Here is a 57,671-nt window from a genome sequence, read left to right as displayed (position 1 = left end):
GACCCATTACTGGTCGTAGTTAAGCCGGCAAGCACCATGTCGGAGGGTTTGTAGAATTCTTGTATCTGAAAAACTACCTTATTAGGGTCGGGCTGTCCATTCTCAAACATAAAGCTGTTCGCCGGAATTTCTACCACGGTTCCCTGGCTGCCTGTAAGTACGGTATCTTTAGTTGCGTCTAGAGTAAAAAACTGGGGCTTATCAATAAAAGAAGCCAGAAACTCATCCAGGTTTTGCGTCTGGGCAGGCATGACTTCTGCCCGGATTTTTGCTAAGGTATCTTTTTCTGTTTGAACCGATTTTCCTGGTGTTCTTTTCTCAATTTTCTTTGCCTCCGTATGCAATTCTACTGTGCTATCTATAACCGGTGGCTGCTTCCCTTGGATAGAATCCTTGGGCCGGAGTGACTCCATAGAAGGAGTTTGTTTAGGTGATGGTGTATGAGTAGCTACTTTTTCCGGAGAGCCGGATGTAAGGGCTGCCGGAGATTGAAAAAGAAAATAAATAATAGTAAGCAACAGAACTACCGCACCGGAAAATCCGGTTGCATACCTCATCCGATGCCGGAATCTGGTACGCTGGTAGCGGTGCATGAGCTGGGTAAAATTCTTCCTGGCCAGAATCCTTTCTGTATCTAAACTTTGTTTTCGAATCTTAATTTCATGTTGCTTCATACAATTAGTTGCCGGTAAGTTGAGCAAAGTGTTTTTTTAATTTCTGTATTGCCCGGTAGGTACACATCTTCGCAGCACTCTCTTTCATATCCAGGATGTAGGCGATTTCTTTAAACGATTTGCTTTCAAAAAAGCGGAGTTGCAGCATAGTGATTTCGTGGCTGGGTAACTGTTCAAGGAATTTTGTGAGTTCCTGTAGGTTCTCCTCCCGAACTATAGATCCTCCTTCTTCCATCAGGGTTTCTAGTAAGTGCTGGTCCAGACTGAAAAGGGGGGTAGCTTTTGTTTTCCGGTAATATTGATGTATCTCATTCATGGCTATTTTGTAGAGCCAGGCAGCAAAGGAGACACGCCTGTATTCGTAGGCAGCTAAATGTGTCATTGCCTGGAGAAACGTTTGAGAAGTGAGGTCATCTGCTACCATTTCATCATCTGTCCGGCGGTAGACAAATCTGAAAATTCGCTCAAAATACAAATCATACAGCCTGCTGAATTGAGTTAAATCTTTTTTAGCAGCTTCAATAAGTAGATGTTCGTCCAAAGATACATATGTTAGAAGTACAGATTAGCCGGTGTTCCCTTCACTCATAGAATGCAAGCAGGAGCAAAAAGTCACAAGTAAACCGAAATTATTTTTTATAGACTTCTGGGAAGTGTAAATTTTTCAGTCCGCTGGACACATCCATCTATTTTTTACATATTGCTGCATACGTTAACGCATGCAAGCAAACAACTCTACACGTTTTTCCTCAGCAACCAGACTTCCTGTCAGCAACACGTTATGCCTGTTAGGCATGAGTTTACTGCTGTTGCTGGTATCCTGTACTGGGAAGCAAACAAGCCCGCCAGGTAAAAAAGTATCTGGGGAAACCATGCAGAAGATTTATGAGGAAATCAAAACACCCTACAAGTATGGTATTGTGCTAAAACATCCCGATACCACCAAATTGATAGATAGCCCTACCATTTTCCGGTTCCGTAACCGGTGGTATATGACCTATATTGTATTTGACGGACAAGGCTACGAAACCTACCTGGCGCAAAGTGACGATCTGCTCCATTGGCAAACGAATGGAAAAATACTCTCTTATACACAAAATACCTGGGATGCCAGCCAGAAGGCAGGCTATGTATCGTTGGTAAACATTACCTGGGAAGGAAACTATGAAGTAGCTACTTACAAGGACAACTACTGGCTATCATACCTGGGAGGGGAGAAAGAAGGCTACGAAGCAGGCCGGTTAGCCGTGGGTATGGCCAGTACAAGTGACGTAACTTCTGCCAGTGAATGGAGCCGATTCCCAAGGCCAGTATTGGCTCCTGTAGATTCCGCTGCCCGCTGGTTCGATAACTTAACGATTTATAAAAGTTTAATTATAGAAGATAAAGAAAAGCTTACCGGCTATCCGTTTGTGATGTATTACAATGCCAAAGGGAAACAAGCAGACTATGAAAGTATTGCTATGGCTGTATCAGAAGATATGACTACCTGGAAACGGTTGGGAGATGCACCCATTCTAACCAGAAAAGCCGGCATCTGTGGCGATGCCCAGATTGCTAAAATCAATGACCTGTATGTGCTATTTTATTTCGGAGCTTTCTGGAAACCAGGTGCCTTTGACCGGTTTGCCTGCTCGTATGATTTAGTGCACTGGACAGACTGGGAAGGGGAAGACTTAATAGCTCCGTCAGTACCGTATGACAGTACCTATGCCCACAAACCCTGGGTTATCAAATGGCAGGGAACCGTATATCATTTTTATACGGCTGTTGGTTCCCAAGGCCGGGTAATTGCGCTGGCTACCTCCAAAGATCTGCGATACACCCAACCCTAATCCATTTATTCCACCTAACACGTATTTAGCATGTATCCATATTTTTACAAACTACCTATCGGGAAATTACTGATTCTGTTCATGAGTATTCTAGGCCTTGCCTTTCCTGGTAATGCACAGATTGTGAAGAAACCTATTCCAGACAAACTAGTGGTTCTTACGTTCGACGATGCCCCGGTAACACACTATACCTATGTGGCCCCTTTGCTAAAAGAATATGGCTTTAATGCAACCTTCTTTGTCTGTGAGTTTCCGCCTAATTACCAGGATACCACCAAATACATGACCTGGAAACAGATACAGCACCTGGGAAAAATGGGATTTGAAGTAGCTAACCATACGCATACACACAAAGGCCCTAGCCGCCTTACACACGATGAATTTGCCAGCCAGTTAGCCTATATCGAACACAAATGCGATTCCCTGCAACTAGGTAAACCACTGACTTTTGCCTATCCAGGCTATGACCTCACGCCCCAGTCATTGGAAACTTTACAGCAACGCGGGTATTTGTTTGCCAGGGCAGGAGGGAGCCGCCCCTATAATCCGCTGACAGACCATCCCTACCTGATCCCCAGCTGGGCTACCACCCAGGAGAATATGGGGCAGATTATGGATGCCTTCAGGCAGGCAGCAAATGGCAGAGTTGTGGTGCTCACTTTACACGGCGTGCCCGATTATGAACACCCCTGGGTAACTACTACGCCTGCTCAGTTTAAACAATACCTGCAATACCTCCATGCTAATCATTACCAGGTAATCTCCCTGAAAGAATTGTCTACCTATATTGATGCCAGACAAGCCTTGCAACTTATAAAACCGGATTTCACCAAACCTTTGAAAAACAACTAGCCGTATACTCCATAAACATTCTTTCGGATTTATCTCTTTCAGTTTGCAACATGAGATTGCCTGAGATAAGTATCTATAGCACGCTTACTAGATGTCTGGCATACATTGCAGACTAGATGAACTATATTATAAAAATATATGTATGTACATTAGTTGTATATACAATCATTAATTATATATTTGCATACACATATTAATCATCACACAACAATTAAACATTTACGACTATGGCAACTATTAAATGGATTTCAGATCCTACACACAGTGAAGTTCAGTTCAAGGTAAAGCACTTAATGATCACCACGGTTACCGGGTATTTTAAAAAATTCAATGTAGAAGCAGAAACAGACAATGCTGAGTTTTCCAGTGCAGGCAAAGTAGTGTTTACAGCCGATGTTAACTCAATTGATACCAATAACGAGCAACGCGATACTCACCTGAAATCAGCTGATTTCTTTCATGCAGAACAGTTTAACCAGGTACGCTTTGTCGGAAACAAGTACGAGAAAGTAGGTGGAGATAAATACAAACTTCATGGCGATCTGACAATTCGTGACATTACCAAACCAGTAACCGTAGATGTAGAGTTTGGCGGTATTGTAGTTGACCCATATGGCCAGACCAAAGCTGGTTTTACCGTGAGTGGAAAAATTAACCGGAAAGAATTTGGCTTAACCTGGAATGCCGTAACAGAAGCTGGCAGCGTGGTGGTAAGCGACGAAATTAAATTACTGGCCGAAGTTCAGCTGGTAAAACAAAACTAAATTTAACAACAGGAGGTATTTTCAATCATGACTAATCAAATAGTAGGTCTGCATCACATTACGGCTATTGCCGGGTCAGCCAAAGGTAACCTGGATTTTTATACCAAGGTGTTAGGCCTACGTCTGCTGAAAAAAACAGTGAATTTTGACGACCCAGGTACCTACCATCTCTATTACGGGGACGAAAAAGGCAGTGCCGGTACTATCCTCACTTTTTTTCCGTATGAGGGGGCCAGGCGGGGCAGTGCCGGAGCAGGTATGGCTACCAACATAGCGTATTCTGTGCCGGAAGGAAGTTTCGATTTCTGGATAGACCGTTTTCAGCAGCACCATGTCAGCTTCGGTAAACCTTCTGAAAAGTTTGGAGAGGCTTATCTTCCTTTCCAGGACCCGGACGGCTTACGTTTGGAACTGGTTGTGTCTAAAAATCCGGATACCCGCAAACCCTGGGAAACGGCTGAAGTAAAGGGAGAAGTAGCTACCAGAGGTTTTCATGGCGTTACCCTTACCTTGCGCAATGTGCAGCCAACCGCCGCTGTGCTGACAAATATTTTCGGATATACATTACTGGAGCAAAGCGGAAACCGCTACCGGTATAGTACCAATGCCATCGACACAGCCAATACTATTGATCTGGTAGAACTGCCCAATGAAGCACGTGGCATAGGCGGGGCAGGTACCAATCACCATATTGCGTTCCGGGTAAAAAACGAAGATATTCTGATGCACTTCCACGACAAAGTAGAACGCAGCGGGCTGAGCATTACCAACAAAATAGACCGTAATTATTTTTACTCCCTCTATTTCCGGGAGCCAGGCGGCGTACTATTTGAAATAGCCACGGATAATCCTGGATTTGGCATTGATGAGCCCTGGGATAAATTAGGTTCAGGCCTGCTGTTGCCTCCACAGTATGAGTCCCGCAGAGCGGATATTGAAGCTATCTTACCAAAGTTGAGTTAAGTTATTTTTGTGTACTGGCGATGCAAGTTGCCAGTACACGTACATTCTAACGTACAAACCTATATGTATACACACACTAAGCAACTGCGTACGTATGGCAAACCCCTGGCAGAAACCGGTAAAGCCTTATTGATGATTCATGGACGGGGGGCAACGGCTGAAAGCATTTTGTCGTTGGCTGAACACCTGCCTGTAGAGGAGTTTACGTTACTGGCCCCTCAGGCAACCAACCATAGCTGGTATCCTTACAGCTTTATGGCTCCCGAATCGCAAAATCAGCCTGCCCTGGATTCTGCCCTTGCCCTTATCCATGAACTGGTAGAAAATATACTAAAACAGGGAATCAGCAGCCGCAGTATTTATTTCCTGGGGTTTTCGCAGGGTGCTTGTTTAACTTCCGAATACGCTGCCAGGCATGCACAACGGTTTGGCGGATTGTTGATCTTCACGGGCGGGCTTATCGGGCAACAGGTAAATACAACAAACTATACTGGTAACTTCGATGGTACCCCGGTGATCATTACCACCGGAGATCCGGACCCACACGTGCCGGTAAGCCGCGTAGAAGAAACCGTCCGTATTCTGGAAGAAAAAGGAGCCCGGGTACTAAAAAAAATCTATAAAGGACGGCCGCATACAATTCTGCAGGAAGAGCTAGACATGGCTTCCCAGTTACTGATCCAATCAGCGGAATAAAGACACGGTATTCCACACAAAGATTAGTTTATGCATACCCCTTGCTAAACAAACTATGTATATCTTGGCAGTTGAAAAAAATTATATGTCAGCTGTTCATGATTTCAGGTGTACAATCTGCCAGTGCTAAAATAGATGCCATCAACGGGCTCCGCGGGTTGGCCGCCCTGATGGTTATTTATTTTCATTCTCTTTTTCCGGTTATTCTTCAGCAGACAGGATTCGACTGGATTATCCGGCATGGGTGGATGGGGGTGAACCTGTTTTTTATGCTCTCCGGATTTGTTTTATACCGGCCTTATTTTACCGGTCAACGTTCGTTTAACAGACGTCGGGATATCTGGGTATTTTATAAACACCGTTTCCTGCGGCTCTATCCCTTATTTGCTTTTAATCTGCTGGTGTGTTTGCTGCTGATGGGGCCTGTAACGGCAGAGAGGTTACATGCCTTTTTTATTGCTTTATTTGCTTTATCCGGCTTTAGTTTGCAGCATCTCTTACCTCCACTTAATCCGGTACTCTGGTCACTAGCCGTGGAAATATGGTTTAGTGTCTTGTTTCCCTTTATCGTGGTAGCGATCGGTCGGTATGGATTTAAAAAGGTGTTTATTCTAGGACTGGCACTTGCCTTACTAACCAGAATTGCCGGAATGTTTTTTGCCAACCCCAATGTAAATATCAGCATTCTCCGCGACAGCCTGCCGGGGCGGCTAGATGATTTCCTGGTGGGGATGCTGATGGTCCGTTTGTATTACCAGCAGGCGTATTTCAGTAAACTATCGGGTAAACAGGTAGGAAGTATAGCGTTGCTTTCTGCAGTTTTCCTATTAACGGCATTTATCGGCTGGGACTTCACAATCCGGGGAAACTATACCTGGTATTCGTTGCCCTTACTGAATAATTGTATCCAGCTGGGTTTTGCGGGAATACTGGTGTTGTCTTTAAAGGAACATTCCCTGCTCAATCGCCTGTTCCGGACATGGGTACTGCAGGTTGCCGGCCTGATGTGTTACAGTTTGTATATCTGGCATTATTTGTTTACTGCTTCTTTCCAGCTACCGCTACCCTTCCTGGTAAATTACCTGTTATATCTGCTTGCTGTAGTTAGCCTGGGTGCTTTTACTTACCGCTACCTTGAGTTTGGCCACATAAAAGACACGAAAGCTTTATTCTTACTTCGCCACAAAATCACTTAAATTAGCATGCTTATTATGTTATTTTTTCATGAGTGGCATTCGATTGAAAACATTGGATAAATAATGAATAAAAACATTGAGAAGGTAAAAAAACTAAGGATTTTTTTACTTAAACAACTTGATGGATTATCAACTGGGCAGCTAAATACCATTCCGGCTGGATATGCTAATAACATTATCTGGAATCTCGGACATATGCTGTGTGTTGAGCAAAATCTGTGTTATGTTAGAGCGGGCCTGCCTATTACCGTTGACGATACCTATTTCTACCCCTATATGCCTGGTACAAAACCAGAAGGATACATAGGCGAACAAGACATTCAACATATACAGGAGTTACTCATTACTTCTCTTGATCAACTACAAGCAGATTACGATAAGAAGCTGTTTAACAACTATTCCCCTTCTGTCATGATACCAAAGGTGTATGGATTTGAAGTAAATAACATTGACGAAGTAATTGACTATCTGCTCTATCACGAGGGCCTTCATGGAGGATATATCCTTTCATTGAAACACCTGCTGTAAATACAGCAACCGTATGTCCGTTGGTGGAAACAACAAAGAAACACTTACATTCTGGTAAAAGGAAAGAGAATAATTGGTGTGTTTATACAAGTCGATAATACACTAAAATTGACTTTATATGGAAACAATATTAAAGCAGGAGCCACGGTATTGAGAATTTTTAATTCAGTAAAATTCTAAAAATACAGATGTCCTTTTGATTCGTTGCACATAACCGGGAACAAATGAAAAACAAGATTGGGGTGAATGTGGTAATTCTGTTGTTGCTTACTTGCTGTGATGGGGTAAATAAAATAGTATGTGGAGAACCAGACGGGAGACATAAAGCTTTTATTGACAAGATAAATACACAACATTCCGGTACTTTAACTGTTGAGCAAGTACCCTGCTATCCAGGCTATCTGCAAGTAAACTGCAAGGCTGCTGTAACCAATGAATTGTTGGATGAAATTGACGCATCCGCCCGAAAGTTAGATTGGATTGAAGTGTTGGTGTATGACAAGGACAATAAATTGATCTGTGGGAACAAAGGTTCGATGTAACATACGTTCGGACAACTGCATTACCTAGAAATAAAAACACAGAAAACATATATATGCCCAACACCCGTTAAGCCAGCGACTGCTATACCTCACCGCATCGTTTAGCCTTGACACACAGTATGTGCAGATAAGATAAAAACCTGGCAAATACGCCAGGCATTGCTTTTAGCAAATTCTGTGTTTAGGAATGAGCAGGTGAAGTACCCCTCAAATTGGCTCTACGTTCTTATAATTTTTCGGTGCTCCACGTGAACATTTGTACATTTGCCGTACCATTGCAAAAAATACTGCCCGATGAATCAAGATCCGTTCCTATTATCTGCCCTTTCAATCATACACGGACAAATGGTAGAAATACCGGGAGGTGTAATTAGTATGCGGGACGACAGAAAAAAGCACACGTGGACCGTTGAAATACATTCCTTTCTGCTTGCCAAGTATCCAGTGACTCAGGATATATACCTTGCCCTCACCGGAGAAAAGCCCAGTACTTTCAAGGGAGATAAAAAGCCAGTAGAAACCATATCATGGACAGAAGCCGTCCATTTCTGTAATACACTTTCCGCAGCCGCTGGTTTACAACCTTGTTATCATACAAGCACACAGGCTAACGAATTACTGGTTGATTCAACCGCCAATGGTTACCGGCTCCCAAGTGAAGCCGAGTGGGAGTATGCGTGTAAAGCAGGTAGTACCGAACCCAGATACGGAGAACTAGATAAGATTGCCTGGTACAAAGGAAATGCAGATGGAACAACACAGCCGGTTGGCATGAAAGAGCCCAATACCTGGGGCTTGTATGATATGTTGGGAAATGTATGGGAATGGTGTTCAGATGTGTATGATGAACCGGTATACGGGTCTTACCGCATTTTCCGCGGCGGTGGATGGTTCGACGAGCCAAGAGGCTGTCTGGCAACAAACCGGAGGCGTAGCCACCCGGTTTCCTTTAAAATAGATGACCTTGGCTTCCGGCTAGCCTGCAATCTGCCAAATAAGCCTGAATAATTACTACTATTGACTAGGTAGAGGAATGATACTGGCTGCAACAAAGATCTATAAAAAGCCTAAACGTATGCCTACTTCTCATTTTGTAGGGTATAACACTATTGGGTAAGCGTGTACATTTTTGATAGTAGTCGTAAGCGTATTAAACATACCTGGCACTTTTAGTGAACAAACGTATTTTTTGTACCCTTTTACACACATATCCTACATCTCTTCTATGGCCATATATTGGCACACAGCCAAAATATGATTTAAATCATAGGACCACCCATACTTGTTCCTTTCTTTTACGCGGAATTAATTATGCTCTACGCTGTTGAAGTAGTAGGTAGATACATATTATTAAAATCAGTAGACACACTATAACGCTAGTATTTTATGAAGAATGAAACGTATAAACAATCCCTTGGTGAAGAGATCGCCAATGCAATTACCCATGGCATAGGCGCCCTGTTAAGCATTGCCGGCCTGATTATTCTGATTGTATTTGCTTCGCTAAAAGGAGATGTTTGGCATATTGTCAGCTTTTCTATTTTTGGGGCATGCCTGGTATTGCTCTACACCGCTTCTACACTTTACCATAGTTTGCAAGGACGGCGGGTAAAAAAGGTTTTCCAGATTATGGACCATGCAGCCATCTACCTGCTGATTGCCGGAACCTATACACCCTTTACTTTAACCCTGCTGCGTGGTGGATGGGGCTGGAGTCTGTTTGGGATTGTATGGGGACTAGGATTGGCTGGAATTTTATTCAAGGTATTCTTTGTAAACCGCTTTAACGTAGTATCTACCATTGTATACCTGCTGATGGGATGGATGATACTTATTGCCGGTAAACCTCTGATAGAACATGTGCCAACTGGCGGCTTGTATTTTTTACTGGCCGGCGGAGCAGCCTATAGCCTGGGTACTATATTTTATTTGTGGGAGAAACTGCCTTTTCATCATGCCATCTGGCATTTGTTTGTATTGGCCGGAAGTATTTGCCACTTTTTTGCGGTGCTGTTCTATATTTTGCCTGCCTGAGGTAGTTCCATTCATATATACCTATCCCCGGCTACTAAAAATAGTTTTTTGAGCCGGGGATAGGTATTTACAGTAAGATCGAAATAGTAAAATAACACCAACAGATCTATAAAAAAGAAAAACTCTCTCACAACATTAGGCTGTGAGAGGGCTAGAGGAGTTAATTATTTATTGACGTTGCATACCCTGGCTAAGTAAAATAACTTATCGATCAGGCTTATATGTATACGATTTCCACATTGGGATATAGAATTTAGAGTGGTCTCGTTAGCCTTGAGTCAATAAACACAGGGAGTCTTGTAGGGCTTCTACTTCATGAAAAACCTCCACAGGAATATCTAAGGTTTCATATTGAGAAAGTTTTACCTGCCGCTTAGCTTCCGCATAGGTTACCTGTCCACTTAGTACAGTTAGTTTGGAAGGAACGGAAGCTTTATGTTCTTTCAGCACCATTCCTTTTTTCATTCCGATAATTAAGGCTCTAAAGTCTTTTCCTTTATGCAAGGCTAAGGCTACGGGATGTTCAGCTGTTTCCAGCCTGGTTAGTACTTCTTGAATGATCAATACTTGTTTGTTTACTTGGTTAGCGAACTATTTATGTATTACCCGGTAGAATCAGCTCTGCTTTGGGAAAACCCTCCTGCAAACTGATTAATAAATAGCAGGAGAGTTTTCCATACCTACTAGACTATCGGATGGAAGAGCTTTATAAGTAGGGATAGTTAAACTTTACTATACTGCTGGCTTCGCTTGATTTTCGGGAAGTTATCCGGAGAAATATCTGTTTCCCGCTCCAGAGACCAGCCTGTTTTTAAGCCGATAACAAACCAGGCAAGAGCAAGCGTGCCAGCTGCAAAAATGGTATCGCCGATTACGCGGAGCCAGCGGAGTATCTCCATGGTAGGTGTTTGCATAAACTCCATTGACCTGGCATACCACAAGCCATGTTCTACACTGGCCAGTGTTTGTAGCAAGCCTATAGGTAGTACACTGATAAGCACCATCAGGGCAAGCCCGATATTGATAGACCAGAAGGCGAAACTAATAACCCCGTTTTGCCACACGTTGCGGGCAGCCAATCCTTTGAGTACAAACAGCATCAAGCCTATACCTAGTATGCCATATACGCCAAACAAAGCCGTATGTCCATGAACAGGTGTCGTGTTTAACCCCTGCATATAGTATAAAGCAATAGGTGGATTTATCAGGAAGCCAAAGATACCGGCGCCCACCAGGTTCCAGAAAGCTACGGCAACGAAGCAGTAGATAGGCCATTTGTAAGCTTTTATCCATTCGGTAGCCCGGCTTAATGTCAGGTTATGATAAGCTTCAAACCCAATCAGTACTAAAGGTACTACTTCCAGGGCACTAAAGGTTGCTCCAAGCGCCAGCACAGAGGTAGGCGTACCACTGAAATACAAATGGTGGAAAGTGCCGATAATACCGCCAAACAGGAAGATGATGGTAGAGAACAGCACAGTTGGTGTAGCAATTTTCGTCCGTAGCAGTCCCATCCGCACAAACAGAAAGGCAATTACGACGGTGGCAAATACTTCAAAGAAGCCTTCAACCCACAGATGCACTACCCACCACCGCCAGTACTCAGCTATGGCCAGGTTGGTTTGCTGGCCCCACATTAAGCCTGCTGCATAGAAAGAAGCAATGGCTACAGAGGAGATGAGGAACATAGCCAGCAGGTGCCTGTTTTCTGCCTGATTTTTGAAAGCCGGATATATGGCTCTGCCCATCAGGAATAACCATAAAAACAGCCCTATGAGCAGGAAAATTTGCCAGAACCGGCCAATGTCTACATACTCATACCCCTGGTGACCCAGCCAGAAGTTTTCTACAAATCCCAGTTTCTGCATCACGCCAAACCATTGCCCGGCCAGAGACCCTACCACAATGATAAGCAGGGCAATGAACAGGAAGTTTACCCCAATGCGTTGGAACTTTGGTTCATAGCCCGAAACGGCCGGAGCAATAAATAAGCCGGTAGCCAGCCAGGAAGTAGCAATCCAGAAAATGGCCAGTTGTACGTGCCAGGTACGGGATATGGAGTAGGGCAGCCATTCGGCTAACGGAATGCCATAAAAGGCTTCTCCTTCTACGCCGTAGTGTGCCGTAACGGCTCCTAAAATTACCTGTACCACAATTAGCGCAGTTACTACCCAGAAGTACTTCAAAGTAGCCCGCATGGAAGGCGTAGGTTGCAAGCCTAACAAAGGATCTTTTTTGGGTAGCTCGGCATGGTCTAGTTCTTCTTCTTTAGTAGAAGCATAATAATAGGCCAGTAACCCAACGCCTGCCAGCAGTACAATTACACTGAAACCAGTCCAGATGATCAGGTCGCTGGTGGGTTCGTTGGCTACCAGCTTTTCTGCCGGCCAGTTGTTAGTGTAGCTAATGGTACTGCCGGGCCGGTTGGTAACGCAGGCCCAAGTTGCCCAGAAAAAGAAGGTATTCATCTGGCGCATCCGCTCCGGATCTTTAATGGTGTTGATAGCAATGGCATAAGCGTCGCGGTATTCCGCCAGACCAGGATCATTGGTAAACAGGCCGGTATAATGCTTGCTTACCTCTGCTATGGCTTCTGCCCGCAGAGCTGAGATGGTAAGGTTACCAGTTTGCGGATCGTACGTGTTTTGCCTGATTTCTTTCTGCAAACGGGCTTTCAGCATCGCCTGTGTTTCCTCATCCAGTTTGTCAAACGTACTTCCTTTGGCCTCATTTGCCCATTTGTTGAGCATATAAGTAGCTTCTTTGTGCAACCAATCGGCTGTCCAGTCAGGTGCAACATAGGCCCCGTGTCCCCATACCGAACCTATTTCCTGTCCCCCGATAGACTGCCATACATTCTGGCCATCTTTTATGTCTTGTCCGGTAAACAGCACCTTGCCACTTGTGGTAATCACTTGTGCGGGAATGGGCGGGGCTTGCCGGTAAATCTCAGACCCATAGTAGCCAAGGACAGCAAATGAGCCCACGAGTACGGCTATAAAGCCTATCCATAATTTTTTGTATCTGTTCATAGGTGATAGAATTTATCAGGTGATATCAGCTAACAGCTTATTACCTATTAAAGGTACTTTCCAGGGCTATGGCTTTGGGGAACAGGATATTATTTTCCAGGTGTACATGCTGATGCAGGTCTTCTTCAAACTCCTCCAACTGCTTATATAACAGGCGGTAAGAAAAACAAGCGTCGGTGGGTGGGGTAAAGTTGTTGCTCAGGCGGCGTATACTTTCTATGTCTTCCCCGGCTCCGGCATGTTCATCTTCCATTACCCGTATAGGATTGCGGACAGATCCGAAAGGAATTGTTGTTTTTACTCCTTTCTTCTGGTTAACTACCATCTCTTTGATCACTGGAAATAATATCTGTTCTTCTTTTTGCATATGCTGCATCAGCTCTCTGGCAAGGGAAGTAAAATGACCTGCGATAGCCGCTAATTCCGGATGATTCACCCCATGTGCTTTTACTACTTTTAGAAGGGACTCTTCCAGTTTCGGAATAGCGCCTAGTACATAGCTGTGATGGTTTTGAATGATATACTCAATCAGGAAATTCAGTGACCAGTTGTCGGCATGCACCTGAGCAGGGGCCTCTTCCGTAGACTGGCTGATTTCCTCCTTCAACTCGGCTGGAACCAGGCCGGCTTCGGCACAAACTTCTTCGAACAAGCGGTTGCCATTGCAGCAAAAATCAATTTTGTATTTTTTGAAAACGGCTGCTGCTTTGGGGTTCTTGCGTACTATGTCGCCTACGGTTTCGCTGGTATGCTGCGTTTTGGTGATTTTTATTTTCCATATATCCGGCCCTTTGGCTTCATACTCCCAATTAAAGGAGCCGGTCCGCTCAGACTCAAACTGATAATATAAGGGAATAGGATCATGGTCATTTACCAGGGTTAGGATTTCTCCATACAACAACTGGTCGAAGTTCTTAAAAATGAATGGATGCTTGAAGCGTGGTTCAAGGGTGCGGACATCAAGTAGAGTATTCATACGGGTATAGTTGAGAGGTGTACAATACAATTTCTATGGTAAAGGTACCTGTGCGCTTACCCTTATTTTATGATTCAAATCATATAGGAAAAGAAAAGTAGTATTAGATTAGTTAGAGTAATTGATGGGTAATGAGACAAAAAATAGGTACTATTTATAGTACCTATTTCCCTATATAAATTCTTTTTACTTACCCTGTGACTTAGAGACAAGCTGGTAATTTTCGTCTGCCGCTAAAGGTACTTCGGTGTGGTCATGCGAGCCATCGGGATTCAGTTTATAAGCAAAAAATACTCTGGCATTTTCGTCGTACCGGCTAACTTGTAAATGTTGCCCAGGCGCAACATTGCCCATAGCTGCCTGGTGAGAATCTCTTGGATTTGCCGCACTATTGCCCGAACTATAGCCAACATTGATATTAGCCATGTCGGAACCACTCTTCGTCATCCCTGGTGCACTTGTGGAATTAGGTGTATTATCCGCAGAGGTACCTCCGCTGGATTTGTCCGATGTTCTGGAGTCTGCTAACATCACTACATCTCCAATGCCATAGCCTACTATTTGTGCGGCTTGTTCTTCAGAGGCATTCTCAGGAATGCGGGAGCTAGTGTTGCTGTACGATTTATTAGTTTGATGAGCCATAATAAAAAATTTAGTAAATAATTTAATCTACGGTGTTACTACGGCTAGTGTTTCTGAATTACTTTCTATTTATTAATAAATATACCTAAGTAAATAGTAAAACATGTTCAAAAATGCTTGTTTATTAATTGTTATACTATGTATTTGTGGATGGTACTTTCGGTTATGTAACCGAGAAATGAGCAGGTGTTTTAGTGGGCTTATGAGAAACCACAGCTGTTGCCAGAAGTAAGGCAGCCCCTACAGGCATGAGTATGGAGAAGATAAAAAGAGTAGAAAAATACGATGGAATAGCACCTAAGCCATACATAAAAAACAATGGTTGTAGGAAGAGATATACTTCACTTCCGGTAAAGCCCAAAAGTAAAAGAATAATTCCTGCTCCTGAAAAGCGATGACTGAGTGTAAGAAAGCCCAGTTTGCTAAACCATGCGATAAGAAAAACAGTAACCATGCCCAGAAAAATCAGGTGCAGGTAACCAATCGTAAAGCTGCGAACCATGTAGGCTAAATCAGCTATAGCAGGTAACGTGGAGAAAAGCTGCATAATGGTTTTTATTCCAAATGCCAGGCTGGCAAACACAGTCAGGTAAAATACCAGCTTCCCAAGTAGTATCTTCAGCCTCTGCCTCTCAGGATAAATCAGGCGGACGAACAGCAGCAGAGCCACCGGCTGACTGATGGCCGCTAAGGCTGCCAGGCCGTATACCCAAAACGGTGGATGCGTCCACAAAGTAGATATAGCATAGCCGCTCAGGCAAGAAAAGGCCATTAAGCGTAAAAAGCTGTTCACCAGATTCTGGCTCAATGGGACTTTGTATTGCTCCAGCCACCAGAAAAACAGCCCAAACACCGCAAAGGTAAACCAGCCATCATATTGAAAGTGCAGATAAAAATATATGGCCAGCTGATAGTACGAGGTTCCTGCTAATCCATTGGCTATAATGGCTCCCAGGGCAAAGGGACCAATAGAAGATAACACCATAAAAAACAAACTCCACTGAACAAACGGCAGAGAAAATAAGTGCTTTTGTGTAAGAGCCGTTTCCCGGCGGACATCCTTCAAAAATTGGTAAGTAAACCAGTACGACAGAAAAATGTGCAGGGTAGAAAAGGTAATAGATATGGCTTTATATCCTTGTATAGGAAAACTAATCAGCATACCCAGCACAGACACCTGCAACAGCCAGAACAATAGCTGGTAGCGTTTAACGTGTGCCGGTATGTAGGCGTAAATCAAAGAAACAAACAATGCATTAAACACCCATCCCAGAAAAGCCAGATGCGAATGGCCATGCAGAAAATGCTTATAGTTAATATCTACAACCGGATTAAACAATTGCAAGCGCAGAAAGGCTCCCATACTTCCTGCCACCACGAACCAGAAAAAAGAGAGGAGAGCCCACCTGCGGAACAAGAGATTATCAGAACTGCGGATTGCCTGCATGAATATGTTCTAATTTGTACTGAAAAACACCGGCAATATTTCGGGCACGTGTTTTGGCTTCTTCTGCTGTTTCTCCGGTAAAATGTTCATCTACGGTTGCCAGAAATAAACTAAGCCATTTCTCAAAATGAACCTTGTTAATGGGCAGCGGAATATGTTTCATAAACGGATTGCCCCGGTAACTTTTATCTCCCAGCAGCATGGTGCTCCAGAAGTCGTACATAATTGGTAAATGTTTTTCCCAGCTTACGCCTGCTTTCTCATTAAAGACAGGCGAGAGCAAGGTGTCATTATTTACTTTGTTGTAAAAAGAATCTACCAGCAAATGAATGTCTTTTCTGTCTTGAATATCTTTTTTTATGGCTTGCATGAGGTTAAAATTAACGTTTGAAATATAAGTTGACGCATTATTCTGGTTATTTTATGGCTACCTGCTGGTACACAATTTTCTTTCCTAGCTCATCTTTCTGTGTATAGGCCATAAATAACGTATGGTCTCCTGTACTGGTAACAACCGGATGTACTACATGAGTTTGTTCAGGTAAGTAAATTGTCTCTTTTTTTCCGGTGGATGTGATGGTTTGCAGGCCTATTTTCTTCATCGGTTTTCCTTCTTTCTCTACACTTTCATCCCACACCACAGCTAGAGTGCCATCGGGTAATCCGGTGAGTTGCGGATGAGAGGCTTTAGGTCCACTAATGGTGGAGGCGGCAGAAAACGTGCGGCCATTATCAGCCGAGCTGGTGGTGTGGATGCCGCCTTTTCCGCCCATGGTAAACCATACAAAATGCAAGCCTTTGGCTGTAGCTGTCATGTCTGGCCCTACATGTGGACAGCCGTTGATTTTCCATTTATCGGGATTTATATTTCTGGCTGCTGAGAAATGTTGTCCGTTGTCCGCAGAAAAAGCATGGGCAATATCTCTGGAACCATCGTCAAATATTTTCCGGAAGATTACGTGTATCCCCTTACTTTGATCGGTGTATAGCTTGGTTTTGCAGCACTGGCACACACTCTCACTGATAATGGTTTCTTTGGTAAATTGATTCTGTTTATTCGTTCTGGCAAATTTCAAACTAGAACCCACACTAACAGTGTCAGTAGTGGCTTTGCCTTCCAGCCATACAACGCCAATTTCTCCATCCGCCAGGGCTTTAACATCAAAAAAGCCGCGGCTTCGGCCGTTGCTTTTTAGTATTGGCTTCCGGTTTGTCCAGGTTTTTCCGCCATCCGTTGATATTACTGCATACACATCGCCAGTGTAGAAGTTCTCATCGGTCGGTTCATCTACCCGGAAGAGAACGAAAATGGTTCCGTCTTTTTTGAAAGCTACTTTGGGGGCTCCTTCCCCATGCGCATCGCTGGCACCTTTGGTTGCAGGTATGGTGATGGTTTGGCCGAAGGTTTGGCCCCCGTCTTTGGATATGGAAAAGGCAACCATTCCTTCTTCTTCTTTTTCTCCCTGTACCCAGTTCATCACCAGGTTTCCCTGATGGTCGGTGGAGAGATAGGGGGCATGTGCCTGCGTTATGGTTTGTGCATCTGAGACTTCTATGTTCGTACTTCTAAAGCCTGATCCTAAGGTCAATAACAGGAGGAAGGAAAGTAAAGCAAGTGGTTTCATACGTATATAAGTGAATGAGTGAATGTGAGAAAAGGAAAAACGAATAGCTGAGCTGGAATAAAAGAGTTAAGGTTTTTTACCTGTAAAAGTATAAGATAAGCCCATGGCAATAGTACGTCCGGCAGCTGGGTTATACGTGGCTCCCCACCGGCTTCTGGTTACATTATGGGCATATAACTCATTGGTCAGGTTAGTAATGTTGGTATATAATTCTACATTCTTGATGCTGTAGGCTGCCCGGAGATTCAATGCACTTACCCCTTTTAAATTAAATAAGGTCCGGTCGGCATACGTGTACTCGTTGGCATCATCCGTATACCAGCGGCTGATCCGCTGCCATTCCAGCATCAGCCGCAAACCTGGAAGGTATGTGGGTTTGTATGTGATTTCACTATTGGCAATCCAGGCAGGGGCATTGGGCATCACATGGTTATCAAAGTCTGTTCCTTCCGTAGTGGCATAGACCAGGTATTTGTGTAAAGCATTCGTGCCTCCAAATCGGATGGTCAGTTCCTGGGTAGGGGTATAGGTAAAGCTATATTCTAAGCCCCTGTGGAGAGTTTTGCCGGAATTCCGGTTTTCAGTAGAGTTATCTGGTAGCTGGTACGAAACAATTTCTTGGGTTCCATTCATCTGATACAGGCTGACTTCTGCCTTTAATTTATTCTCCAGCCCTGTTGCCCATCCGCCAATTTCATAGTTGTTGAAGCGGGCTGGCTGCAAGGTTGGTACTTTTACGCCTCTGTATAATTCATTTACCCCTGGTGCATACGCGCCGGCACTAACGTTCGCATATAAACCGGCACCTTTGCCTAGGTCATAAGTAAGTCCGATTTTCGGCGTAACAAAAGAAAAATGATTACGGCCATCTGGCGCTCCGGAAAATGCAGAAACCGGCAGATGATTGTCGTATAAATAATCTACCCTGTCGTAGCGTACACCAGTTACTACCCGCATCTGCGGCAAAGGCGAAAATTCCCATTGCAGGTAAGCCGCGTTATTTACCAGGTTTACCTGGTAATTAGTCAAGGCAGAATCGGGACGGTTTATAAAATTTATGTAGCGGCCGGTGTTCGGTTCTCTGGTAATGGAAATATAGTTGGCTGTATAAGCAGATGGGGTAAAATCGGAGTAAAGGCCAGCTAGTAGTTTAGCATTCAGGAAAGAAAAAGTTTTGCTGTGCTGGGCAAGTAAACCATAGCTCTGGAAAGTGTTTTCATTGATTTCCCCATGTGCCCGGCTGAGGTCAGTCCGGAGTTTTTTAATTGCATAATTGGGTAGTTGGGCAATGCTGTTTTTTCTGTAGAAAGCTGTTGCCTGGGTTTCATTTGCTGTGTTCCAGAATTTTTGCCAGGTAACACGGGCTCTGGTAGCTTGTACTTTTCGGTAGGTAAAGGTATGCAGGCTGCTGTAGTTTCTTCCATAAAAACCAGTACTATCCAGGCTTCCTCCTGTTTCGGTATCCAGGGTATTCGTCGTAAAGCTGGCAATCAGTTTGTTATTTTCATTCAGCAGGTAATCTGCCCGGGCATTGATCGAAAGCTTATCGAAATCGCTGTGGTCTTGCCATCCGTTGCGCTGCCTGGCATAATAACCTCCCAGGGCTATTCCGAGTTTTTTGTTAACTGGGGTACTGGCAGTAAACTGTACTCTCCGGTAGCCCCAGCCATCGCCATGCACCCCAGCTTTTACAGAAGGAGTATTCCCAGGGGTCTGGGTAATAAAGTTGATTGCCCCGCCTATCGCTTCACTTCCATAAATAGAGGAAGCGGGTCCTTTAATTACTTCAATCGAATTTACCCCAAACATATTTACTTCGATCAGGGCATTGTGGTTGAACAGACCTGCCGGGCGGATTGGCACGCCATCTTCCAGGTATAGGAAATACCCCCTGTAGGACATGGGTTGCCGGATATTCATCGAATGTTGCTCATTGCCCAGATTTACCATGAGTACACCCGGAACTTTGTTCAATACTTCGATCAGTAAGGTAGGTTTGGTTTCATCCAGTTGTCTGGCCGACAAGCTGCTGATGGCTAGAGGTGTCTGGGTGCGGGCTTGTGCCGTACGGCTGGCGGTAATAACCATTGTTTCCAGATTCAGCACCCTGGGTTTCAGGGCAATGCTTACCTGATTTTTACCCATGCAGCAAATTCTGGCAGACTCATACCCCAGGCAGGATATGGCTAATGTATCGGCGGGTTCTTTGGTAGTTAAGGTGAATACGCCTGCTTTATCAGTGGAAGCACCAATGCTAGTACCTGGAAGAATAATGTTAACGCCGGTTAATGGTTCATTGGTCTGTGCATCAAACACATGTCCAGTTAGGGTTTGTTGTGCCTGTGCTGTAGAAATACAGCAAATAAGCAATAATAAAAAAGAGAAGACAAACGATTTCATGGGAAAAAGGTAGTGCTGCCACCCTCAGAGAAACAGAGACAGCCAGTGAAAAGATAGATTTGCTTATAGGTGACCTGTCTTCTTGGAAAAAAAGAAGCGTTAGGTAAACCTGGGAAGAATTAGCAAATACTCTTGGGAGGGTGGAAGGTAGAAAAGAAAGGAGAGGGTAAGGGCTGTTGTGTATAAAAAGCAATAGGGGCTTTACTTTCAGGTGTAAATGGCTGCAGGCTGATAATCAGGGAAGATGGCATGAATAAATGAAATGCAGTTGTTTCTATGCCTCTGGTTGATTGTTCCTGTGTTTGTTTGTCTTTGGTCAGTTGTTTGGTAATAAAGCACTTTCCTTCGCACTGTAAGGCAGGCTTATCTTTGTTTACACAGAAAACCTCCGTAATGATACTCCGGTTAAACTGGTAGAACGTCAGAAACGATACGCTTGTAAAGGTTTGGATAACCAGACTGAAAATAAGCGATATGGAGACAAGCCGTTTCATTGATGTTGTAAAGATATAAGATGTCTTTACATTTATTTATGATTTGAGTCATAACTTAGGGTGATTTAACTAAATAGTATAAAAATAGTTGCCTCCAAACTAGTAAAAGATGGAACTTCAGGTAGGCTCTCATTTTTTTAGGCAAGAATGAAGCATTTTCTATCACACTATTGACTGCTGATATATTATTGGAAACCTGTCCAATGCTCTGTATACAGGCAGAAGTAGTACCTGTTATGCTTTTGCAGAAGTAAGCGTATGGGCTTTCTTAGTTTTCCGCAACTCAATTGCCAGCAATATTCCCATGGTCAGGAAGAAGGAAAACATGGCTATTCCGTTTAGCAGACCAGCCCACTGGCGGAGAGTATATAGATTGAGAAAATTGGCAGAGATTCTTAAGAGAAGTGAAGCTTGCAAGAGGGCAAACCAGAGGTATAGGATGGGGTGGAAAGGCTGTATTGTTTTCCCTAACAGGGAAGGTAGTATTTTGGGTCCTTGCGCCATTATGGTGGTAAACAGGAAGCCAATAAAAAAGCTATGCAGGGTGCTGTCGTACAAGGGGCCAATCATTTCGCCCCAGAGCATACATACACCAGTGAACAGCAGCCAGGCAAAACCAGTGAACACAAGCCATCCAGAATACTTGCTTACCCCGGTTAAGTGGGCAACATCAAACAGCAAAAGCCAGGGAGCTATAAACACCAGTGCTATACCAGATAAATAGCGGCCATTGCCATGAAAAGGCATCAGTAAACTAAGACCATAGAGAGCCAGAAGAACATATAATATCGTATACTTTCCGGAACTTACCTGCATAGCCATACTGGCTTTTAACCTGGAAGAAACAATGGTGAGCAGGATAAAGGCCATCCACCAGGAAACAGCTGCCGGATACATATTCCAGAGTACCAGCATTACATTCCCCAGCAGCCAGCAGACACTTCCTGAAAAAGCAATCAGAAACTGAGCGGGTATAAAGTTTTTTTGGAATATAGCTGTAATTACAAGTAGACCCAGGCTGGCGGCAATCAGCAGATACTGGCCTGCCTGAGCATACCCTGTCAGGAAGGCCACCAGACTGCCTGCACTCAGCAAGGGAATAACAAACCCATAGTTGTTTTTGAAAGCACTTACTCTTTCCAGACTGATGAGGGTTCCCATAAAACTACCCACCATAATAGCTCCATGTTCGCTAGCGCCGATAGCTGGAAACTCAAACCACCCGATCCGGAAAAGCCCTGTCACGATGCCAGTGATGGCTGAAAACAGGGCAATAGGTAATAGGAAAGGAGCAGGTTTCATGGTATTCTACTTAAAAATCCTTATGGCTTACCTTCCGGATGAACAAAATCAATGGTAGGATGATCCACAGCACCAGGGCAGTAAAAGAGATAAGCGTACCTTGCATCGTGCCGAAGAATTTCTCAAATACAGCTCCGGTATATCCCAGAAGCGCAGCAGTTTCCAGGCGGAGTAAGATCAAGATGCGGGACAAATCGATTGGGTTAAACAAGGTGATACCGACAGAAGCTTTTTCCAGCGGATAATCGTTAAAAACCACCAGGAAAGCCAGGAACAGGCCATCGTAAATAACGGCGGCACACAGCCAGATTAATATGGCAATACCAAATCCTTTGATTTTATCTTCAAAGCAGACAGATACCAGAAAGGCGACTATCGTGAAAATGGCGGTCAGCAGTGAGCCGCATAGCATCAGCATAAACAAGTGGCTGCTCTGCTCCAGAGTGCCTGCATACACTACAAACGCCAGACCTATTCCCAGGCAAAAGCTCAGCATTAATGAGATGGTTAAGCCCAGGTACTGGCCCAGGAAAATATGTGAACGTTTGATGGGTTGGGCAAGTAGCAGTTCTGTAAATTCTCTGGAATTGTAAAAATACATGGTGCCAAATACAGTGCTGATCAACGGTACCAGCAGCAGCACAACATTCAACAGGCTTACCAGGGATTTGGTAAAATCTCCGGAGAAGTAGAGCAGGGTAGATGTAATGGCTAAAAAGAATAACCCATAAAGTAATACCCACCAGCTGCGCAGGATGTCATAAAAAGAATACTTGACTATTTTGGCTAAACTATTCATAGGAGGGAAATTTGTAAATTTAAAAATGTGATGATTTGGAAATTGGTCTACGTATGAGTGAAATTTTATTAGCTGTTCTCATTATTTCCAAATTTTTACATTCCTGCATTTTTATATTTTGTTAGTGTTTTTTTTTGAGTGATCCTGGCAATGGCTCTATCTAACCTGGTTTCGTCCTGGGAGTATAATAACTCCGGAACGCTGCCCTGGAAATAGATTTTGCCTTCCAGCAGGAATATTACTTCGTCGGCTAGTTCTTCTACTTCACTTAAAATATGGGTAGTCAGCAGAATGGTTTTTCCCCGGGACTTTTCCTGTAAGATCAGGTCTTTCAGCTTAATATGCGAAACCGGGTCGAGGCCGGCAGAAGGTTCGTCGAAAATGAGAATATCCGGATTGAACATCAGGGCCTGAATGGCATTCACTTTTTGTTTCATCCCGCCGGATAAATTTTTTAATGCTTTTTTGCGGGAATCTTCCAGGTGAAAATACCGGATATACTCTTCCTCATTTGACACACTTTTGCGGATGTCTTTGGTCATGCGGAAAAGCTCGGTCATGGTCAGGTTTTCCGGGAAACGGGCAATCTGGGGCATATAGCCAATCTGGTTTTTGTAGTGCCAGTTGTTGCGTATATTCTCTCCGCCCACCAGAATGTCGCCTTTATCCGGTTGCACCAGGCCTAGAATAGACTTGATCAGGGTGGTTTTGCCGGAACCATTGGGCCCCAGAAAAGCATAGATTTTTCCTTTCTCCATGCGTATATCTATGCCTTTCAGCACTTCTACCTTCCCGAACGATTTATGTATATTCTTTATCTCAATCATGATTACCAGTGGTTTAAATGAATGCTGGGCTGGGTATCCTGCACATTGGTGGGCGTAAGCACGGGTGCCACTTTCTCCGCCAGTTCCAGCAAGTCTATAAATAAGCTCCGGATGAGCACCATAGAAGTAGGCACGTCTTCCATCAGATACGTAAACAATTTCACAGGTTTATGGGCTACATCACCTACGCCGTCTTTATCCAGGTCGTAGCCGGTATAGCTGCTCCAGTAGTTGCCGGTGAATGTATTGCTGCTTGTATAGTTATTGCTGGTGGCTACTTCAAAGGTGTTAGAAATAAAATTATTGTTCTCAAAACGCAAGTCTTCGCAACTGCCCATCATACGCAAGGCCCATCCGTTCTGACTGAACTCATTGTGTTGAATGAGGGTGCGGTTAGTGCCTTCGGCATGTATGCCTACAGTGTTTTGCACAAACCTGTTTTTTTCTATCCGGCTGTCGGTAATATCTTTTAGCAGGATGCCATAGGCGGCGGCTCCCCAGTTGTTTTCAAACGTATTTTCCTCCATCACAATCTCTTTGGCGTACATAACCGCTACCCCAGAACCGTTTTTTATAAAGTGGTTTTTGCGGTATTCATTCCCATTGGAGAACATGAAATGGAGTCCGTAACGCAGATTCAGCGTACTGGTATTGCCGCTGATTTTGCTGCCGGACACAAACTCAAAATAGATTCCGTCCCGGTGTCCGGAAACCTGGTTGCCTTCGATGAGCATGGTATTGCAGTACCAAACATGTATGCCATTGCCCGACGTACTTTCCATTTTCGCCTGTGAGTGAATGCGGTTGTTTTGCACCCGGCAGCTATCGGCTTTTTCCAGGTAAATGCCAAAAAAAGCGTTTTTAATATGGTTGTTCCGGATGGTGCAGTGCTTACTCCTGGAGATACGGACAGCTGCATAATCTTTGATGGCACTCGTTTTTACATTTTGCAGGGTTACTCCTTCCAGTACTACGCTGTCTGCTTGTATGGTAATAATTTCTCCAGTAAGCTGCCCATCTATCACCGGATTATTTCTGCCAATGATTGTAAGCGGTTTGTCGATAATGATTTCACTTTCCAGGTATATTCCTTCTCTTATACTAATTGTATCGTGTGGTTGTGCCAGCTGAATAGCTTTTTTTATTGATTGGATAGGGCCTGTTTTACGTACTTCCAGAGTTTGCGCATATGTGAGCTGGTAAGTAACTATCAGGAGTATACTCAGCATACAAACGGTTTTACTCAACAAAGCAGCAACTACACCTACACTGAAATTATGTGTGTGCTTATGTTGAATAAAATGGCTGTATGTATTAGTGAGCATTTCCATGACTGGCGCAAAGTTTTTGTGTAGCTTCCCAGGTTAAGAGCTTTCCGGCTTTTTCTGCGGCAAACTGACTGGCTGTTTCATTGTTGCTGAAAGCGGTGAGGTACATTCCCATGGGACTTGGCATTTGCTCACTTTGCAGGAAAACAGCTTGGTTAACTTCTAGTAACTGGCCAGGGGTTGTATAATCGGTTACCAGCAATGTTTTAGCAGAAGTACCTGCTTCATTTTCGTTCAGGAATCCGGCCATACATTCGATAGAGTCGAACTTATAGACTTTGCCTTTCTGTGTTACCAATTCTGCGCCATAGCGGTTATCAGAAATAGTCATTTTGCAGTGCTGGCAATTGTCGGTGCCGTACGCAATAGGCTCAGGCCCTGACTGGCAGGCAGCAAGCCACAGCAAAGACAGCAAAAATGTATATGTGTTTAGCAGCGTTTTCATCGTAGTAAAAATTTTACCTTCCTTTTGCCTACCTTCTTCTTTGTTACAACACATGTGTAATCAGCTTATTGGTAGGTAGAGCAGCTGGGTTTTGATTGGTTTTTTTGAAAGCCAGGTATGTTGCGGCGATAGCAGCCAGCAAAGCCAGGCCAAAAGCCACACCGCCTAAATGCGGGAAAGAAGTAGCCGTAATATTTAATAAAGTTTTCACCCCGATAAAAGGCGGTGAATAGGTCATGCCCTCAATTTTAATAGGCGCATTCGGGTCCAGGTTATTGCCGAAAGCTTGCTGCCAGCGGTAAAAATCAATTAGTCCTACAGTTCCGGACACAATCAGCAAGCCTACCCAGCCAGCCAGCAGTTTTCTGTTCCGGATGATGGCTACGGCGATACCTAAAGCAATCAGCACCATTACCACATACGGCATAATTTGAAGCTCCACAAATGAATCCTGGTGAATAGGGGCCATGCCTACATAATGGTTGAGAATATTTACATTCTGCAAAGTAAATTCATCGGTTCCCGTGATCTGGCTCAGCCAGATATACATCTGAAGTCCGCCAGGATATTGGGGCGCTTCCAGGTTAATGTACCACAGCGGCACAAAAAACGTGGCTGCCACAAACAGGCAACTCAGGATGACCAGCAGGCTTGATATCTTTTTCATTACTTTACTGTTTAAAAGGAGAAGTAGGAAAGGCTGCCCGCTTTGCCGGCAGCCTTTCCCTTGAAGTGTTAGATACCTTTCTTAGGTTCGCCCAGCCAGAATTTGATAGGGACATTGGCGCCTTTTTCAGACACCCTGGCATATCCTTGCATTTCCTGGTGCAGCGCAGAACAAAAGTCTGTACAATAGAAGGGAGTTACGCCTTTTTTGGTAGGCACCCATTTCAGTGTTTTGGTTTCACCTGGCATAATCAGCAGTTCTGCGTTCTGGTTACCCATTACAGCAAATCCATGCGGTACGTCCCAGTCTTGTTCCAGGTTTGTTACGTGGAAATACACCTCATCCCCAACTTTGATCCCTTCAATATTATCCGGGGCTAAGTGGCTGCGGATAGCTGTCATGTATACGTGTACCTCGTTGCCTTTTCTTTCCACTCTGGCATCTGCCTCTTTCTTGGTGGCATACGGGTGTTCATTTTCGTCCAGACGGTAGAACTTAGTGCTGTTTTTTGATACCATATCCGCTTTAATAGCTTGTGCATAGTGTGGCTCACCAAAGGTTGGAAAGTCAAGCAGGAGTTTCATTTTCTCGCCGGAAATATCAATCAACTGGGCACTTTGCGCTAACTCAGGTCCGGTAGGCAGGTAACGGTCTTTGGTGATTTTGTTCATCGCCAGCAAATACTTTCCATCCGGATTCTGTGTATCACCGCCGGGAATCATTAAGTGGCCAATAGAATAGTACACCGGAATACGGTCTAATACCTGACGGCTTTTTACGTTCCATTTTACTACTTCTGAAGATACGAACATAGACGTATAGGCATTTCCTTTGGCATCAAACTCGGTATGCAGCGGACCTAAGCCTGGTTTCTGCACTTCGCCTGCCAGTACACTCTCGTATTTAAGCACCGGAATACCATTGATGGTTGTTTCATAGGCTTTGTCTTCAATGGCTTTGATCATGTTCGTATAAGAGTGAACCGGAATAACAGCCGCCAGTTTACCACTTACGACAATGTTCTCACCAGTAGGGTCTACGTCTACCCCATGCGGCGATTTAGGCACCGGAATCAGGAACATCATACCTGGGCAATCTTCCGGTAGCAGTACCCGTACGGTTTTCTTCTGGGTAGAATTGACGATGTGTGTTTTGTGGTCGAGTTTATTGTGGTAATAGTTAGCAGGTATTTCTCTGGCTTTTCCCTGAGCAGCATATTCCGCCGCTTTTTTCCAGTTAATAGCCGCCAGATAGTCTTTATCATTTTGGGACGCACCGATTTCTTTCATGGTGCCGGCTTTCTCTGTATTATATGAGGTAAAGAACATCCAGTCTGCGGAAGGACCTTTGCCTCCGTTTGCCAGGTCAAAGTCGAAGCCTGGCACCAGAATCTGGAAGTCAATATTCATTTCACCAGATGCCTGATCTACTTTAATAAAAGAAAGCGAAGCCCGGAATTTATCTTTGTACGTATCCAGGGGTACGTCCTCTATACCGCCACCATCCGCAATAGGTACAGCGAAACGGGTACCGGCCACTACGTATTCGGTATTATCCGTAGGGTAGGGCGAGCAGTGCTGACCGGCGCTATTGGGAATTTCTATGATTTCGGCTGTTTCAAAGGTTTTTAAATCTATCCGGGCAATGCGGGGCGTATTATTGCCATTGACAAATAAAAAGCGTCCATCTGGTTTTCCGTTGGTGCGGGAAAGTTTGGGGTGGTGCAAATCATCCCAGGGAATAAATCCGAAAGACGTGTTGAGCATAGGCTTGGATTCTTCGGAATACCCATAGCCATTTTCAGGATTTTGCGAAAATACCGGAATTACTTTCAGCAAGCGGCCGGAAGGCAATCCGTAAACGTCTACCTGCCCGTTAAAGCCACCAGAAAGAAAGGAATAGTATTCATCATGCTTACCGGGGGCTACAAATACTTTTGCTGCGGCTTCGGTATCCGATCCAATGGCAGCACCCGTAGTGCTTTCTGTATTTCTGCACCCGGTAGATAAGGCTAGCGAACCAGCCAGTATTGCGCAGGCGAGGGTTAAGGATATTTTATTCGAGGTTTTCATACGATGAAAATTTATGTATTGGGAATTTGAAGATTAAAATAGAACAGTTTGTAATAGTATATCTTGCTTACTTGGTGCGGAAATATTCCAGCACGGCTCTGGCTTCTTGCTCCGTAAGGTTCTGATTCGGCATTTGTGTCATGAACTGGGCAAGTAGTTCCTGGGCAACGGCATCTTTCTGCAACATTTCCTGGGGATTAAGCATCATGTTCATGATCCATTCAGGTTTGCGCCGCGCAGTTACTCCAGCTAAGTCCGGACCTACATAGCGTTCGCCAAACTTATGGCAGGCTGAACATTTTCCTTCAAAAATAACTTTGCCTTTGCTTACCAAAGCCGTGTCAGGGGCAGCAGCTAATTCTACGTTACTTATGGGGCCAGTGCCTTTATCTGAAGCAACTGGAGCCGTTTCAGCAGGCGCAGTGGTGGTAACTGGCTCTGCCGTATTAGTAGCTTGTTCGGCTTTATTTTCTGAGGTACAAGCGGCTATCCATATAAAGGCAGAAAATACACCTGTTAGAAGGAAAGGCTTAAGGAAGGAATAGCTAAAAAGACGTCGCATAACGAAAAGATTAAATTAAACTTTGATGATGGTTCAAAAGTAAGCGGTCTATGCTGGGGAATTTATGATTAGAATCATACTGGCTAGAAAGTGTAGACAATAAATAGATGACCTTTATCAGTATTTAACAGGGTTACTATCTTTTGTAATTGAGATTTTGATAGTATGGGTTTGATTATTAGGGCTTTATATAATTGCGTTTGCCAGATGAAGGATGGGAGGGAATACTTTTATCAGGGCTGTTTCGTCAGGAATTTTACAGATGATAAAGATCATGTACCAGGCAAATCGTTATCATCTGAAACAGGTTGGAAAAGCTGCATGTTTGCACACCAGAAATTATCACTCAACCTGATTTAGAATGATCCCAGTAGATGTAATCAAGCAATATGGAGCCCAGGAAATAACATTGGAAAAAGATGCTATGTTGTTTCACGAAGGAGATACCCCTTTAAATTATTTTCAGATTGTCACCGGAAGCATCAAAATGGTAAACTACAGCTACGATGGACAGGAGTTTATTCAGGGAATCTTTGAGGATAATGAAAGTTTTGGGGAGCCGCCTTTGTTTGCTGATTTCAAATATCCCAGTGATGCCATTGCTATTAAAGACACTGTACTGCTCAAACTCCGCAAGGATGCCTTTTTTACCTTGCTGAAAGAAAACTTTGAAATTCACCTGAAGTTTACCCAGGTATTTTCCAAGCGCCTGAAATACAAATCTATGATCCTGCGGGAGATTTCCTCCTATGCGCCAGACCACCGGGTGTTTACCCTCATCAACTATTTTAAAACCCAATCAGGCATACCCAAGCAAGAAAAATTTCTGGTACCCTATACCCGCCAGCAAATAGCCGACATGACTGGCCTGCGGGTAGAAACCGTAATCCGGACGGTAAGCCGCCTGAAAGAAGAAGGCAAAATCAGTGTGATCAAGCATAAAATTTACCTGAATTAAGACGGTTAGCTACCTGGCCCGAAATGCCGGAAATATTAAAAGTGCCTGAATTTTTATACCAGCTACATTTTGTACAAACTGTAAGCCCTGTGACTGATGGCAGTGATCAATTGATGTCATGTCATTTAGTGACGGATGTCATTTATTGGATGGAGCGCCATTTCTAATTTAGCGGCCAAATGAAAAAATAAACGAAATCTACGTATGCAGATATCTTCCAGAAAATTCATGACCAGAGCTGTTGGCTTCAGTCTTATCCTTGCCAGCTTGGTCAGTCTCCTCTTTTTATCAGATGTTTTAACGGAAAAGCAGGGCACCCGGAAACTAAGAGTAATGGTAAAAAAACTGATAAAAAAAGTAAATACACTTTCCCCGGCTCCCCCACAAGCTATTCGTATTCCATTAGACAGTGCCATACATGGTGACGTAAAATTTGAGAAGATTGCCCTTGCAAATACTACCGACCGGCACTCCAGCCTTACTATGGGGCCAGATGGAAAATTATATGCCAGTACCGTGGATGGAAGAATAAAGCGCTTCCCTGTAAAAGCCGATGGCACATTAGGCGATCCACAGATTATCTACGCGTTGCAGGATGCTTATGGGAAAAGAACCCCCCGGCTCACCATTGGTCTCACCTTTGACCCGGCAGCTACCGCAGACAGTTTAGTGGCCTGGGTAACGCATAGTAGCTTTGCATTTATAAATGGGCCAGACTGGGATGGAAAGCTAACACGCCTATCAGGTCCGGATCTGCAAACGGTGCAAGATGTGTTAGTCCACCTGCCCCGGTCTGCCAAAGATCATTTAACAAACAGCATTGCCTTTGGTCCGGATGGTGCGCTGTATTTTTCACAGGGCAGCAATTCGGCTATGGGCAAAGAAGACGAAAAATGGGGCAATCGTAAAGAACATTTATTGTCTGGGGCTATCCTCCGCCTGGACACTGATAAGCTTGCTATGCTTCCTGCATTGCCTCTCGACGTTAAAACTTCGGAAGGAGGCTCCTACAATCCATACGCAGCAGATGCCCCGCTAACGATTTTTGCTTCCGGTATCCGCAATGCTTACGACTTATTGTGGCATAGCAATGGACAACTCTATGTACCTACGAATGGATCAAATCCGGGAGGGAATACGCCGGCTTCCGTAGCTGGTACCCGCCGCATGGATGGTAGTGTATACGATGGCCCTGAAGTCCCTGAGTTAATGGATATTCTACAAGATCAGCATGACTTTTTATTCCGGGTAGAAAAAGGAGGATATTATGGACACCCAAACACTGAACGCGGAGAGTTTGTGATGAATGGAGGAAACCCTACTGATGAAAAAGATCCGGCTGAACTGGAAGATTATCCGGTGGGTACACTGCCCGATGCCAACTGGCGGGGTTTTTCTTTTCAATTTCCGCTTCATGCCTCTCCAAACGGAATTATTGAATATAAAGGAAATGCCTTTAATGGAGAACTGAAAAGAAAGATATTAATTGTCAGGTATGTTAATAACAAAGATATCATAGTATTGGAACCAGGAGGCAGCAAAAAAGATATTGTAAAGAAATCCGAAGGCACTTCTATCCCTGGATTCTGGGGCTTTGCTGTGCCTATAGATCTCACCGAGGATGTACGGACGGGCAACATCTATGTATCCGAGTTTGCAGGGGATGGACAGATAAGCCTGCTCCGGCCTCTATGTAAAGATACTCAACAGATAGTAGTACACGTAAAGTAGTAAAAATAAAGCCACGCAAGTACCTTATGGAGATGGGCGCCAGCTACTCCATAGGGTACTATTCGTTTGTATGAGATAACAGGCCTTTACCAACTTTTCTATGGTGCTAAGTTTTATAGCACACAGGTTGAAAAATAACAAATACACTTCTATCTTCGTGGCAGAATTGTGTAAGCTAATTCATGAACAACCTGTTAGTTACCGGCTCATCCGGACAGCTGGGAAGCACACTTGTTAAGCAGCTGCGGCAAGCAGCCTATAATGTAGTGGGGATAGATACAGTTCTAGCCGAAACAACTAGCCACCTGGTAGACATCCGCGACAAAAATCAGATATTGTCTATCACCCAATCGGTAGATGCCATTATTCATACGGCCGCTATGCATGGCAAACAGTATGAGTTAAACTATCCCAGAGAAGAATTTATTTCCACCAATATTCAGGGTACGCTTCATTTACTGGATGCCTGTGTAGTACATGGCATTAAAAAGTTTGTGTACACCAGCACTACTTCTATCTATGGGTATGCTATGGTGCACGGCCAAGAAGCTGTTTGGGTAGATGAATCTTTGCCTCCTGATCCCAGAGATATTTATGACATTACTAAACTGACCGCTGAACTGCTTTGCCGGGATTATTTTGAGAAGGAAGGAATAAAAACCACTGTGCTCAGGGTATCCAGGTTTTTACCGGAGCCTCCACGCACAACCGCTATTCACCGGCTGTACCGGGGACTTGATGTCAGAGATGGAGCTGCGGCGCATTTGCTGGCATTAAAAAAGACATTCAATACGTTTGAAGTGTTCACCATTTCCGCCAAGAGCCCTTTTCAAAGAACAGATGTATCTTTATTAAAAACGGCTCCAGAACAATTATTAAAAAATCATTATCCTGAAATTTATCAGGTCTTCGTCCAGCGAAACTGGGCCTTTCCTGCATCCATAGACCGGGTATATGCCATAGAAAAAGCCGAGAAGCTGCTTGGATATGCTCCCCAATACAATTTTCAGGAGTACATACAGATGCACAGGGAGTAAATTCTTATTATTTACCTCCGCTCACCCATAAGAAAATCGAACTGATTTGGTGTACTGCTGACATAGGGCTGTCAGTAAATTGTTGTTTCTTTGTAAATAGTCAGCAGCAAGTATAATGTCATTGGTGCATCTGACCATTTGCAATGCCAATACAAGTATTTGTGCGTATACTACCAAACCATTCTAAGCTATGAAAAACCGGATTTGTGCTCTTTTTTTATTTGATGGGTATGCCGACTGGGAACCTGCCATGGCCATTGCCAACTTGAACAAATACAGTGATTTCACTATAGTACCTTTTTCTATATCCGGGCAGCCAGTAACCTCGATGGGTGGCATACAGGTGATTCCACAAAAATCTCTATCTCAGATAGAAGCTGACCCTATAGATTTACTCCTTTTGCCGGGTGGCGATGCCTGGGAGGAATCGGGAGAAGCCAATACAGCCTTAGAAGCCTTGGTAAACAAGCTTATCAGCCAGAAAAAAGTGATCGCTGCTATCTGTGGGGCAACTTTGTTACTGGCAAGAATGGGTTTAGTAAATACAATTCCTCATACCAGCAATGGCCTCCAGTATCTGAAGCAACATTGCCCTAGCTACCAGGGTGAGGCTTTTTACCAACAACAGCCGTGTGTAGCAGCGGAAGGCATTATTACTGCCAACGGAGCCGCCATGATTGAGTTTGCCCATTCCATCTACCACACATTCCAGCTGTTTGACGACCAAATGCTTGATAACATACAAGCTCTCTACAAAAGCGGAGGCATGATAAACAGATTTCAAGAACAAGATGCGAGTGCTGAGTGAAGACTATTTAGTTACTAGGTAATTAACAAAGTTTGTATGAGTAATCCGGCATTAACCTATCATACTTTTGCTCCACCACCCTCGCTTGCAAGGTATGTCCGCTTTTTCTGGAACCTGGAAGGAGAGCTTTCGCCAGGCCACGTTTATACTCACCATGCTATGGCCGATGTATGTCCGGAACTAATCTTTCATTACAACGAATTATTTACCGTATTGCCGGAAGATGAAACAGCCAATTATCTATCTTTTTCTGGTGTTCAAGGGCAAACCAAGCATACATCCCGGTATAGAGTAAGCCGGAACTTTGGCCTGTTTGGCGTTTATTTATATCCCTATACCTTGCTTGTGCTTTTACATTTACCCGCCAGTGAACTGACCAATGAGTATGTGCACCTGAATGATCTGTTAGGGAAAGAAGGGGAGGAACTGGAAGAAAAAATGATGCTGGCCACGAATACGCAACAAAGGATATACCTGGTTTCCAATTTTCTGGAGGGCAAATTACGAAAAGCAGCTCCCTTACTTCCAGGTATGAAGGAAACCATCCAGCAGATCAGGCAAAGCAGAGGTACATGCAAAATAAAAGAATTAGCACACCATACCTGTTTGTCAGAAAGGCAATTTGAGCGAAACTTCAAGCATGTAACCGGATTTAGCCCTAAGCTTTTTTCCAGAATCATCCGCTTCCAGGCGGTATTTAATCAGTACCGGACAGGACCGCACAAAACATTAACTGAACTAGCCTTCCAATGCGGGTATTATGACCAATCTCACTTTATCGAAGATTTTAAGCTTTTTTCTGGGCATAATCCTAAGAAGTTTTTTACTGAGAAAGCCTCCGGGCTGCCATGGGTGTAGCATAAGATATGTCGGATTTTTCCAATTTTTTGAATCCGGCTACCCCTACTTTTGGAAAATAAACCAAACTTACAGACTATGAATATACCTTCTCAGTATCTGCCGCTAATGCCTTATCTGATCGTAAACCGGGCAGAGGCATTTGCTCAGTTTATGAAAAATGTTTTTGGTGCAACGGATCAAGCTTTACACAAAGCCAATGAAAATACCGTGATGCATGGAGAGTTACGAATTGGGCAGGCCGTACTTATGTATAGTGATGCCAGTGAAGCATGGCCCGAAAAAACAGCAGCCCTGTATCTGTATGTGCCAGATGTAAACCAGGTGTACGAAAAAGCCTTAGCACAGGGAGCAAAAGTATTACATACGCCCGAACAGAAAGAGTATGGCTACGCCGCTGGTTTTGCCGATCCATTCGGCAATCACTGGTTTGTGGTAGCTGCTTCAGCAGCTAAAGGGTAAGTTTTACGAATCAGTTACTCGTGCGTAGATGACAACTGCAGAAATTATCTCCTTCCGGCTGCAAAACCAACAAATAACCCGGTCTGTATTTACTACTCCTCAACAAGTAGTGGCCTGGATGGGAGCTATGCAAGCCCAGGAATATGCCATGGCCAGGTGGGCTGTTGGTTTGCGCTTGCCCGGAAGTACCGATGCCAGTGTAGAAGCAGCCTTTAACCGGGGCGATATTTTAAGAACGCATATATTGCGGCCTACCTGGCATTTTGTAAATCCGGCAGATATTCGATGGCTCCTGGCATTAACTGCTCCCAGAGTACATCAGCTCAACAAACCGATGTACCGTAAACTGGAATTAGATGCAACGCTTTGTGTCCGTAGTAAAAATATACTGAGTAAAGTGCTGGAAGGCGGAAAACAACTTACTAGAGAAGAATTAGGTCAATCGTTCAAGCAGTATCAGCTTGCTGCCCAAGGACACCGGCTAGCGTATCTGATTATGCAGGCAGAGTTAGATGGCCTCATTTGTAGTGGTGCCCGGAAAGGCAAGCAGTTTACCTATGCCTTGTTAGATGAACGAGTGCCGCCTGCCAAAATCTACACGAGGGAAGAAGCACTGGCGGAACTAGTGAAGCGTTATTTTGCTAGCCGCTGCCCAGCAACTTTGCAGGATTTTGCTTACTGGTCTGGGCTTACAGTACGTGATGCCAGGGAAGGAGTCTGGATGAATAAACCCTATTTGGTGGAAGAATACATAGATGGAAAAGCCTATATTTTTTCTGCCGATTTGCAAGCAATGGAAAGTACTATGCCAGCTACTTTCTTAATGCCTGTGTATGATGAATATGGAATTAGTTATAAAAACCGGAGTGCCCTGCTTCCTTCAGTAGATTTTCCGTTAGAAGACATCGTTTTTGACCGGATGATTGTGGTGAACGGACAAATAGCCGGCACCTGGAACCGCACTATTCAGAAAGAAAATGTTCTCATACAGCTACAACTGATCCAAGCCTTGAATGAGTATGAGTTGAAAGAAGTAATGAATGCGGTGCAGCGATTGGCGGCTTTTCTTGATAAAAAAGTCAGCATTGAATTTATTAATGGATAGGGGATAGGTGTGTCAAATTTCTATCCTGGGTAATGCCTCTGGGAGTGGACGTATATGAGTTGTAACTAGTAAAATAGCTCTTAGTAGATACATGGGAGTTTAAAAATAAAATTTACATTTTGATTGTAAAATAAATGAACGCTCACTTATATTTGTATTGGTATGAGAACAAGAGACGAACAAAAGGAGCTAGCCATTAGGCAGAAAGCGATAGAAATGATTGCCAAAGAGGGGCTTGATGGATTTGGAGTAAATAAACTGGCTAAAGCGGCAGGCGTTTCTCCGGCTACCATTTATATCTATTACAAAGACCGGGAAGACCTCATTCTGAGCCTTGGGCAGCAGGTAAGTGAACACATGCTGGAAGTAAGCCTGAAAGATTTTGATCCGGCTATGCCTTTTGATGAAGGGCTGCGGATTCAATGGATTAACCGGGCAGCTTATTTTATGCAGTATCCGATGGAAGTAGAATTTATTGAGCATCTGCGGTATTCGCATTATCACCAGAAAATTGCCGGGGCTGTTACGCAAAAGTTCAAAGAAGCCATGGGAACCTTCATTAAAAATGCTATTGGGCGGAAAGAACTTATTCCTCTTCCTTTTGAAGTGTACTGGTCCCTGGCATTTGCTCCCTTGTATCAGCTAATTAAGTTTCATAACCAAGGGTTCAGTATGGAGAAAGATCATTTCAGCTTAACCAACGAATACATGATGCAAGCCCTGCAATTAGTATTGAAAGCCTTAAAACCTTAATTTTTTCCTAACAACCGGATGAACATTCATGTAGTAAAGTCAATTCCAATTACAGGATCAGCTGACAGCGCAGCAGATTCAGTGCTAGTTTTCAAGACAGACCTTGTTACTGAAAGAGATGTAGAGAAGATTAGGCCATGGCTGGATGAGTTGATTGGCAGCGGCGCATGGAATGTAGACCTGGCCGATGTTGACCGCATTTTGCGTGTAAAAAACACTAGTAAGCAAATCAATGAAATAGGCAAGCGGATGCAGGATGCTGGGTATTTCTGCGAAGAGTTACCCGACTAACTGTTGTTTCCTCCATAAAATACGTATTTTTTATGCAAACCTCCAGCCAAACCGAACCAACCGAAAAAGCCTTTACCCGGTATCAGGTTTTTATTATTGCCATTCTGGCTATTTTACAGTTTACCGTAATACTGGATTTTATGGTATTATCGCCACTGGGAGCTATGTTGATGGAAGAACTACACATTATCCCTTCACAATTTGGCTTAGTGGTGTCGGCGTATGCATTCAGTGCAGGGGCTTCCGGCTTGCTTGCCGCTGGCTTTGCCGACCGGTTCGACCGGAAGAAGCTATTAGTGTTTTTTTACACTGGCTTTGTTCTCGGAACCTTGCTTTGTGGGATAGCCAATAGTTATCAGTTTCTACTGGTGGCCAGAGTAGTTACTGGCTTGTTTGGCGGGGTTATCGGTTCTATTGGATATGCCATCATTGCAGATTTATTTGCTGTACAGGTACGGGGCAGGGTAATGGGCTTTGTACAAGCAGCGTTTGCTGCCAGTCAGATACTGGGTATTCCCATTGGGTTGCTACTGGCCAATCAGTTTGGCTGGCACGCCACCTTTCTCATGATTGTAGGCGTAAGTATAGTGGTAGGAATATTAATTATAGGCTACATGAAGCCTATTACTGCTCACCTGAACAGTCAATCTGCCACGAATCCGTTTGGACATCTGGCGCATACACTCTCACAACCAACCTATATACTGGCTTTTGCTACCACCACCCTGCTGGCTACCGGTGGTTTTATGCTGATGCCCTTTGGTAGTGCCTTTGCCATTTATAACCTGGGCGTGAGTATGCAGGAATTGCCTGTAATCTATGCGGTTACAGGTGTGTTTTCTATTGTATTTGGCCCCATCATTGGTAAGCTCAGCGATAAGATTGGGAAGTATCCCATGTTTGTGATCGGCTCTCTGATTGCCATGGTTTTTATAGCCATCTACAATAATCTAGGAGTAACGCCTTTGTGGCTCATCATTTTGCTGAATGTGATTACTTTCATTGGTGTTTCCTCCAGAATGATCTCTGGTACAGCCCTGATGACAGCCATTCCGAAACTGCCAGATAGGGGAGCTTTTATGAGTGTCAACTCCTCGGTACAGCAGATATCTGGAGGTATCGGTTCGGCAGTAGCCGGATTAATCGTTATCCAGGAAAGCACCAAACCCATTCTGCATTACGACATTTTGGGCTATGTTGTGATCGTGGCCATGGTAATAACCGTAGTGATGATGTATTTTGTGAACCGAAGGGTGAATCAGCTATCTGGCCAAGAAGCATTGCCGAAAGATCAGCAGGTACAGGCAGAAGTGTGAGGAAGGATAGCTACAGAGTAACATAACACGGAATAAAACATATAGCTAGTTCCAACTAGGTCCAACAAACGGCCATGACCATGTGGTGAAGGAAGGTACATAAACGCTGAACGCCAGACAAGGAATAGCGAATTTTGAAAGATAATATGCTTTTTACTTCCTTATTCGCCATTCCTCATCTGATTATCCGGCATTCTGTTGAATGATAATCTCTAGGCTGCCAGTTGTTTAACACCCTTCAGTTGCAAGTAGGCCATAGCTGCTACCCAGAGTGCTACACCAGTAATCAGGCCATACCCTAGCATTGTTAATCCAAATAAGCTCATCAGCACAACCGCCATACTGGCAAGCACCCAGGTAATATCGAGTATACTAATGAGTTGTACCCTAGCTGTCCGGATAGGCTTTTGCATACTTTCGTAACCCACAAACGCGGCAAAAGCTACTAAAAAGATTCCGGTACCATAAAAAGGCGATAGCTGCTGAACACCAAAAATATGGGCTACAAAACGGGCAAATACAATAAGGCCAATACCAGTTACTCCGGAACTTACTGCGTTCAGTAATAATATGTTTTTTAAGTACAGCATAGTTGTTTTTGTTTAGTGATGGAACAAAAATAGATTGGTATTGCTACTGAAAATTGATATTTTACGACAAAATGAAAATCCAATCCATACACCTGCTGAATTTTATGGAATATGCCCGCGTCCGCGGCGTGCCTGAGCACCAATTAATAGAGGTCATTCAACAACCTCCTGTAAACTGGCCGGATGCAAATTCTCAAGTAGCAGCAGAAGATTTTTATGCGGTGGTACAGCTGGTAAATGAACAGCTGAAGGATGAGTTGCTGGGAATCCGTTTGGGTGAGTTTATGCAACTAAAAGCCTTGGGCCTGGTGTATCAGATTTCCTTACAGGCTACCACTGTAGAGGAGGGTTTTTACTACCTGAAGAGTTATCTGGATGCCAGTTTACCCATCATACAGATTTCTACACAGGCAGACAAAGATAAAGCTATCATTGAGCTGTGGATTGACACTAGTTACTTGAATGAGAACCGCCTGATTCTAGAAAATGTATTAACCATAATGGCCAGAGAACTTCGGATGATGGCTGGTGAACAAATAGCTATTACCCTCACTTCTCCCTTTTATCACCAGGCCTATCCGGATGGATGGCAAAAAGGCAACCGTTTTTCTCTCACGTTTACCAATACCTTGTTCAAAGCTGCTTTGCAAGATACTAGCCGCTGGAAGCTGGAAATACTGGTACCTGCCTATTTAAAAATGATTGAGGGGTTAAAAACAGATCAGTCGTTTGCATCGCAGGTGAAAATAACCATGCTCCAAATGGCTCAACCGGAGCTACCAGACTTAGAAAAAGTGGCCAGTACCTTGTATATGACGGCCCGTACCCTGCAAAGGCGGCTGGAAAATGAGGCTACCACGTTCCGGCAAATTAGTGCGTCGCTGAAGAAAGAAATTTCATACCTGCTGATCAGCCATAAACAGTATTCAGTAGCTGATATTTCACTGGTACTGGGTTTCTCAGAACCGGCTTCCTTTATTCATTCTTTTACGAAATGGTATGGTTACTCTCCCCAGAAGTACAGGCAGCAGCTTGCCCTCTAAATAGTTGGTGTTATCCATAGTAAGCAAATTTTGTGTGTTGCGTTTTAGCTTGTATTGGGTTTATTTCAGGTGTTCATCCCGTCAAAAAACCTGTTGGTGTAATATACTTTACTGACAGTTTTCTGCTCTGTACTTTTGGTAGGATATAACAGCGGCATAAGTTCTAGTATTATCCGGATCAACTTTACGTGTACGAGTATGTATCATCAGCAAAAAGAGGTAAGTTCCAACGTTGAAATTGATGCGCCCATGCAGCTTACCATGATTCATCTACTGAGTAACCTACAATCGTTTTTTAAAAGCGAATGGAAACGGTTGCTGACGATATTTCTGATGTATACACCCACCTATCTGATTTTGATGCTGGTAAGCACCAGGCAAGGCCCCGACTATATGGAGACGCTGTATGGCAAACCGAATGAATGGTTTTGGCGTGGCTTGCAAAATGTAGTAGAAGTTACCATTATCTATTATGTACTTATATTCCGGATAGCCTTACCTTTTCTGCAGACTAAGAAAGTGAAGCGTTTTTTGTTTCAGTTATCCGCTTTTCTGGTACTGCTGTTTGTCTACGAATATATTTACAACTTTATTCTTATTTCACCTTCGGTACGGGCAGGCGTTAGGTTAGCGGATTTTCTTACCTGGCATGTGGGCGTAGATATTATTATTCTTTGCATTGGGGCAGCTGTTTCCCTGCTCATTGAGTGGAATGCTAAAAGTAAACGGCAAGAGGAACTGGAGAGGCAAAAACTAGATGCAGAACTGTCGGCCATTAAATACCAGATTAATCCGCATTTCTTATTCAATTCGCTCAGCTTTATTTACAGCAAAACCATTCCCCTCAACGAAGAAGTAGCCCATGCCGTGTTGTTGTTATCGGATATTATGCGCTACGCGCTGGGAAGGGATGAGGATGGGCAAGGTAAGGTAGACCTGATGAAAGAAATTACGCATATGAGAAATGTGCTGGAGATTAACCAGATGCGCTATGAGTATACCTTGCACATTCAATATCAGGAAAATATCAGCCATACACCTATTCGTATTCCGCCGCTGGTATTGATCACCCTGGTAGAGAATGCCTTTAAACATGGCGACCTGAGTGATGCGGAGAATCCGCTGGCAATCCGGCTGGAAGCCGATAATAAGCACCTGCATTTTTACTGTTGCAATAAAAAGAAGAAAGGTTCTAAGGAACTGTCCAACGGCATCGGATTGAACAATGTGCGGCAACGGCTGGAGCTCATGTATGGCGTACGGCATAGCTTCCATATAAAGGAAGATGAGAAGTATTATATTACCAATTTACATATTGACTTGTAAGCCTGTGTAGTGATTTCAATAAACCCAAGCATATGATCTCCTGTATAATTGTTGACGATGAGCAACACGCCATTGACCTGCTGAAACGACATATTAGCCAGACGCCTTTTCTTGACCTGGTAGAGACAACTACTAATCCAGTAAAGGCTTTGCAAGTGCTGCATGAAAAGAAGATAGACTTGATTTTTCTGGATGTACAGATGCCGGAAATGTCTGGGATTGAGTTTATACAATCTCTTAATGGCCGGAGCAAAGTTATTCTAACGACGGCCTACAGCCAGTATGCCTTGGAGGGGTTTGATCATGAAGTGGTAGATTACCTGCTGAAACCGATCTCTTTCGCCAGATTTATCAAGGGTGCCCAGCGGGCGTTATCCCTGATAAAACCTGCTGCCCAGGAAGAAAATGAGTATGTTCTGGTAAAAACCGAACAAAAAGGAAAGCTGCTGAAGATCAATCTCAAAGATGTGGTGTATATAGAGGGGCTGAAAAATTATGTAGGTTTTTTTACCCGCGAGGGTGAACGCATTATTGCGCTACTGAACATGAAAGACCTGGAAGACCGGTTGCCTGCTGAGCGATTCGTTCGTACGCATAAATCATTCATGGTGGCTGTCCCTTATATTATTCTGATTGAAGGCAATACGGTGGGCATGGAGTTTACCAGCGTACGGATACCTATCGGCGATACCTACCGGGAAGCTTTTCTCCGGCAGATGAAAGGAAAAATACTGACCAATAAAAATTAAGCGAGAGCATTGCCTTCAAACTGTTGAACTACCAAAAATACTCTCTACAAATACATAAATAATTTATCCTCATAACTGTGCGTATTTCCGAATACTTATTACTCCTATGAACCTACTGGTGCTAGATAAATTACTATGGGGAATGCAAGGCTTTTTAGCGGTAACTTTCCTGATAGCCGGAAGTGCCAAGCTATTTCAATCTCCGGCAAAAGTAGCCCGATTAGTGCCTGCCTCTTTTCCATTGACTTTTCTTAGGGTGTTGGGTGCATTGGAAATTCTGGGAGCTGTGGGCATAGTCTTGCCTTTAATGATTAATGTTTTACCAGTAGTAACATTAGTTGCGGCTGCCTGTATGGGGCTGGTACTACTGGGAGCAGGAGTGGTGCATTGGCAAAATAAGCAGTTTTCGAAGCTGCCTATGTTGGTTGTCCTACTAGCCTTATCCATAACAGTTACCGTAGGCCGGTACTTTCTACTTGAAGGTACATAATCCAGGTAAGGTGTTCATTATATGTTGCTTGTGTACTGAAAATTTCAGGTGAATACCTATATGATTACCCGCTGATTCTTGTTTCTTGGCTTTCTGTTCCTTTGCTTTTGTATCTTTTTAAACAGTTTATTCGAATAAGGGGTTAAAAATTCATCCAAATGCAAAGAGCGGCAGCTATTTTACCGAACACATGAACGATAAGCCCAGCAGTTGACCTTACTTTGGAAGCTATTTGAATAGCAGTTTTTTCTTGTAGCCAATTAAAAAAAGACTCAACCGGCTGCCTGATTCGAGAAACAGCACTCGAAAATAAATCATTAAAAGCTTGTTCAAACTGCTTGGTTACTGCTAACATCCCTTTTATATTTTTGACAGGGGTAATCAGTTCACAGGCTTGGAAAGAGAGGAGTTTCTCATGAAGTTCTTGATCAGAATAGGCTTTATCTGCAATGATCGTCCTGTTTGTCAAGCAATCCAGGACAGGTCTTAGAGCGGTTAAATCATGTACAGAAGCAGCTGTAATACCTACATATTCAGGTAAAGGTAGTCTGTTTTTCCTGCTTTGGGCTAAAAGATGAAGTTTGACACCAAAGTAATGCAGGTTTTTAGTAGCACAAAAGCCCTTATTAACTATAGCTAAGGCTACTTTGGCTTTTCTTTTGTGTGAGCAGGTAATGATGGGCATAGAATCAGTAAGGAGCCAAGCCTGTTCTCCTTCTTCTACCCCTAAATCGGTAAGGAGTTGGCTAACTAAGACTGGAAAAAGGTCAGCCATGCGATTTAATCGATTGACAAAGGTCTGGTAAGCAGGCAAATTAGGAAAGTAAGAGAGCCAATGCTGATGTATGTAAGTGTGCATAGATTTGAGTTTTTGTTTCTCTTGGAAAGCCACACAAAACAGATAAATAGTAATTAGTTCTTCATCCGTTATGTGTCCTTGCATAGAATTAGGACTAAAACGTTGGACTTGCCAACCTAAGTTGCTATTATAGCATTGGCAGACATAATAGTAAAGGGCGATTAGAGTGAGTTGTATTACTCTTTAACCGGTTTTCTATGTGTCTGCTTTTTTCCAACCCCTTATTCGCATAGTTTATATATGTTTATATCCGCCAGTTCTCCTACACTTCCTACAACTGCCTTGTCTGCCGAACGGTATAATGCCTTAGATGCAGCCCGGGCTATTGCTTTGCTCATCGGTATCTTTTTTCATGGCGTAGAATCACTGGTATCTTTTTTACCTCCCATGCTGTGGGCCGTAAAAGATGCCCAGACCAGCGTAGCTATAGATGTGTTCTTCTATGTAGCGCACGTATTCCGCATGCAGGCTTTTTTCCTGTTATCCGGTTTTTTTGCACATATGTTGTACCACCGGAGAGGAGCACAGGGTTTCTTAACCCATAGGGCGGCACGTATTGGGTTGCCTTTGCTTCTTTTCTGGCCAGTCATCGTCGTGTCTGTCCAGTTACTTTGGACATGGGGATATCAGCAAATGGGCTACCTGGCCATGAACCCAGCTATAGCTCACATGGGGTACTGGCAAATTGTAGCGCAAAATTTTCGTTCTTTCATATGGATGAGCAATGGCTTTCCCTTAACCCATTTGTGGTTTCTGTATTACCTTCTCTGGTTCTGTGCCGGGGTGCTTGTTTTACGGCCACTCCTAGCAAAAGCACTCGATAAACAAGGCAAGTTCAGGCAGGGAATAGATAGCGTAATTTCTTTTCTGATGAACCGGTGGTGGGGAAGTTTACTTTTCGGGTTATGCACCATTCCGGCAATGTGGGGTATGAAAAATGGGTTTGGCGTAGATACACCAGATGTAGGCCTGCTGCCTAAATGGGCTTCTTTCCTGGTATATGGCGGCTACTTTACCTTTGGCTGGTTTTTGCACAGGCAAAAGGAATTGCTGGCAAATTTTAAAAAATATTGGAAAGTAAACCTATGTATAAGCCTGATTCTGGTGGCCCTGGTTACTGCATCTTTTCTCTCCACGGTTTATCAGGCAATGGCACCAGGGCAGCAAGCGGGTACTCCGGCAGTAGACCCGGCCACTATGCAGCTAATGAGTATGATCTATAACAGTTTCTATGGGGTAGCCTCCATGACTGCCGTGTTTGCCTTTATCGGAGCCATGCTGACTTTCTTTTCCCGCCCCAGCCGGCCAATCCGCTACCTATCCGATGCTTCGTACTGGATGTACCTCATTCATTTGCCTGTAGTCGTTTTCTTTCAGGTATGTGTCTATCCCTACGAATGGCACTGGCTGCTAAAGGTAATGGCCATTTTGCTACCGAGTTTAGCTGTTTTGTTGCTCAGTTATCAGTTTCTGGTGCGTTCAACCTTTATAGGTGTTTTACTGAACGGAAGACGATACGGAAAGCCTGCAAAATATACTCAACAGGCAAATACCCAGGTACCTTCCTGAACAGGTAAGGCTAGCCATTAACGGTTCTCACCTGATGGTTTGTAACCTGCGAAATAAATTAGATGATACCTTCAGGCAAAATTTAATCTACTTAAGATGCAACCTACCCAGTCAGTTTATGGGTCATTAGAATAACTATAAACAGACTGTATTTATGAAAACCCATTTAGTAAACTTATTATTATTTTCAATACTATTTCTAGTGGCTTGTGAGGCGAATAAACTGGAGCTGGAAGATTCATCTGCTTCCAAGATTACCGCTACAACTATTACCGGGCAGTGGCAGGTAGACAAAGTAATGCATGGCTGGACCGGAAAAATAGTGGGGGCAGAAACCTTGCCATATCAGGAATATTATCAGTTTAATGCCGATAGTAGTTTCCGGAAATTTACCTCGGAAGGAGTGGAGACAACCGGTACATACGCTCTTAGCCAAAACAAAGAGGGAAACTATGAAATAACCTTAACTTTTGCAGCAGAAACAGATCCTGGCAAAGTTGCCTTACAGTTTAGCTGCGGAGGTACATTAGTTTTAGAGTTGAGCCAGGAAGAAGGCTTAACAGAAAGCAACCTGCCTTGCGACGGACCCAAAAAATATTACCGCAAGCTTAAAGAGGACAAGTAAAACCTAACTATTGATAAAAATACGTATTCCTTGTGTGAAAGGTAAACCTGTTAGGTCTTACTAACCGAACAGGTTTTTTGTTAATCAATAATCTCTATGATACCAGGTACGAAAGAGGGGTAGGGTAGTGAACTACTTGGTAAACGTTTGTTTATTCCGCAGCATTTCCAAAATCTGATTGGCTTTTTTAGCCCGTTTTACCGGATCTGTAGTGGTGGTTAACCGGTAGCCAATGGTATACAGGTTAGTTTTATTGAGTGACAGATAAAAGGCATACGTTTCCGGCTCTTGCTTGAGTAGCTCTATAAAATCTGCGGGCACTTCCATTTTACTGGCAGGTGCATAGGCTATGTCCCACCGTCCATCTTGCTTGGCTAGTTCTACCTGGGCCAACCCGCTAGGCTGCATCCGTCCCGCTTGCAGCAGTTTTTCTACTTTGGCTACATTCACCTGCGACCAGGTACTTTTGGGCCTTCTGGGCGTAAAACGGACTACATAGGAGATATCATCATATTTGTTGAGCAAGCCATCAATCCAGCCCCAGCAGAGGGCAACATCTACTGCCTGTTCGTGGCGGATCGTGGGGATGTTACTTCCTTTCTTATAATACCGGAGCCAGAAGCCTTTTTCCTTCTCATGGTTAGCTGCCAGCCAGGTATCAAAGTCTTGTTCTGATTCAAAAGATACAACCGGTAGGTCTCTGTACGTTAGCATAAGGTATAGGGTAGGTAGCAATTTGTCAGAGGAAAATTATAGAAAAACAGATAGCCTGCCAAAATTTTTTTGCGAAGCTATACAAACAATCAATACAGGGTTTTCTCAAGTCTGAACAATTTTGTTAGTTTGCCTGGCTATCGCGACAACTTTCTTAGCCAACATTAACCGAATGAACCACCAGGAAACCGGGCATTACTGGAATGAAAATGCCGCCACATGGACCCTGCTTAGCCGCGCAGGATTCGATACGTACCGGGATCACCTAAATACGCCTGCCTTTCTGGAAAAATTACCTGATATTACGGATTTAAAAGGCCTGGACATTGGCTGTGGCGAAGGGCATAACACCAGACTGCTAGCCCAGCGTGGAGCCCAGGTATCGGCTATAGATATTTCTGAAGTATTCATTCAACATGCGAAAGAAACAGAAGCTGATTCACCCTTGAATATACATTACCAGCTGGCCAGTGCCGTAGATTTACCCTTTGCGGAAAATACCTTTGATTTTGCAACCGCCTTTATGAGTTTTATGGATATTCCGGAAACAGAAAAGGTACTAAAGGAAGCTTTCCGGGTACTGAAAAGGGGAGGCTTTTTGCAGTTTTCTATTTCCCATCCCTGTTTTGATACGCCTCACCGGAAAAACCTGCGGAATGCCGATGGAAAAACATATGCAATAGAAGTAGGCGAGTATTTCAAAAATCAACATGGCGATCTAAGTGAGTGGACATTCAGCGCCCTGCCGGAAAAATACCAGTCTTTGCCAAAGTTTAAGGTGCCCAGGTTTACCAGAACCCTCAGCCAGTGGGTAAATATGCTGATACAGGCAGGCTTTATAATCGAATACATGAACGAACCAAAAGCCAGTGAGGAAGCCGTAAAACAATACCCCTTTCTGCAGGATACCCAGATAGTTGCGTATTTTCTGCACATCCGCTGCCGGAAACCTGCTAAATAAACGGTGTATCAGATAACCTACGTACTTTTCCATCCAACTTACTTATCCTTTAAAATCGATCTCTTCTATATTCTACCAGCACCACATCTTTCAGTGCGTAGGAATTGTTATTATCTTTTAGTGCAGAATATAAATCAATCCAATGTCGTAGTGTGGTAAAGATGAATAGGAGTGAGGTACCTATGTATTAGCTGCCTATATTCCCTTTGTGCTATCCCGAATGCCCCACTCTACATCAATTAAGTTCAACTTACCTATCAGGGCATCTATTCTTTGCAGGCTATTTATGTGAGTAAAACTCCCCAATTTCCATATGTCGATGTATGATAAATTTTATTGGAAAAATTATTTGGAATTAGTCTAAATAATACTTTGTTTTGAGCTTTATTTAGAATTGATCTAAACAACTATTTTTTTAAATAAACCACCGTGAACCCATCTCTATCTATCAAACACCTTTACTTCTCTATTCTTTGCCTGAGTATACTACTATTATCTTCAATGGCTGCCAAAGCGCAGGTTGGAACGATTACAGGCCATATTACTTCCAGTGATGGCAAGCCGGCTGCTTTTGTGAATGTAACCTTAAAAGGGGCTACCAAAGGAACGACAACCTCTGATGAAGGGAATTACCTGATAAAACATGTAAAACCAGGCAGCTACACACTTATTGTATCATTTGTAGGTTTGCAAACGCAGGAGAAGCAGGTAAGCGTTGTTGCTGGAGAAGTTGCACAGGTAGATTTTGTACTCTCTGAAGCCTCCCAGCAATTATCCGATGTAGTAGTCACTGGCAGAAAAACCATGAATGAGCAGCCGGTGAATGTGGGCAAAATTGCTATCAGACCCATGGATTTGCCACAGAGCATTGCTATTATAGACCGGGAGATAATGGATCAGCAGCAAACGCTGCGTATCAGCGATGTGCTGCGCAATGCCAATGGCGTATATACTATGGGCACTACCGGTGGCATTCAGGAAGAAATAGCCGCCCGTGGTTTCGCATTCGGCAGCAACAATACCTTCAGAAATGGTGTGCGGTTTAATAATGGTGTAATGCCGGAAACCAGTTCTCTGGAGAAAGTAGAAATACTGAAAGGCAGCAGTGCCATTTTATTTGGAAACGTAGCGGCGGGCGGTGTACTGAACCTGGTAACAAAAAAACCAAAATTTGAAAATGGCGGCGAGCTCTCTATGCGTATAGGCAGCTACAATTTTTACAAACCTTCTCTGGATGTATATGGAGCCATTAATAACAGCGACAAAATTGCCTACCGGTTAAATACCACCTATGAAAATGCGCAGAGTTTCCGCGATGAAGTAAAATCCGAACGCTTTTATATTAATCCATCAGTATTGTTTAAAGCCACCAGTAAAACAGATATACTGGTAGAAGGCGATTATCTGAAAGACAACCGCACCCCTGATTATGGCGTGGGTGCTTTCAAATACACAATTCTGGATGTTCCGCGTAACCGTTTCCTGGGAGCTTCCTGGGGAAATTACCAGGTGGAACAGAAAAGCATCACTACTACTATTACCCATCGCCTGAATCAGAACTGGCAGTTACGGGCCATTGGTGGAATTCAAAAATATAACAGTAATTTATATGCTACTTCCCGTCCTACTTCTTTCAATGCAAAGGATAGCACGCAGTTAAATAGAAGCCTACAGCGCAGTGCCAATGATGAAACTTATTTCCTGGCACAAGTTGATTTAACAGGCCAGTTCAGCACAGGTTTTCTGAAACATAACCTGTTGTTTGGGGCGGATGCCGATCAGTACCGCTCAAATTCTCCAAGTTTTGGAATATATGCAAACCTGGCAAAGCCAGATTCCATTGATGCTAGATATGACAAAATCAATGTATTTAATCTAGGGGAATTTGCTAGCCGTGAAGATATTCCTTCGGCTGTAAAACTTTCTGTGACTAAAAATATTACAGGTAGAGGTGGGGTATACCTTCAGGATTTATTATCCATTTCTGATAAATTAAAAGTGTTAGCTGGTATCCGGTATACATATATAGAAATTAGCAGCAATATATATACAAATGCCACAAAAACAACACCTGCTAGTGTATCTGGTGTACCCACACGTTATGACCATGCCTTTACACCCAGATTTGGCATAGTATACCAGCCATTAAAAACTACTTCTATTTTTACAAGCTATGCTAATTCTTTTAATCAAAATACGGCTGTTGATCCTTCTGGAGCTACACTCCCTCCGTCATTTATAGATCAATATGAAGTAGGAGTTAAGAATGATTTATTTAAAGGTTTGCTTTCAGCCAATGTGACGATATATCGAATTGTGAATAGCAACCTATCACAAGTTATCTTACAAACCAGTCCTAACTTTAATCCTGACAGGCCAAATGCACAAGAGTTAGCCGGAGAAGTAACCAGCCAGGGAGTAGAAGTAGACTTATCAACCAGAACTGTGCACGGCTTCTCTTTTATAGGTGGCTATAGCTACAACCAGACAAAATATACCAAAAGCAATATTTTTGAAGTAGGCAGCCGCTTACGTTACAATCCTGCCCATACAGCCAACGCTAGTATGTATTATACCTTCCAGAATACAGGACTGAAAGGATTTAACGTAGGGTTAAGCAGTTTTTATATGGCCGGAATGGTTGCAGGCCGCTCTACCCGCCTTACCATACCAAATGATGCCTTTCGCTTGATTCCTTTACCTAACATCTTCCAGCTAGATGCCTCTGCCGGATATAGTATCCATAATGTATCGTTGCGGCTGCGGATAACTAATTTATTGAATGTACTTGGCTATTATGCCCATGACGATAATAGCATAAACCCGATTGCCCCCAGGCAGTATGCTGCTACAGTTTCGTACAAATTTTAGCCTTTATGATATACACTTTTGTTAGCCTACAAATACATTAATGAACAGGCCTGGAAGAAATAGCTTCCAAGCCTGTTTTTATGAGTTAACTTTTCTGATCAGATATTAGTCAATCCGTATACAATGAAAGTATTTTTTAGAAACATTCACCTCTATCTTAGTCTAGCTGCCGGCATTGTCATTGCCATTGTCTGTTTTACCGGAGCCGTGTTAGTATTCGAAAAAGAGATGCAGCAGCTCATTTATCCAGAACGTTACCAGGTGGAGCCGCTTGCAACAGCGCAAGTTCCGCTGGAAAAAATGGTATCTGAGGTACAGGCTAAGGTACCAGGTGCTAATGTATCATCTGTGAAAATATACGCTGATCCGGAACGTACGGTAGAGGTAAGTTATAAAGCAGAAGACGGCAAGAAAAAAGAACACACCAGTGCGGAATCCGACGCTAATAAAGCAAAAACTGAGCACTCCCATGGGCCAAAGAAAGAAGGTGCTGAAGGGAAAAAAGGCCCGCAGGCAGGTGGCAAAGGAGGAAACAGCCAGGCATTTATGAATCCCTATACTGGCCAGATAGCTGGCATGCAGAGTCAGCGGAGCCCATTCTTTTTTACTATGTTCTCCCTTCACCGCTGGCTGCTGGCCGGCGACACCGGCAAACTAATAGTAGGGGTAAGCACCACGTTGTTTTTATTCATTCTGATCACCGGCATTGTGCTGTGGTGGCCACAAAATAAGAAAATACTTAAGCAACGGCTGAATCTGAAATGGAATGCCGGCTGGAAACGGATCAACCATGACCTGCATATTGTGGTAGGTTTCTATACAGCTATTTTTCTTTTTGCCTTTGCATTTACTGGTCTGGCCTGGTCTTTTAAATGGTTTAACGATGGTATCTACTGGATTACTGGCTCAGAAAATGTACGCCCGGAGCCGCCGGTATCAATAGTAACTGAGGGGGCTACGCCAATCTCTTTCGACCAGGCGTATCAGATAGCTAAAAGTCAGATGCCTAATGCCGAATATTATACCATTAACCGCCCAAGCGAAGCCGAAGCCTCTATTGCAATAACTGTAATGCCTGCCGACGCCGTGCACGAACGGGCCAGCAACCAGTTGTTTCTGGATCAATATTCCGGACAACTATTGGGGCAGCAATTATACGAAGAACGGAATCTGGGGCAGCGGGTACGCACAACGTTTTATCCGGTGCACGTAGGCTCTATTGGTGGTTTACCAGGCCGTATTATTGCTTTTCTTTCTTGCATCGCCGGAGCTACTTTCCCCATTACCGGGCTTATATTGTGGCTGAACCGCTTAAAGAAAAACCGCAAAAAGAAACAAAGCACCCGTAAAATAGTAGCTCAATAATAAAAAGCATTCCCTTAGAAAAGCAGCCAGGTCTACCATCTAGACCCGGCTGCTTTTTTCTTTTCAGGAAAATACAAAGGATGTACAAGGAACCAGGAAAGAACTACCTAACTAAACGTATTTTTTTGTAAGTTTGTCTGGGTAAAGTTATATCTGTAGGTAGGTTGTAACTCTATTTACCCTGTCCAGTATCAGTTCATACGTCATAAAGCATAGTAAGCATTTACGGAACTACTACCGGATATTTTTTACAGTGAATTTACCTGCAAATGAATTACTACAGATCAGATACCCTTCAAGATTAATGATGCAAAGACGTGAAGCTTTAAAACAAATGGCCCTGGCCTTGGGAGGCATACTTACCGTACCAACCTGGGCATACGGCTGGAACAGCCATCAACTCCTATCTCCATCGGTAAATCTGCTTCCGCCCGAACTGGAAACCTTGCTTGCTGAAGTGGTAGAAACTATTATTCCAGCCACCGATACACCCGGAGCGAAAGAGATTGGTGTAGATAAATTTATCCTGACCATGCTGAAAGATTGCTATGAAAAACCTGCTCAGGAAAAATTTACCCAAGGATTAGAAGCCATAGAAGAAAAAGCAAAGCAAACCTTTAGTCAAGCCTTTAGTGCTTGTACGCCCCAGCAACGCAACCAGCTTCTGCTGGCGATGGAAGCGGAAAGCACGCAAGACAAACAATCGGCTTTTTCGCTAATTAAAAACCTGACTATCCAAGGCTACCTCAACTCGGAGTATGTCATGAAAAACCTGTTAAAATATGAATTAATTCCGGCCCGTTTTAATGGGTGTGCCCCGGTAACTAACTAACTTCTCCTCATGGCAAATCTGAATATAGACTCTATAAAAAATCAAACATACGATGCCATTGTCATTGGCTCTGGCATTAGTGGCGGCTGGGCTGCGAAAGAATTAACTGAAAAAGGACTGAAAACGTTGGTGTTGGAACGTGGCAAAGATGTAAAGCACATTAAAGACTACCCAACTACCATGATGAACCCCTGGGAGTTTGAGCACCGGGGACAGCTTCCGTTGGAGGTACTCAAAGAAAATCCGGTAGTAGGCAAATGTTACGCGTTCCGGGAAGATGCCCAGCATTTTTTTGTAAAAGATAAAGAACACCCCTACGTGCAAGACAAACCGTTCGACTGGATCAGGGGTTACCAGGTAGGCGGGAAATCGTTGTTGTGGGCCCGCCATACGCAGCGCTGGAGTGATTTTGATTTTGAAGGCCCAGCCAGGGATGGGTTTGCCGTAGACTGGCCCATCCGCTACAAAGATATAGCTCCCTGGTATAGTTATGTAGAAAAATTTGCTGGTATTTCCGGGAACAAAGATGGCCTGGCTACCTTACCGGACGGGGAGTTTTTACCCCCGTTCGAACTGAGTTGTGTAGAAAACTACTTTAAAGAAACCGTTACTAATAAGTATAAAGACCGGCATGTAATTGTGGCCAGATGTGCTCATATCACCGAGCCGCAGCCTATTCATTTTGAGCAAGGCCGAGGTAAATGCCAGAACCGGGTGCTTTGCCAGCGGGGTTGCCCATTTGGCGGCTATTTCAGCAGCAATGCGTCTACTTTGCCTTGGGCTGCTAAAACAGGTAAACTCACCTTACGCCCCGATTCCGTGGTACATTCTATCATCTACGATGAGAAAAAGGGGAAAGCCAAAGGCGTACGCGTAATGGATGCCCATTCCAAACAAATGACTGAGTATTATGCCCGCATTATTTTTGTAAATGCAGCTGCTTTAAATACAAATCTGGTATTACTGAATTCTACCTCCAACAGATTCCCACAGGGATTGGGCAACGACAATGGCCTGCTGGGAAAATATGTAGCCTTTCATAATTACCGGGCCAGGGTTTCTGCCGATTACGAAGGTTTTATGGATAAAACAACCGATGGCCGCCGGCCAACCAGTGGGTATATTCCCCGTTTCCGGAACGTGTTTGCCCAGGAAACTTCTTTCTTAAGAGGTTATGCAGCCGGCCTAAGTGCTTCCAGAGGAACCATGCAAAGCCGGGAAGGTATTGGGGCTAGCCTGAAAGAAAATCTGCTGCATCCTTCGCTTGGTCCTTGGCGGGTAGGTAGCCATATGATGGGGGAGACTATTCCCAAAGAAACGAACTTAGTACGTCTGGATTCCACGCAGAAAGATGCCTGGGGAGTGCCTCAGTTGAAGGTACATGTAGACTATGATGACAATGATGAGCAGATGACTAAAGATTACATAGAGCAGCTAACAGAAATGTTTACCATGGCAGGTTTTACCAATATCAGTTCCAGTGACAGCAAGCAAGCACCCGGCCTGGATATTCATGAAATGGGCGGCGTACGCATGGGCAAAGACCCAAAAACATCTTTGCTTAATGAATGGAATCAGCTCCATTTGTGTAAAAATGTGTTTGTTACCGATGGGGCCTGCATGACTTCTACCTCTACGCAGAATCCATCCTTAACGTACATGGCCCTGACTGCACGAGCTGCTGACTATGCGGTAAAGGAAATGAAAAAGAACAATCTGTAAGATGCCGCCGAGCTATATAAGTAGTAAATAGCTATCTACCTGCTGAGCTGAAATAGAGTGGCAGCTAAGCCAGCTACAGTTTTATAAAATTAACATTGCAGTAAATCTATTCATATCAATAACACGGAATATTTAAACAAATAGAATACCTATTTATTCAAAAGCTGAACGTATACAAGCAGAGAAAAATCTTCTCAGCAAATATATATTTGCCCAAATGGAACGTTAACTATATAATAAGGCTTATACTTACAGATACTAACCAACCTTTAGCCCCTTTTCTCTATGAACCACTATAAAGTAAAACTTATTAAAAATATATCGCATAGAGAAGCCTGGGTGCCTGTACAAGCCGATGATGTGCAAAATGCACGGATAGCTGCTACACTTAAATGCACAAAAACAGAATTTATTCCTGATTACACTTCTCTACAAGAAATAGATCTGGAAGAGTATGAGTTATTAGCCCAGCAATCCTTCGTAAAGTAAAAAAGTCCGCATACCAGGATACTTTGCCGAAATACGAAACTAAGTATCCCTACTTGATGCCTTTGTACATAAGGCACTGCATGCCTTAACTAATCTATAGAACTCCCTAACAAAGCTCTGTACGTATCTGACTTGGCGCAACAATAGTGCAAAAACAGGGCAGTATATGCTCCTGTTTGTTCTTGTTGGTGAGTACTCATCATCCGGAAGATTTTATAGTAAAGGCCGGCTATACGCCTGAACCGCACGCGGACATAGGCACCAGTTTCACCTGTTTAAATTTGAAAGCTATGAAAAATTATGATCTTATTAACTATCAAGTGGTAAAAGCTACGAGTATAAAAGAGCTACAATACCTGCTGGAAGAGAAAATACGTCTAGGACTAACTCCTTTAGGAATTCCCTCTATCATTCATATCAGAAATAAATGGAATGAACGCATGGCTGTATTTTACCAGTCGGTTGCCTATACCGGAGTAATTCCTGCGATGGCCTGATATTTTGACCAGCCAGCTGTGAAAATCTGGATGGAAGGGCGCTGTTTTAGCCATCAGACAAAAGGAGGGATGCTATTGCCACAACCAGATCAACTACTTGCTTTTGCCAGTACAGCGGTTTGGTTTACTACTGAAACAATTCAATAAAATAATAAAAATGGATATTCACATCAGTAACTTCAGTGCCTCTTTTAAAGAGGGCGATCTGAAAGAGCTTTTTTCTGACTTTGGCACCATCAAATCAGTTTCTATTATCAGAGACCGGTTTACCGGCGAGTCTAAGTGTTTTGGGTTTGTTAGCATGCCCAACGAAGAGGAAGCCTTAGAAGCTATCAACCGGTTAAACAACCAGCAGATCGGTTACCGCAAGCTGGAAGTAAGCAAAGCCCAGCCCAGAACCAACTACAGGCTTCTCTAATTTTCCGCTGGCAGACTGCCTTACCCTTTTACTCTTTACATAGCTACATGCCCAAAGTTAGTTTCACCCATACCCAAAGTCCTTTTTTTAACATATTAAAAGGAAAAGTTAACCACTATTTTGCAAGCCGGCAGCTTCACACATCCGGAAGCAGGCCATTGCTGATAAAAAGTATTATTCAGGTTTGCACAGCTATAACCCTGTATGTGTGGCTTGTATTCTTTAACCCCGGTGTTTGGACCTCTGTCGTGCTTTGTATTTTATTTGGAATGAACCTGGCCCTTATCGGATTCAATATTATGCATGAAGGCGGCCATCAAAGTTTTTCAAAACACAAATGGTTGAATGAAACATCGGCGTATTTTCTCAATGTCTTAGGTGGCAATGCCTATTACTGGAAGATCAAGCATAACATTAATCATCACACCTATACCAATATAGAAGGAATGGATTCGGATATTGATGTAAAGCCTTTTATGCGTTTGAATGAAAATCAGCCCAGGTATGCCCTGCACCGGTTTCAGCATTTGTACTGGATCGGACTTTATGGTATTTCGTACGTAGTATGGGTATTTTACCATGATTTTGAAAAATACTTTACCGGTAAAATAGCTGCCAATGCTGGTGCCTATACCTTAGATGCAAAAGAACATACCATATTCTGGGTTACTAAGCTAGCTTATGTAATTGTATACATTGCCTTGCCAATCATTATGCTGGGACCACTTCAAGCCCTTGTTGGTTTTGCTATTGCTACCTTTGTGTGTGGTACTTTTATTAGTGTGGTCTTTCAGCTGGCCCATGTTGTAGAAGGTACCGTGTTTCCGGTTCCGAACGAGCAGTCAAACAAAATAGAAGATGAGTGGGCTATTCATCAGGTGAAAACCACAGCAAACTTTGCTACAAATAGTAAAGTGGTCTCCTGGCTTCTGGGCGGATTAAACTTTCAGGTAGAGCACCACCTGTTTCCGAAGATCAGTCACATTCATTATCCGGCAATCAACAAATTGGTGAAGGAAACCTGTGAAGAGTTTAATATTACCTACCTGGAACATGCTTCTGTTTTAAAAGCTTTCCGCTCTCATATGCACTTTATCAAAAGGCTCGGAACGGCATAGGCAAAGACTCATGCCGGAAACCGGAACATATGGTTGCCAAAAAAATGAAAAAGTTGACTTACAGGTATGCAACTATCGGGCAGCTACCTGTAAGTCAACTGCGGTACTTATATACGTACAGTGGATTGGGATTAATTGATCAGCTTCACTCTCACAGCCATTGGCCCTTTTTGCCCCATTTCTGTTTCAAAAGTAACTTTGTCGTTTTCTTTGATAGGATTGAGCAGGCCATTGATATGCACAAATATGCTTTCCTGGGTTTTGCTGTCTTTGATAAAGCCATATCCTTTGGAGGTATTAAAAAAGGTAACTGTTCCGCGTCTGCCTTCTTCTGCTACATCAGTGTCTCCTTTCCTGGAAATACCCACCTGAATATCTTCAGCATTTACTTTGGAGCGTTTAGTAGGATCTGGGGGAACAGAAGTAATATTGCCATATTCATCCACATAGGCGATCATATCATCCATGCTTTTGCGCTTGTCAGCATTGGATTTGCGTTCCTCCATCTTCTGTTGCTTTTCCTGCTTCTTCTTCTTCTTTTTGTCTTCTAATTCTTTCTTATTAAAAGTGTTTTGTGATTTACTCATGACGTGTTTAAAGTGAATATTTTATTGAGTTAATGTACCTGCTAAATGAATGAATTTCAGGAAAAGAAACGCATGCTGATGATATAATTCAAGGGAACACCCTATATACAATAGTAAATAATATTTCTTAAAAATCCTGGAAACTAGCCTACAAAATTCTATGGAGAAACACCGGAATTTGTAGCTATGTTCCGGCTTTCAGAAAAAAATAATTGCTTGGCTTGTATCCTCTTTTATTGCCACTAGGCGTACTGGAGCAGGTTTTACCCGTATTTATCCCAGGCTAGGTGTCTACGACAAAGGCTGCGGTGGCGGACTGCCTTTTAGCCGGAACGGATCTTTAGGCAATGGCACAAATGCCTGGTTATCCTGAGGCGGCAAGGCAATACGTCCGGCTTCCCAGTCGGCCTTGGCCTGATCAATCCGTTCTCGCCTCGACGAAACAAAATTCCACCAGATAAACCGCTCTCCCAGGGGTTCGCCTCCCAGCAGCATCAGGGTCGTTTTTTCATGGGCGAACAGCACCGGATCTATGCCTTTGGTAAATACCAGCAACTGGCCAGGGCCATACCGGTTTCCGTTTACCTGCAGGCTGCCTTTGGCAACATATACTCCCCGTTCGGAATGTTCTTTGGGCAAACCAAAACGGGTACCTGGTTCCAGTACTGCATGCACATAAAATAAAGGCGAATGCGTTTTTACTCCATTTTTCAACCCATATGCATTTCCGGCAATAAGCCGCATCCATACACCTTTTTCCGTAAATATAGGTAACTGCTGAGGCTGATAATTGTCAAAGGCCGGGGCACTTTCCTCATCTGCTTC

59 protein-coding genes (2 of these 59 running past the window's edge) are annotated in these 57,671 nt (G+C 43.6%); 35 read left to right on the top strand and 24 right to left on the bottom strand.

Features of this window, described 5'->3' with window-relative positions; all coding sequences use genetic code 11:
• Together Q0590_RS18250 and Q0590_RS18245 are read right to left on the bottom strand one after the other, a co-directional pair.
• Positions 1–674: the 5' portion of an energy transducer TonB gene (locus Q0590_RS18250; protein ID WP_302039022.1), read on the bottom strand. The gene continues 979 nt to the left of window position 1, outside the view; the window shows 674 of its 1,653 coding nt (coding positions 1–674); its start codon is at positions 672–674; its stop codon lies beyond the left edge, outside the window.
• Between the two features lie 4 nt (positions 675–678).
• Positions 679–1,215: an RNA polymerase sigma factor gene (locus tag Q0590_RS18245; RefSeq protein WP_302039021.1), complete on the bottom strand. Its 537-nt coding sequence runs from the start codon at positions 1,213–1,215 to the stop codon at positions 679–681.
• A gap of 178 nt (positions 1,216–1,393) precedes the next feature.
• Here Q0590_RS18245 and Q0590_RS18240 point away from each other — a divergent pair, with 178 nt between their 5' ends.
• The 10 genes from Q0590_RS18240 to trhA all read left to right on the top strand — a co-directional run bounded on the left by Q0590_RS18240 (position 1,394) and on the right by trhA (position 10,084).
• Positions 1,394–2,509, top strand: coding sequence for a glycoside hydrolase family protein (locus Q0590_RS18240; protein WP_302039020.1), 1,116 nt, complete (start codon positions 1,394–1,396; stop codon positions 2,507–2,509).
• 30 nt (positions 2,510–2,539) lie between these two features.
• Entirely contained in the window at positions 2,540–3,361 is an 822-nt protein-coding gene (locus Q0590_RS18235; RefSeq protein WP_302039019.1) for a polysaccharide deacetylase family protein, read from the top strand.
• Between the two features lie 227 nt (positions 3,362–3,588).
• Positions 3,589–4,125, top strand: a complete 537-nt coding sequence (locus Q0590_RS18230; RefSeq protein WP_302039018.1) for a YceI family protein — start codon at positions 3,589–3,591, stop codon at positions 4,123–4,125.
• A 27-nt stretch (positions 4,126–4,152) separates the two neighbouring features.
• The gene (locus Q0590_RS18225) at positions 4,153–5,088 is read left to right on the top strand and encodes a ring-cleaving dioxygenase (RefSeq protein WP_302039017.1); all 936 of its coding nucleotides are present in this window, start codon (positions 4,153–4,155) and stop codon (positions 5,086–5,088) included.
• Positions 5,089–5,151: 63 nt separating this feature from the next.
• Positions 5,152–5,784, top strand: coding sequence for an alpha/beta hydrolase (locus Q0590_RS18220; protein WP_302039016.1), 633 nt, complete (start codon positions 5,152–5,154; stop codon positions 5,782–5,784).
• Positions 5,785–5,882: 98 nt separating this feature from the next.
• Positions 5,883–6,980 (top strand): acyltransferase family protein, encoded by a 1,098-nt coding sequence (locus tag Q0590_RS18215; RefSeq protein WP_302039015.1) that lies wholly within the window; start codon positions 5,883–5,885, stop codon positions 6,978–6,980.
• A gap of 63 nt (positions 6,981–7,043) precedes the next feature.
• Positions 7,044–7,508: a DinB family protein gene (locus tag Q0590_RS18210; protein WP_302039014.1), complete on the top strand. Its 465-nt coding sequence runs from the start codon at positions 7,044–7,046 to the stop codon at positions 7,506–7,508.
• A 224-nt stretch (positions 7,509–7,732) separates the two neighbouring features.
• Positions 7,733–8,050 (top strand): hypothetical protein, encoded by a 318-nt coding sequence (locus tag Q0590_RS18205; RefSeq protein ID WP_302039013.1) that lies wholly within the window; start codon positions 7,733–7,735, stop codon positions 8,048–8,050.
• Between the two features lie 294 nt (positions 8,051–8,344).
• On the top strand, positions 8,345–9,058 hold the full coding sequence (locus Q0590_RS18200; protein WP_302039012.1) for a formylglycine-generating enzyme family protein: 714 nt from the start codon (positions 8,345–8,347) through the stop codon (positions 9,056–9,058).
• Between the two features lie 378 nt (positions 9,059–9,436).
• Positions 9,437–10,084 (top strand): PAQR family membrane homeostasis protein TrhA, encoded by a 648-nt coding sequence (trhA, locus tag Q0590_RS18195; RefSeq protein WP_302039011.1) that lies wholly within the window; start codon positions 9,437–9,439, stop codon positions 10,082–10,084.
• Positions 10,085–10,351: 267 nt separating this feature from the next.
• On the opposite strand, the gene Q0590_RS18190 is transcribed toward trhA, so the two are convergent.
• From Q0590_RS18190 to Q0590_RS18110, 17 genes are all read right to left on the bottom strand, one after another.
• Positions 10,352–10,648 (bottom strand): cupin domain-containing protein, encoded by a 297-nt coding sequence (locus tag Q0590_RS18190; protein ID WP_302039010.1) that lies wholly within the window; start codon positions 10,646–10,648, stop codon positions 10,352–10,354.
• Between the two features lie 158 nt (positions 10,649–10,806).
• A complete protein-coding gene (locus tag Q0590_RS18185; protein WP_302039009.1) occupies positions 10,807–13,116 on the bottom strand; it encodes a nitric-oxide reductase large subunit in 2,310 nt (769 codons plus the stop codon).
• A 40-nt stretch (positions 13,117–13,156) separates the two neighbouring features.
• A complete protein-coding gene (ric, locus tag Q0590_RS18180; RefSeq protein WP_302039008.1) occupies positions 13,157–14,092 on the bottom strand; it encodes an iron-sulfur cluster repair di-iron protein in 936 nt (311 codons plus the stop codon).
• Between the two features lie 186 nt (positions 14,093–14,278).
• Positions 14,279–14,734, bottom strand: coding sequence for a hypothetical protein (locus Q0590_RS18175; RefSeq protein WP_302039007.1), 456 nt, complete (start codon positions 14,732–14,734; stop codon positions 14,279–14,281).
• A 163-nt stretch (positions 14,735–14,897) separates the two neighbouring features.
• Positions 14,898–16,181 carry a hypothetical protein gene (locus Q0590_RS18170; RefSeq protein WP_302039006.1) on the bottom strand — a complete coding sequence of 428 codons (1,284 nt, stop codon included), beginning with the start codon at positions 16,179–16,181 and terminating at the stop codon, positions 14,898–14,900.
• Entirely contained in the window at positions 16,159–16,551 is a 393-nt protein-coding gene (locus Q0590_RS18165; protein WP_302039005.1) for a group III truncated hemoglobin, read from the bottom strand. The genes Q0590_RS18170 and Q0590_RS18165 overlap by 23 nt, the downstream gene beginning before the upstream one ends.
• Before the next feature lie 46 nt (positions 16,552–16,597).
• Entirely contained in the window at positions 16,598–17,806 is a 1,209-nt protein-coding gene (locus Q0590_RS18160) for a sialidase family protein (RefSeq protein ID WP_302039004.1), read from the bottom strand.
• 66 nt (positions 17,807–17,872) lie between these two features.
• The gene (locus Q0590_RS18155; protein WP_302039003.1) at positions 17,873–20,206 is read right to left on the bottom strand and encodes a TonB-dependent receptor; all 2,334 of its coding nucleotides are present in this window, start codon (positions 20,204–20,206) and stop codon (positions 17,873–17,875) included.
• A gap of 119 nt (positions 20,207–20,325) precedes the next feature.
• Entirely contained in the window at positions 20,326–20,700 is a 375-nt protein-coding gene (locus Q0590_RS18150) for a hypothetical protein (RefSeq protein WP_302039002.1), read from the bottom strand.
• A gap of 234 nt (positions 20,701–20,934) precedes the next feature.
• Positions 20,935–22,002 carry a DUF8744 domain-containing protein gene (locus Q0590_RS18145; protein WP_302039001.1) on the bottom strand — a complete coding sequence of 356 codons (1,068 nt, stop codon included), beginning with the start codon at positions 22,000–22,002 and terminating at the stop codon, positions 20,935–20,937.
• Positions 22,003–22,012: 10 nt separating this feature from the next.
• Positions 22,013–22,801, bottom strand: a complete 789-nt coding sequence (locus Q0590_RS18140) for an ABC transporter permease (RefSeq protein WP_302039000.1) — start codon at positions 22,799–22,801, stop codon at positions 22,013–22,015.
• Positions 22,802–22,896: 95 nt separating this feature from the next.
• Positions 22,897–23,628 (bottom strand): ABC transporter ATP-binding protein, encoded by a 732-nt coding sequence (locus Q0590_RS18135; RefSeq protein ID WP_302038999.1) that lies wholly within the window; start codon positions 23,626–23,628, stop codon positions 22,897–22,899.
• Positions 23,629–23,630: 2 nt separating this feature from the next.
• Positions 23,631–24,959, bottom strand: coding sequence for a nitrous oxide reductase family maturation protein NosD (locus tag Q0590_RS18130; protein WP_302038998.1), 1,329 nt, complete (start codon positions 24,957–24,959; stop codon positions 23,631–23,633).
• Positions 24,943–25,401, bottom strand: coding sequence for a nitrous oxide reductase accessory protein NosL (locus Q0590_RS18125; RefSeq protein ID WP_302038997.1), 459 nt, complete (start codon positions 25,399–25,401; stop codon positions 24,943–24,945). Before Q0590_RS18125 ends, Q0590_RS18130 begins: the two co-directional genes overlap by 17 nt.
• Before the next feature lie 43 nt (positions 25,402–25,444).
• Complete coding sequence (locus tag Q0590_RS18120) at positions 25,445–26,068, bottom strand: hypothetical protein (RefSeq protein WP_302038996.1); 624 nt, start codon at positions 26,066–26,068, stop codon at positions 25,445–25,447.
• A 68-nt stretch (positions 26,069–26,136) separates the two neighbouring features.
• Positions 26,137–28,140 carry a Sec-dependent nitrous-oxide reductase gene (nosZ, locus tag Q0590_RS18115; RefSeq protein ID WP_302038995.1) on the bottom strand — a complete coding sequence of 668 codons (2,004 nt, stop codon included), beginning with the start codon at positions 28,138–28,140 and terminating at the stop codon, positions 26,137–26,139.
• 67 nt (positions 28,141–28,207) lie between these two features.
• Positions 28,208–28,702, bottom strand: a complete 495-nt coding sequence (locus Q0590_RS18110) for a c-type cytochrome (RefSeq protein WP_302038994.1) — start codon at positions 28,700–28,702, stop codon at positions 28,208–28,210.
• A 361-nt stretch (positions 28,703–29,063) separates the two neighbouring features.
• On the opposite strand from Q0590_RS18110, the gene Q0590_RS18105 reads away from it, so the two are divergent.
• The 10 genes from Q0590_RS18105 to Q0590_RS18060 all read left to right on the top strand — a co-directional run bounded on the left by Q0590_RS18105 (position 29,064) and on the right by Q0590_RS18060 (position 38,021).
• Positions 29,064–29,660 (top strand): Crp/Fnr family transcriptional regulator, encoded by a 597-nt coding sequence (locus Q0590_RS18105; protein WP_302038993.1) that lies wholly within the window; start codon positions 29,064–29,066, stop codon positions 29,658–29,660.
• A gap of 204 nt (positions 29,661–29,864) precedes the next feature.
• Positions 29,865–31,391 carry a PQQ-dependent sugar dehydrogenase gene (locus Q0590_RS18100; RefSeq protein WP_302038992.1) on the top strand — a complete coding sequence of 509 codons (1,527 nt, stop codon included), beginning with the start codon at positions 29,865–29,867 and terminating at the stop codon, positions 31,389–31,391.
• Positions 31,392–31,573: 182 nt separating this feature from the next.
• Positions 31,574–32,428, top strand: coding sequence for an NAD-dependent epimerase/dehydratase family protein (locus Q0590_RS18095; RefSeq protein ID WP_302038991.1), 855 nt, complete (start codon positions 31,574–31,576; stop codon positions 32,426–32,428).
• A gap of 190 nt (positions 32,429–32,618) precedes the next feature.
• Entirely contained in the window at positions 32,619–33,236 is a 618-nt protein-coding gene (locus Q0590_RS18090; protein ID WP_302038990.1) for a type 1 glutamine amidotransferase family protein, read from the top strand.
• 36 nt (positions 33,237–33,272) lie between these two features.
• A complete protein-coding gene (locus tag Q0590_RS18085; protein ID WP_302038989.1) occupies positions 33,273–34,094 on the top strand; it encodes an AraC family transcriptional regulator in 822 nt (273 codons plus the stop codon).
• 78 nt (positions 34,095–34,172) lie between these two features.
• Positions 34,173–34,556: a VOC family protein gene (locus tag Q0590_RS18080; RefSeq protein ID WP_302038988.1), complete on the top strand. Its 384-nt coding sequence runs from the start codon at positions 34,173–34,175 to the stop codon at positions 34,554–34,556.
• A 28-nt stretch (positions 34,557–34,584) separates the two neighbouring features.
• Positions 34,585–35,661, top strand: a complete 1,077-nt coding sequence (locus Q0590_RS18075; protein ID WP_302038987.1) for a winged helix DNA-binding domain-containing protein — start codon at positions 34,585–34,587, stop codon at positions 35,659–35,661.
• A 162-nt stretch (positions 35,662–35,823) separates the two neighbouring features.
• Positions 35,824–36,414 (top strand): TetR/AcrR family transcriptional regulator, encoded by a 591-nt coding sequence (locus tag Q0590_RS18070; RefSeq protein ID WP_302038986.1) that lies wholly within the window; start codon positions 35,824–35,826, stop codon positions 36,412–36,414.
• Between the two features lie 18 nt (positions 36,415–36,432).
• Positions 36,433–36,705: a hypothetical protein gene (locus tag Q0590_RS18065; protein WP_302038985.1), complete on the top strand. Its 273-nt coding sequence runs from the start codon at positions 36,433–36,435 to the stop codon at positions 36,703–36,705.
• A 32-nt stretch (positions 36,706–36,737) separates the two neighbouring features.
• On the top strand, positions 36,738–38,021 hold the full coding sequence (locus Q0590_RS18060) for an MFS transporter (protein WP_302038984.1): 1,284 nt from the start codon (positions 36,738–36,740) through the stop codon (positions 38,019–38,021).
• A 212-nt stretch (positions 38,022–38,233) separates the two neighbouring features.
• On the opposite strand, the gene Q0590_RS18055 is transcribed toward Q0590_RS18060, so the two are convergent.
• Positions 38,234–38,611: a hypothetical protein gene (locus Q0590_RS18055; protein WP_302038983.1), complete on the bottom strand. Its 378-nt coding sequence runs from the start codon at positions 38,609–38,611 to the stop codon at positions 38,234–38,236.
• A gap of 71 nt (positions 38,612–38,682) precedes the next feature.
• Between Q0590_RS18055 and Q0590_RS18050 the strand changes: the two genes are divergently transcribed.
• The 4 genes from Q0590_RS18050 (at position 38,683) to Q0590_RS18035 (ending at position 42,219) form a co-directional block, all read left to right on the top strand.
• Positions 38,683–39,654 (top strand): AraC family transcriptional regulator, encoded by a 972-nt coding sequence (locus Q0590_RS18050; protein WP_302038982.1) that lies wholly within the window; start codon positions 38,683–38,685, stop codon positions 39,652–39,654.
• A gap of 198 nt (positions 39,655–39,852) precedes the next feature.
• Positions 39,853–40,980 carry a sensor histidine kinase gene (locus tag Q0590_RS18045; protein WP_302038981.1) on the top strand — a complete coding sequence of 376 codons (1,128 nt, stop codon included), beginning with the start codon at positions 39,853–39,855 and terminating at the stop codon, positions 40,978–40,980.
• Positions 40,981–41,012: 32 nt separating this feature from the next.
• Positions 41,013–41,729, top strand: coding sequence for a LytR/AlgR family response regulator transcription factor (locus Q0590_RS18040; RefSeq protein ID WP_302038980.1), 717 nt, complete (start codon positions 41,013–41,015; stop codon positions 41,727–41,729).
• A 106-nt stretch (positions 41,730–41,835) separates the two neighbouring features.
• Positions 41,836–42,219, top strand: a complete 384-nt coding sequence (locus Q0590_RS18035) for a DoxX family protein (RefSeq protein ID WP_302038979.1) — start codon at positions 41,836–41,838, stop codon at positions 42,217–42,219.
• Positions 42,220–42,361: 142 nt separating this feature from the next.
• On the opposite strand, the gene Q0590_RS18030 is transcribed toward Q0590_RS18035, so the two are convergent.
• Positions 42,362–43,162 (bottom strand): transposase, encoded by an 801-nt coding sequence (locus Q0590_RS18030; RefSeq protein WP_302038978.1) that lies wholly within the window; start codon positions 43,160–43,162, stop codon positions 42,362–42,364.
• A gap of 156 nt (positions 43,163–43,318) precedes the next feature.
• Between Q0590_RS18030 and Q0590_RS18025 the strand changes: the two genes are divergently transcribed.
• Both Q0590_RS18025 and Q0590_RS18020 read left to right on the top strand, forming a co-directional pair.
• Positions 43,319–44,647, top strand: a complete 1,329-nt coding sequence (locus Q0590_RS18025) for an acyltransferase family protein (protein WP_302038977.1) — start codon at positions 43,319–43,321, stop codon at positions 44,645–44,647.
• 154 nt (positions 44,648–44,801) lie between these two features.
• Positions 44,802–45,272, top strand: coding sequence for a hypothetical protein (locus tag Q0590_RS18020; RefSeq protein WP_302038976.1), 471 nt, complete (start codon positions 44,802–44,804; stop codon positions 45,270–45,272).
• Between the two features lie 132 nt (positions 45,273–45,404).
• On the opposite strand, the gene Q0590_RS18015 is transcribed toward Q0590_RS18020, so the two are convergent.
• The gene (locus Q0590_RS18015; protein WP_302038975.1) at positions 45,405–45,986 is read right to left on the bottom strand and encodes a YdeI/OmpD-associated family protein; all 582 of its coding nucleotides are present in this window, start codon (positions 45,984–45,986) and stop codon (positions 45,405–45,407) included.
• Positions 45,987–46,158: 172 nt separating this feature from the next.
• Here Q0590_RS18015 and Q0590_RS18010 point away from each other — a divergent pair, with 172 nt between their 5' ends.
• The 9 genes from Q0590_RS18010 to Q0590_RS17970 all read left to right on the top strand — a co-directional run bounded on the left by Q0590_RS18010 (position 46,159) and on the right by Q0590_RS17970 (position 56,259).
• Positions 46,159–46,947: a class I SAM-dependent methyltransferase gene (locus Q0590_RS18010; protein WP_302038974.1), complete on the top strand. Its 789-nt coding sequence runs from the start codon at positions 46,159–46,161 to the stop codon at positions 46,945–46,947.
• A 429-nt stretch (positions 46,948–47,376) separates the two neighbouring features.
• On the top strand, positions 47,377–49,818 hold the full coding sequence (locus tag Q0590_RS18005) for a TonB-dependent receptor (protein ID WP_302038973.1): 2,442 nt from the start codon (positions 47,377–47,379) through the stop codon (positions 49,816–49,818).
• A gap of 123 nt (positions 49,819–49,941) precedes the next feature.
• On the top strand, positions 49,942–51,183 hold the full coding sequence (locus Q0590_RS18000; RefSeq protein ID WP_302038972.1) for a PepSY-associated TM helix domain-containing protein: 1,242 nt from the start codon (positions 49,942–49,944) through the stop codon (positions 51,181–51,183).
• A gap of 304 nt (positions 51,184–51,487) precedes the next feature.
• Positions 51,488–52,015 carry a gluconate 2-dehydrogenase subunit 3 family protein gene (locus tag Q0590_RS17995; RefSeq protein ID WP_302038971.1) on the top strand — a complete coding sequence of 176 codons (528 nt, stop codon included), beginning with the start codon at positions 51,488–51,490 and terminating at the stop codon, positions 52,013–52,015.
• A 9-nt stretch (positions 52,016–52,024) separates the two neighbouring features.
• The gene (locus tag Q0590_RS17990; protein WP_302038970.1) at positions 52,025–53,737 is read left to right on the top strand and encodes a GMC oxidoreductase; all 1,713 of its coding nucleotides are present in this window, start codon (positions 52,025–52,027) and stop codon (positions 53,735–53,737) included.
• Positions 53,738–54,022: 285 nt separating this feature from the next.
• A complete protein-coding gene (locus tag Q0590_RS17985; RefSeq protein ID WP_302038969.1) occupies positions 54,023–54,226 on the top strand; it encodes a hypothetical protein in 204 nt (67 codons plus the stop codon).
• Positions 54,227–54,516: 290 nt separating this feature from the next.
• Positions 54,517–54,723 carry a hypothetical protein gene (locus Q0590_RS17980; RefSeq protein WP_302038968.1) on the top strand — a complete coding sequence of 69 codons (207 nt, stop codon included), beginning with the start codon at positions 54,517–54,519 and terminating at the stop codon, positions 54,721–54,723.
• A 157-nt stretch (positions 54,724–54,880) separates the two neighbouring features.
• Positions 54,881–55,141 carry an RNA recognition motif domain-containing protein gene (locus Q0590_RS17975; protein WP_302038967.1) on the top strand — a complete coding sequence of 87 codons (261 nt, stop codon included), beginning with the start codon at positions 54,881–54,883 and terminating at the stop codon, positions 55,139–55,141.
• 47 nt (positions 55,142–55,188) lie between these two features.
• A complete protein-coding gene (locus Q0590_RS17970) occupies positions 55,189–56,259 on the top strand; it encodes a fatty acid desaturase family protein (protein ID WP_302038966.1) in 1,071 nt (356 codons plus the stop codon).
• Between the two features lie 131 nt (positions 56,260–56,390).
• On the opposite strand, the gene Q0590_RS17965 is transcribed toward Q0590_RS17970, so the two are convergent.
• Both Q0590_RS17965 and Q0590_RS17960 read right to left on the bottom strand, forming a co-directional pair.
• Positions 56,391–56,846 (bottom strand): cold-shock protein, encoded by a 456-nt coding sequence (locus Q0590_RS17965; protein ID WP_302038965.1) that lies wholly within the window; start codon positions 56,844–56,846, stop codon positions 56,391–56,393.
• Positions 56,847–57,137: 291 nt separating this feature from the next.
• Positions 57,138–57,671, bottom strand: partial view of a pirin family protein gene (locus Q0590_RS17960; protein ID WP_302038964.1) — the 3' portion only. It continues 381 nt past the right edge of the window; the window shows 534 of its 915 coding nt (coding positions 382–915); its start codon lies off the right edge, out of view; the stop codon is at positions 57,138–57,140.

This window comes from Rhodocytophaga aerolata, from assembly GCF_030503435.1.
Classification (GTDB): domain Bacteria; phylum Bacteroidota; class Bacteroidia; order Cytophagales; family 172606-1; genus Rhodocytophaga; species Rhodocytophaga aerolata.
The sequence above is the reverse complement of the archived record's forward strand: the minus strand, read 5'-3'. Positions and strand labels throughout refer to the sequence as shown.

Coding starts and splice junctions, on each gene's coding strand:
- Q0590_RS18155 (WP_302039003.1), bottom strand. CDS start 20,206: ATGAAATCGTTTGTCTTCTCTTTTTTATTATTGCTTATTTGCTGTATT.
- Q0590_RS18065 (WP_302038985.1), top strand. CDS start 36,433: ATGAACATTCATGTAGTAAAGTCAATTCCAATTACAGGATCAGCTGAC.
- Q0590_RS17990 (WP_302038970.1), top strand. CDS start 52,025: ATGGCAAATCTGAATATAGACTCTATAAAAAATCAAACATACGATGCC.
- Q0590_RS18080 (WP_302038988.1), top strand. CDS start 34,173: ATGAATATACCTTCTCAGTATCTGCCGCTAATGCCTTATCTGATCGTA.
- Q0590_RS18230 (WP_302039018.1), top strand. CDS start 3,589: ATGGCAACTATTAAATGGATTTCAGATCCTACACACAGTGAAGTTCAG.
- Q0590_RS18085 (WP_302038989.1), top strand. CDS start 33,273: ATGAGTAATCCGGCATTAACCTATCATACTTTTGCTCCACCACCCTCG.
- Q0590_RS18175 (WP_302039007.1), bottom strand. CDS start 14,734: ATGGCTCATCAAACTAATAAATCGTACAGCAACACTAGCTCCCGCATT.
- Q0590_RS18215 (WP_302039015.1), top strand. CDS start 5,883: ATGATTTCAGGTGTACAATCTGCCAGTGCTAAAATAGATGCCATCAAC.
- Q0590_RS17965 (WP_302038965.1), bottom strand. CDS start 56,846: ATGAGTAAATCACAAAACACTTTTAATAAGAAAGAATTAGAAGACAAA.
- Q0590_RS18070 (WP_302038986.1), top strand. CDS start 35,824: ATGAGAACAAGAGACGAACAAAAGGAGCTAGCCATTAGGCAGAAAGCG.
- Q0590_RS18170 (WP_302039006.1), bottom strand. CDS start 16,181: ATGCAGGCAATCCGCAGTTCTGATAATCTCTTGTTCCGCAGGTGGGCT.
- Q0590_RS18095 (WP_302038991.1), top strand. CDS start 31,574: ATGAACAACCTGTTAGTTACCGGCTCATCCGGACAGCTGGGAAGCACA.
- Q0590_RS18140 (WP_302039000.1), bottom strand. CDS start 22,801: ATGAATAGTTTAGCCAAAATAGTCAAGTATTCTTTTTATGACATCCTG.
- Q0590_RS18225 (WP_302039017.1), top strand. CDS start 4,153: ATGACTAATCAAATAGTAGGTCTGCATCACATTACGGCTATTGCCGGG.
- Q0590_RS18000 (WP_302038972.1), top strand. CDS start 49,942: ATGAAAGTATTTTTTAGAAACATTCACCTCTATCTTAGTCTAGCTGCC.
- Q0590_RS17995 (WP_302038971.1), top strand. CDS start 51,488: ATGATGCAAAGACGTGAAGCTTTAAAACAAATGGCCCTGGCCTTGGGA.
- Q0590_RS18205 (WP_302039013.1), top strand. CDS start 7,733: ATGAAAAACAAGATTGGGGTGAATGTGGTAATTCTGTTGTTGCTTACT.
- Q0590_RS18210 (WP_302039014.1), top strand. CDS start 7,044: ATGAATAAAAACATTGAGAAGGTAAAAAAACTAAGGATTTTTTTACTT.
- Q0590_RS18120 (WP_302038996.1), bottom strand. CDS start 26,068: ATGAAAAAGATATCAAGCCTGCTGGTCATCCTGAGTTGCCTGTTTGTG.
- Q0590_RS17980 (WP_302038968.1), top strand. CDS start 54,517: ATGAAAAATTATGATCTTATTAACTATCAAGTGGTAAAAGCTACGAGT.
- Q0590_RS18125 (WP_302038997.1), bottom strand. CDS start 25,401: ATGAAAACGCTGCTAAACACATATACATTTTTGCTGTCTTTGCTGTGG.
- Q0590_RS17975 (WP_302038967.1), top strand. CDS start 54,881: ATGGATATTCACATCAGTAACTTCAGTGCCTCTTTTAAAGAGGGCGAT.
- Q0590_RS18220 (WP_302039016.1), top strand. CDS start 5,152: ATGTATACACACACTAAGCAACTGCGTACGTATGGCAAACCCCTGGCA.
- Q0590_RS18055 (WP_302038983.1), bottom strand. CDS start 38,611: ATGCTGTACTTAAAAAACATATTATTACTGAACGCAGTAAGTTCCGGA.
- Q0590_RS18050 (WP_302038982.1), top strand. CDS start 38,683: ATGAAAATCCAATCCATACACCTGCTGAATTTTATGGAATATGCCCGC.
- Q0590_RS18165 (WP_302039005.1), bottom strand. CDS start 16,551: ATGCAAGCCATAAAAAAAGATATTCAAGACAGAAAAGACATTCATTTG.
- trhA (WP_302039011.1), top strand. CDS start 9,437: ATGAAGAATGAAACGTATAAACAATCCCTTGGTGAAGAGATCGCCAAT.
- Q0590_RS18185 (WP_302039009.1), bottom strand. CDS start 13,116: ATGAACAGATACAAAAAATTATGGATAGGCTTTATAGCCGTACTCGTG.
- Q0590_RS18030 (WP_302038978.1), bottom strand. CDS start 43,162: ATGCAAGGACACATAACGGATGAAGAACTAATTACTATTTATCTGTTT.
- Q0590_RS17970 (WP_302038966.1), top strand. CDS start 55,189: ATGCCCAAAGTTAGTTTCACCCATACCCAAAGTCCTTTTTTTAACATA.
- Q0590_RS18015 (WP_302038975.1), bottom strand. CDS start 45,986: ATGCTAACGTACAGAGACCTACCGGTTGTATCTTTTGAATCAGAACAA.
- Q0590_RS18010 (WP_302038974.1), top strand. CDS start 46,159: ATGAACCACCAGGAAACCGGGCATTACTGGAATGAAAATGCCGCCACA.
- ric (WP_302039008.1), bottom strand. CDS start 14,092: ATGAATACTCTACTTGATGTCCGCACCCTTGAACCACGCTTCAAGCAT.
- nosZ (WP_302038995.1), bottom strand. CDS start 28,140: ATGAAAACCTCGAATAAAATATCCTTAACCCTCGCCTGCGCAATACTG.
- Q0590_RS18035 (WP_302038979.1), top strand. CDS start 41,836: ATGAACCTACTGGTGCTAGATAAATTACTATGGGGAATGCAAGGCTTT.
- Q0590_RS18150 (WP_302039002.1), bottom strand. CDS start 20,700: ATGAAACGGCTTGTCTCCATATCGCTTATTTTCAGTCTGGTTATCCAA.
- Q0590_RS18075 (WP_302038987.1), top strand. CDS start 34,585: ATGACAACTGCAGAAATTATCTCCTTCCGGCTGCAAAACCAACAAATA.
- Q0590_RS18020 (WP_302038976.1), top strand. CDS start 44,802: ATGAAAACCCATTTAGTAAACTTATTATTATTTTCAATACTATTTCTA.
- Q0590_RS18100 (WP_302038992.1), top strand. CDS start 29,865: ATGCAGATATCTTCCAGAAAATTCATGACCAGAGCTGTTGGCTTCAGT.
- Q0590_RS18060 (WP_302038984.1), top strand. CDS start 36,738: ATGCAAACCTCCAGCCAAACCGAACCAACCGAAAAAGCCTTTACCCGG.
- Q0590_RS18025 (WP_302038977.1), top strand. CDS start 43,319: ATGTTTATATCCGCCAGTTCTCCTACACTTCCTACAACTGCCTTGTCT.
- Q0590_RS18135 (WP_302038999.1), bottom strand. CDS start 23,628: ATGATTGAGATAAAGAATATACATAAATCGTTCGGGAAGGTAGAAGTG.
- Q0590_RS18130 (WP_302038998.1), bottom strand. CDS start 24,959: ATGGAAATGCTCACTAATACATACAGCCATTTTATTCAACATAAGCAC.
- Q0590_RS18045 (WP_302038981.1), top strand. CDS start 39,853: ATGTATCATCAGCAAAAAGAGGTAAGTTCCAACGTTGAAATTGATGCG.
- Q0590_RS18090 (WP_302038990.1), top strand. CDS start 32,619: ATGAAAAACCGGATTTGTGCTCTTTTTTTATTTGATGGGTATGCCGAC.
- Q0590_RS18110 (WP_302038994.1), bottom strand. CDS start 28,702: ATGCGACGTCTTTTTAGCTATTCCTTCCTTAAGCCTTTCCTTCTAACA.
- Q0590_RS17985 (WP_302038969.1), top strand. CDS start 54,023: ATGAACCACTATAAAGTAAAACTTATTAAAAATATATCGCATAGAGAA.
- Q0590_RS18145 (WP_302039001.1), bottom strand. CDS start 22,002: ATGAAACCTGCTCCTTTCCTATTACCTATTGCCCTGTTTTCAGCCATC.
- Q0590_RS18040 (WP_302038980.1), top strand. CDS start 41,013: ATGATCTCCTGTATAATTGTTGACGATGAGCAACACGCCATTGACCTG.
- Q0590_RS18235 (WP_302039019.1), top strand. CDS start 2,540: ATGTATCCATATTTTTACAAACTACCTATCGGGAAATTACTGATTCTG.
- Q0590_RS18200 (WP_302039012.1), top strand. CDS start 8,345: ATGAATCAAGATCCGTTCCTATTATCTGCCCTTTCAATCATACACGGA.
- Q0590_RS18240 (WP_302039020.1), top strand. CDS start 1,394: ATGCAAGCAAACAACTCTACACGTTTTTCCTCAGCAACCAGACTTCCT.
- Q0590_RS18160 (WP_302039004.1), bottom strand. CDS start 17,806: ATGAAACCACTTGCTTTACTTTCCTTCCTCCTGTTATTGACCTTAGGA.
- Q0590_RS18105 (WP_302038993.1), top strand. CDS start 29,064: ATGATCCCAGTAGATGTAATCAAGCAATATGGAGCCCAGGAAATAACA.